At 38.0% G+C, this 57,671-nt stretch carries 57 protein-coding genes, 4 tRNA genes, 1 other RNA gene and 2 other annotated features (1 of these 64 running past the window's edge); of the genes, 10 read left to right on the top strand and 52 right to left on the bottom strand.

Going from position 1 to position 57,671, the window contains the following annotated elements; genetic code table 11:
- The 13 genes from LQZ75_RS08875 to LQZ75_RS08815 all read right to left on the bottom strand — a co-directional run.
- On the bottom strand, positions 1-357 hold the 5' portion of the coding sequence (locus LQZ75_RS08875; RefSeq protein ID WP_230097464.1) for a MarR family winged helix-turn-helix transcriptional regulator. The gene continues 108 nt to the left of window position 1, outside the view; only the first 357 of its 465 coding nucleotides appear in the window; it begins with the start codon at positions 355-357; the stop codon falls past the left edge of the window.
- A gap of 74 nt (positions 358-431) precedes the next feature.
- Positions 432-734 (bottom strand): hypothetical protein, encoded by a 303-nt coding sequence (locus LQZ75_RS08870; protein ID WP_230097463.1) that lies wholly within the window; start codon positions 732-734, stop codon positions 432-434.
- A gap of 194 nt (positions 735-928) precedes the next feature.
- A complete protein-coding gene (gene nagB, locus LQZ75_RS08865; protein ID WP_230097462.1) occupies positions 929-1,633 on the bottom strand; it encodes a glucosamine-6-phosphate deaminase in 705 nt (234 codons plus the stop codon).
- Positions 1,634-1,801: 168 nt separating this feature from the next.
- Complete coding sequence (gene glmS, locus LQZ75_RS08860; protein ID WP_230097461.1) at positions 1,802-3,631, bottom strand: glutamine--fructose-6-phosphate transaminase (isomerizing); 1,830 nt, start codon at positions 3,629-3,631, stop codon at positions 1,802-1,804.
- Positions 3,632-4,030: 399 nt separating this feature from the next.
- Positions 4,031-5,392, bottom strand: a complete 1,362-nt coding sequence (gene glmM, locus LQZ75_RS08855) for a phosphoglucosamine mutase (RefSeq protein WP_290368226.1) — start codon at positions 5,390-5,392, stop codon at positions 4,031-4,033.
- 20 nt (positions 5,393-5,412) lie between these two features.
- On the bottom strand, positions 5,413-6,558 hold the full coding sequence (locus LQZ75_RS08850; protein WP_230097459.1) for a CdaR family protein: 1,146 nt from the start codon (positions 6,556-6,558) through the stop codon (positions 5,413-5,415).
- Positions 6,558-7,388, bottom strand: coding sequence for a diadenylate cyclase CdaA (gene cdaA, locus LQZ75_RS08845; RefSeq protein WP_230097458.1), 831 nt, complete (start codon positions 7,386-7,388; stop codon positions 6,558-6,560). The genes LQZ75_RS08850 and cdaA overlap by 1 nt, the downstream gene beginning before the upstream one ends.
- Positions 7,389-7,597: 209 nt before the next feature.
- Entirely contained in the window at positions 7,598-8,188 is a 591-nt protein-coding gene (locus LQZ75_RS08840) for an ATP-dependent Clp protease proteolytic subunit (RefSeq protein WP_230097457.1), read from the bottom strand.
- A gap of 103 nt (positions 8,189-8,291) precedes the next feature.
- The gene (gene whiA / locus LQZ75_RS08835) at positions 8,292-9,248 is read right to left on the bottom strand and encodes a DNA-binding protein WhiA (RefSeq protein ID WP_230097456.1); all 957 of its coding nucleotides are present in this window, start codon (positions 9,246-9,248) and stop codon (positions 8,292-8,294) included.
- A gap of 16 nt (positions 9,249-9,264) precedes the next feature.
- Complete coding sequence (locus LQZ75_RS08830) at positions 9,265-10,236, bottom strand: gluconeogenesis factor YvcK family protein (protein WP_230097455.1); 972 nt, start codon at positions 10,234-10,236, stop codon at positions 9,265-9,267.
- Positions 10,233-11,108 carry an RNase adapter RapZ gene (gene rapZ / locus LQZ75_RS08825; RefSeq protein WP_230097454.1) on the bottom strand — a complete coding sequence of 292 codons (876 nt, stop codon included), beginning with the start codon at positions 11,106-11,108 and terminating at the stop codon, positions 10,233-10,235. The genes LQZ75_RS08830 and rapZ overlap by 4 nt, the downstream gene beginning before the upstream one ends.
- A gap of 180 nt (positions 11,109-11,288) precedes the next feature.
- The gene (locus tag LQZ75_RS08820) at positions 11,289-12,065 is read right to left on the bottom strand and encodes a DUF975 family protein (protein ID WP_230097453.1); all 777 of its coding nucleotides are present in this window, start codon (positions 12,063-12,065) and stop codon (positions 11,289-11,291) included.
- A gap of 122 nt (positions 12,066-12,187) precedes the next feature.
- Positions 12,188-13,162, bottom strand: a complete 975-nt coding sequence (locus LQZ75_RS08815) for an AEC family transporter (RefSeq protein WP_230097452.1) — start codon at positions 13,160-13,162, stop codon at positions 12,188-12,190.
- Positions 13,163-13,537: 375 nt separating this feature from the next.
- Here LQZ75_RS08815 and LQZ75_RS08810 point away from each other — a divergent pair, with 375 nt between their 5' ends.
- Entirely contained in the window at positions 13,538-14,425 is an 888-nt protein-coding gene (locus LQZ75_RS08810; protein WP_230097451.1) for a LysR family transcriptional regulator, read from the top strand.
- A gap of 55 nt (positions 14,426-14,480) precedes the next feature.
- Here the strand turns inward: LQZ75_RS08810 and tyrS are convergent, their stop codons facing one another.
- The 9 genes from tyrS to LQZ75_RS08765 all read right to left on the bottom strand — a co-directional run bounded on the left by tyrS (position 14,481) and on the right by LQZ75_RS08765 (position 21,330).
- On the bottom strand, positions 14,481-15,734 hold the full coding sequence (gene tyrS / locus LQZ75_RS08805) for a tyrosine--tRNA ligase (RefSeq protein ID WP_230097450.1): 1,254 nt from the start codon (positions 15,732-15,734) through the stop codon (positions 14,481-14,483).
- A 51-nt stretch (positions 15,735-15,785) separates the two neighbouring features.
- Positions 15,786-15,975, bottom strand: a binding site (T-box leader).
- A 12-nt stretch (positions 15,976-15,987) separates the two neighbouring features.
- The gene (locus tag LQZ75_RS08800; RefSeq protein WP_230097449.1) at positions 15,988-16,839 is read right to left on the bottom strand and encodes a DNA/RNA non-specific endonuclease; all 852 of its coding nucleotides are present in this window, start codon (positions 16,837-16,839) and stop codon (positions 15,988-15,990) included.
- A 13-nt stretch (positions 16,840-16,852) separates the two neighbouring features.
- A complete protein-coding gene (locus LQZ75_RS08795; RefSeq protein ID WP_230097448.1) occupies positions 16,853-17,113 on the bottom strand; it encodes a YaaL family protein in 261 nt (86 codons plus the stop codon).
- Positions 17,110-17,709, bottom strand: coding sequence for a recombination mediator RecR (gene recR, locus LQZ75_RS08790; RefSeq protein ID WP_230097447.1), 600 nt, complete (start codon positions 17,707-17,709; stop codon positions 17,110-17,112). Before recR ends, LQZ75_RS08795 begins: the two co-directional genes overlap by 4 nt.
- 23 nt (positions 17,710-17,732) lie before the next feature.
- Positions 17,733-18,038 (bottom strand): YbaB/EbfC family nucleoid-associated protein, encoded by a 306-nt coding sequence (locus LQZ75_RS08785; RefSeq protein WP_230097446.1) that lies wholly within the window; start codon positions 18,036-18,038, stop codon positions 17,733-17,735.
- Positions 18,039-18,064: 26 nt separating this feature from the next.
- Positions 18,065-19,948, bottom strand: a complete 1,884-nt coding sequence (gene dnaX, locus LQZ75_RS08780; protein WP_230097445.1) for a DNA polymerase III subunit gamma/tau — start codon at positions 19,946-19,948, stop codon at positions 18,065-18,067.
- A gap of 121 nt (positions 19,949-20,069) precedes the next feature.
- Positions 20,070-20,167: signal recognition particle sRNA small type (gene ffs, locus LQZ75_RS08775), an RNA gene on the bottom strand.
- A gap of 25 nt (positions 20,168-20,192) precedes the next feature.
- Positions 20,193-20,711 carry a tRNA adenosine(34) deaminase TadA gene (gene tadA / locus LQZ75_RS08770; protein WP_230097444.1) on the bottom strand — a complete coding sequence of 173 codons (519 nt, stop codon included), beginning with the start codon at positions 20,709-20,711 and terminating at the stop codon, positions 20,193-20,195.
- 13 nt (positions 20,712-20,724) lie between these two features.
- Positions 20,725-21,330 (bottom strand): class I SAM-dependent methyltransferase, encoded by a 606-nt coding sequence (locus LQZ75_RS08765; protein ID WP_230097443.1) that lies wholly within the window; start codon positions 21,328-21,330, stop codon positions 20,725-20,727.
- Between the two features lie 212 nt (positions 21,331-21,542).
- Between LQZ75_RS08765 and nrdH the strand changes: the two genes are divergently transcribed.
- The 3 genes from nrdH to nrdF all read left to right on the top strand — a co-directional run bounded on the left by nrdH (position 21,543) and on the right by nrdF (position 25,186).
- On the top strand, positions 21,543-21,770 hold the full coding sequence (nrdH, locus tag LQZ75_RS08760; protein WP_168722620.1) for a glutaredoxin-like protein NrdH: 228 nt from the start codon (positions 21,543-21,545) through the stop codon (positions 21,768-21,770).
- 136 nt (positions 21,771-21,906) lie between these two features.
- A complete protein-coding gene (nrdE, locus tag LQZ75_RS08755; RefSeq protein ID WP_230097442.1) occupies positions 21,907-24,072 on the top strand; it encodes a class 1b ribonucleoside-diphosphate reductase subunit alpha in 2,166 nt (721 codons plus the stop codon).
- 160 nt (positions 24,073-24,232) lie between these two features.
- Positions 24,233-25,186: a class 1b ribonucleoside-diphosphate reductase subunit beta gene (nrdF, locus tag LQZ75_RS08750; protein ID WP_230097441.1), complete on the top strand. Its 954-nt coding sequence runs from the start codon at positions 24,233-24,235 to the stop codon at positions 25,184-25,186.
- Between the two features lie 262 nt (positions 25,187-25,448).
- Here nrdF and rplL read toward each other — a convergent pair whose 3' ends face one another.
- The 16 genes from rplL to LQZ75_RS08670 all read right to left on the bottom strand — a co-directional run bounded on the left by rplL (position 25,449) and on the right by LQZ75_RS08670 (position 38,897).
- Positions 25,449-25,814 (bottom strand): 50S ribosomal protein L7/L12, encoded by a 366-nt coding sequence (gene rplL, locus LQZ75_RS08745; protein ID WP_168722617.1) that lies wholly within the window; start codon positions 25,812-25,814, stop codon positions 25,449-25,451.
- 40 nt (positions 25,815-25,854) lie between these two features.
- Entirely contained in the window at positions 25,855-26,361 is a 507-nt protein-coding gene (rplJ, locus tag LQZ75_RS08740; protein ID WP_230097440.1) for a 50S ribosomal protein L10, read from the bottom strand.
- A gap of 26 nt (positions 26,362-26,387) precedes the next feature.
- Positions 26,388-26,519 (bottom strand) — a sequence feature (ribosomal protein L10 leader region).
- A 60-nt stretch (positions 26,520-26,579) separates the two neighbouring features.
- On the bottom strand, positions 26,580-27,272 hold the full coding sequence (gene rplA / locus LQZ75_RS08735; RefSeq protein ID WP_230097439.1) for a 50S ribosomal protein L1: 693 nt from the start codon (positions 27,270-27,272) through the stop codon (positions 26,580-26,582).
- Positions 27,273-27,369: 97 nt separating this feature from the next.
- On the bottom strand, positions 27,370-27,795 hold the full coding sequence (gene rplK / locus LQZ75_RS08730) for a 50S ribosomal protein L11 (protein ID WP_230097438.1): 426 nt from the start codon (positions 27,793-27,795) through the stop codon (positions 27,370-27,372).
- 131 nt (positions 27,796-27,926) lie between these two features.
- Positions 27,927-29,285, bottom strand: a complete 1,359-nt coding sequence (locus LQZ75_RS08725) for an MATE family efflux transporter (protein ID WP_230097437.1) — start codon at positions 29,283-29,285, stop codon at positions 27,927-27,929.
- Positions 29,286-29,413: 128 nt separating this feature from the next.
- Positions 29,414-29,968, bottom strand: a complete 555-nt coding sequence (nusG, locus tag LQZ75_RS08720) for a transcription termination/antitermination protein NusG (RefSeq protein ID WP_230097436.1) — start codon at positions 29,966-29,968, stop codon at positions 29,414-29,416.
- 117 nt (positions 29,969-30,085) lie between these two features.
- On the bottom strand, positions 30,086-30,256 hold the full coding sequence (secE, locus tag LQZ75_RS08715) for a preprotein translocase subunit SecE (RefSeq protein WP_230097435.1): 171 nt from the start codon (positions 30,254-30,256) through the stop codon (positions 30,086-30,088).
- A 15-nt stretch (positions 30,257-30,271) separates the two neighbouring features.
- Positions 30,272-30,421 (bottom strand): 50S ribosomal protein L33, encoded by a 150-nt coding sequence (gene rpmG, locus LQZ75_RS08710; RefSeq protein WP_230097434.1) that lies wholly within the window; start codon positions 30,419-30,421, stop codon positions 30,272-30,274.
- A gap of 68 nt (positions 30,422-30,489) precedes the next feature.
- Positions 30,490-31,077 (bottom strand): RNA polymerase sigma factor, encoded by a 588-nt coding sequence (locus LQZ75_RS08705; protein ID WP_230097433.1) that lies wholly within the window; start codon positions 31,075-31,077, stop codon positions 30,490-30,492.
- A gap of 170 nt (positions 31,078-31,247) precedes the next feature.
- The gene (gene rlmB, locus LQZ75_RS08700; RefSeq protein WP_230097432.1) at positions 31,248-32,129 is read right to left on the bottom strand and encodes a 23S rRNA (guanosine(2251)-2'-O)-methyltransferase RlmB; all 882 of its coding nucleotides are present in this window, start codon (positions 32,127-32,129) and stop codon (positions 31,248-31,250) included.
- Positions 32,119-32,529 (bottom strand): Mini-ribonuclease 3, encoded by a 411-nt coding sequence (locus LQZ75_RS08695; RefSeq protein ID WP_230097486.1) that lies wholly within the window; start codon positions 32,527-32,529, stop codon positions 32,119-32,121. Before LQZ75_RS08695 ends, rlmB begins: the two co-directional genes overlap by 11 nt.
- Positions 32,530-32,531: 2 nt before the next feature.
- Positions 32,532-33,953 (bottom strand): cysteine--tRNA ligase, encoded by a 1,422-nt coding sequence (gene cysS, locus LQZ75_RS08690; RefSeq protein WP_230097431.1) that lies wholly within the window; start codon positions 33,951-33,953, stop codon positions 32,532-32,534.
- A gap of 164 nt (positions 33,954-34,117) precedes the next feature.
- Positions 34,118-35,614, bottom strand: coding sequence for a glutamate--tRNA ligase (gltX, locus tag LQZ75_RS08685; RefSeq protein ID WP_230097430.1), 1,497 nt, complete (start codon positions 35,612-35,614; stop codon positions 34,118-34,120).
- Between the two features lie 115 nt (positions 35,615-35,729).
- Positions 35,730-36,845: a PIN/TRAM domain-containing protein gene (locus tag LQZ75_RS08680; RefSeq protein ID WP_230097429.1), complete on the bottom strand. Its 1,116-nt coding sequence runs from the start codon at positions 36,843-36,845 to the stop codon at positions 35,730-35,732.
- Positions 36,846-36,935: 90 nt separating this feature from the next.
- Positions 36,936-38,342: a DNA repair protein RadA gene (gene radA / locus LQZ75_RS08675; RefSeq protein ID WP_230097428.1), complete on the bottom strand. Its 1,407-nt coding sequence runs from the start codon at positions 38,340-38,342 to the stop codon at positions 36,936-36,938.
- 12 nt (positions 38,343-38,354) lie between these two features.
- Positions 38,355-38,897: a dCTP deaminase/dUTPase family protein gene (locus LQZ75_RS08670; RefSeq protein WP_230097427.1), complete on the bottom strand. Its 543-nt coding sequence runs from the start codon at positions 38,895-38,897 to the stop codon at positions 38,355-38,357.
- A gap of 152 nt (positions 38,898-39,049) precedes the next feature.
- Between LQZ75_RS08670 and LQZ75_RS08665 the strand changes: the two genes are divergently transcribed.
- On the top strand, positions 39,050-39,331 hold the full coding sequence (locus LQZ75_RS08665) for a GNAT family N-acetyltransferase (protein WP_230097426.1): 282 nt from the start codon (positions 39,050-39,052) through the stop codon (positions 39,329-39,331).
- 66 nt (positions 39,332-39,397) lie between these two features.
- Entirely contained in the window at positions 39,398-40,084 is a 687-nt protein-coding gene (gene rpiA / locus LQZ75_RS08660) for a ribose-5-phosphate isomerase RpiA (protein WP_230097425.1), read from the top strand.
- A 78-nt stretch (positions 40,085-40,162) separates the two neighbouring features.
- On the opposite strand, the gene LQZ75_RS08655 is transcribed toward rpiA, so the two are convergent.
- From LQZ75_RS08655 to LQZ75_RS08630, 6 genes are read right to left on the bottom strand one after another with little or no spacing between them, the layout of a single operon-like run.
- Positions 40,163-41,290 carry an ATP-grasp domain-containing protein gene (locus LQZ75_RS08655; RefSeq protein WP_230097424.1) on the bottom strand — a complete coding sequence of 376 codons (1,128 nt, stop codon included), beginning with the start codon at positions 41,288-41,290 and terminating at the stop codon, positions 40,163-40,165.
- Positions 41,291-41,319: 29 nt separating this feature from the next.
- The gene (locus LQZ75_RS08650; protein ID WP_230097423.1) at positions 41,320-41,994 is read right to left on the bottom strand and encodes a glycoside hydrolase family 73 protein; all 675 of its coding nucleotides are present in this window, start codon (positions 41,992-41,994) and stop codon (positions 41,320-41,322) included.
- A 28-nt stretch (positions 41,995-42,022) separates the two neighbouring features.
- Positions 42,023-43,783 carry a thiol reductant ABC exporter subunit CydC gene (gene cydC, locus LQZ75_RS08645; RefSeq protein WP_230097422.1) on the bottom strand — a complete coding sequence of 587 codons (1,761 nt, stop codon included), beginning with the start codon at positions 43,781-43,783 and terminating at the stop codon, positions 42,023-42,025.
- On the bottom strand, positions 43,783-45,525 hold the full coding sequence (gene cydD / locus LQZ75_RS08640) for a thiol reductant ABC exporter subunit CydD (RefSeq protein WP_230097421.1): 1,743 nt from the start codon (positions 45,523-45,525) through the stop codon (positions 43,783-43,785). The genes cydC and cydD overlap by 1 nt, the downstream gene beginning before the upstream one ends.
- Positions 45,526-45,561: 36 nt before the next feature.
- The gene (cydB, locus tag LQZ75_RS08635; RefSeq protein ID WP_230097420.1) at positions 45,562-46,578 is read right to left on the bottom strand and encodes a cytochrome d ubiquinol oxidase subunit II; all 1,017 of its coding nucleotides are present in this window, start codon (positions 46,576-46,578) and stop codon (positions 45,562-45,564) included.
- Complete coding sequence (locus tag LQZ75_RS08630) at positions 46,578-48,029, bottom strand: cytochrome ubiquinol oxidase subunit I (protein ID WP_230097419.1); 1,452 nt, start codon at positions 48,027-48,029, stop codon at positions 46,578-46,580. Before LQZ75_RS08630 ends, cydB begins: the two co-directional genes overlap by 1 nt.
- Before the next feature lie 558 nt (positions 48,030-48,587).
- On the opposite strand from LQZ75_RS08630, the gene LQZ75_RS08625 reads away from it, so the two are divergent.
- The 4 genes from LQZ75_RS08625 (at position 48,588) to LQZ75_RS08610 (ending at position 52,474) form a co-directional block, all read left to right on the top strand.
- On the top strand, positions 48,588-49,409 hold the full coding sequence (locus LQZ75_RS08625; RefSeq protein WP_230097418.1) for a MetQ/NlpA family ABC transporter substrate-binding protein: 822 nt from the start codon (positions 48,588-48,590) through the stop codon (positions 49,407-49,409).
- A 360-nt stretch (positions 49,410-49,769) separates the two neighbouring features.
- Positions 49,770-50,588, top strand: a complete 819-nt coding sequence (locus LQZ75_RS08620; RefSeq protein ID WP_230097417.1) for a MetQ/NlpA family ABC transporter substrate-binding protein — start codon at positions 49,770-49,772, stop codon at positions 50,586-50,588.
- A 111-nt stretch (positions 50,589-50,699) separates the two neighbouring features.
- Positions 50,700-51,782, top strand: a complete 1,083-nt coding sequence (locus tag LQZ75_RS08615) for a methionine ABC transporter ATP-binding protein (RefSeq protein ID WP_230097416.1) — start codon at positions 50,700-50,702, stop codon at positions 51,780-51,782.
- Positions 51,782-52,474 carry a methionine ABC transporter permease gene (locus tag LQZ75_RS08610; protein ID WP_230097415.1) on the top strand — a complete coding sequence of 231 codons (693 nt, stop codon included), beginning with the start codon at positions 51,782-51,784 and terminating at the stop codon, positions 52,472-52,474. Before LQZ75_RS08615 ends, LQZ75_RS08610 begins: the two co-directional genes overlap by 1 nt.
- Before the next feature lie 108 nt (positions 52,475-52,582).
- Here LQZ75_RS08610 and LQZ75_RS08605 read toward each other — a convergent pair whose 3' ends face one another.
- The 8 genes from LQZ75_RS08605 to LQZ75_RS08570 all read right to left on the bottom strand — a co-directional run bounded on the left by LQZ75_RS08605 (position 52,583) and on the right by LQZ75_RS08570 (position 57,634).
- Positions 52,583-53,284, bottom strand: coding sequence for a GntR family transcriptional regulator (locus LQZ75_RS08605; protein WP_230097414.1), 702 nt, complete (start codon positions 53,282-53,284; stop codon positions 52,583-52,585).
- Between the two features lie 17 nt (positions 53,285-53,301).
- Positions 53,302-54,438: an N-acetylglucosamine-6-phosphate deacetylase gene (gene nagA, locus LQZ75_RS08600; RefSeq protein ID WP_230097413.1), complete on the bottom strand. Its 1,137-nt coding sequence runs from the start codon at positions 54,436-54,438 to the stop codon at positions 53,302-53,304.
- A gap of 27 nt (positions 54,439-54,465) precedes the next feature.
- A complete protein-coding gene (gene proC / locus LQZ75_RS08595; RefSeq protein ID WP_230097412.1) occupies positions 54,466-55,257 on the bottom strand; it encodes a pyrroline-5-carboxylate reductase in 792 nt (263 codons plus the stop codon).
- Between the two features lie 121 nt (positions 55,258-55,378).
- Positions 55,379-55,450 (bottom strand) — tRNA-Gln (locus LQZ75_RS08590).
- 5 nt (positions 55,451-55,455) lie between these two features.
- Positions 55,456-55,536 (bottom strand) — tRNA-Tyr (locus LQZ75_RS08585).
- Between the two features lie 289 nt (positions 55,537-55,825).
- The gene (locus tag LQZ75_RS08580) at positions 55,826-57,283 is read right to left on the bottom strand and encodes a peptide MFS transporter (RefSeq protein WP_230097411.1); all 1,458 of its coding nucleotides are present in this window, start codon (positions 57,281-57,283) and stop codon (positions 55,826-55,828) included.
- A 154-nt stretch (positions 57,284-57,437) separates the two neighbouring features.
- Positions 57,438-57,510, bottom strand: a tRNA-Thr gene (locus LQZ75_RS08575).
- A 51-nt stretch (positions 57,511-57,561) separates the two neighbouring features.
- Positions 57,562-57,634, bottom strand: a tRNA-Asn gene (locus LQZ75_RS08570).
- Positions 57,635-57,671: the final 37 nt, after the last annotated feature.

Genomic DNA, 57,671 nt, shown 5'->3' with positions numbered 1-57,671 from the left:
ATCAATCCAACCATTAAACCGATCACGCATCCGTTTACTAATAACACGTTCTGCTTCCTTACCATCTGTTGTTAGATGGAGAAACATTCGCCGACGATCATGTACATCTGCTTCTTGATATATATAATTACGCTTTAAAAGCACTTTAATTTGCCGTGATACAGCTGCACGCGTGACATTCCGTTCATCAACAATGTCAGTTAACGTCACTTTTTCTCGACGAGCAATTTCACGAATAATTAAGTATTGTTCAAATGATAAATTGAATCGAGCCGCAGAACGGGCCACAATATCGCCTAAATACTTTAAATAGACTAAGTATGCATCTATGTACTGTTCTAATAATTCCGTCTTCATATGTGCCTCCTTTCCTACAAATAAGGCCATTAGTTAAAATAACACGATTTTAGTTAATATACTATACAAATATTTTAACCAACTTTATTTTCGGCTAAAATTGCCTGAATTTCATGTTCCATTTGCTCATCTTTAACCCATTCATCCCAAGCTGTCATTTCCCATGTCGGCATTTGATGGCGTTGATTAATTAATTGCTCGTATAATTCAACGTGCTTAGAATGCGGGATGTTTAGTTTTAAAATGCGGACTTCTTTGATAAACCCTTTTTCCGCAGCTGCCTCAGCACGTCCATTATGGGTTAAATTACCGATTTCAATATATTTTGTATTATCTAACCGAGTGATTTCTTCAATTAAATCTAAAACTTCATTCAAGCTACTACCCTCCACTATATCATCATCTATTATTATACCACGACAATACAAAAACCTTCCGTCAAAAGACGAAAGGTCGGCATAAGAGAGAAAGAGAATTGATTAGAAGGTAAGAATTACTTCTTACTGCTATTATAATACAAAATTATGAAAGCGCTGTCAACTCTAACAACTCAACTATTTACGATGTTTTTTTATGCAAGCAAACTAGCGGCTTCTTCGTCAACAATTACGACAACATTATTGTGCTTTTGTAAAACAGATGCGGGTACATCTTCCGTAATTGGTCCTTCAACCATCTTCTTGATTGCTTCAGCTTTGTTTTTACCAAATGCTTCAACAATAATTTGTTTAGATTGTAAAATTTCGGCAATTCCCATACTAATAGCTTGGGCTGGTACTTCATCACGGCTAGCGAAGAAACGTGAATTAGCTTCAATTGTTGAATCTGTTAAATCAACTACGTGCGTATTCGCTGTAAAAGAAGTTCCAGGTTCATTAAATCCAATATGACCGTTTTGACCAATTCCTAATATTTGTAAGTCAATTGGGTGACTTTCAATAATTTCATGGTATTCCTTAACAAAAGCATCCAAATCAGTTGCAAGACCATCTGGTAAGAATGATTGTGCAAATGGTTTTTTGCTAAATAAATGTTCATTCATAAAGTAGTGGTAACTTTGATCGTGATCTGCAGCTAGGCCAACATATTCATCTAAGTTAATTGATGTAGCGTTTGAAAAATCAAGATCACTTGCAACAATTTCTGCATACGTAGTAACTGGAGTACTACCAGTTGCTAAACCAAAAGTTGTCGCACCGTTTGCGAGGGCTTCTTTAAAAATTTCAAATCCAGCTTTACCACCTGCTTGTTGATCGGTTACTTTAATAATTTTCATGATTAGGACTCCTTTTATTGGTATATACCAATGATACAACTAAATATGTCTTTCGACAAGCGGTATAGACCAAATCTTTGAATTTTTTTCATTCATATAAAAAAGCAACTTGAAAGATTACTTTCAAGCTGCTTTTATTAAACTATTTGTTATTAATTCAACTACTAGTTATTGAACTGTCACTGATTTGGCCAAGTTACGAGGACGGTCAACATCCAAGCCACGACCTAATGAAGTGAAGTATGACAATAATTGTACTGGAATTGTTGCCAATAAAATTGCTAATTGATCAACAACAACGGCATCATCATTTGCACTATCAACAGATGGTAAAATCACTTGATCATCAGAATGTGCGATTTCTTCCGTAGCAATGATTAAGGTATGTGCACCACGTGCTTGCGTTTCAGCTAAGTTTGAACGTGTTAATTCAGCGGTCTTAGGTTGTGTAATTAAACCAATCACAGGTGTGTTATCTTCAATTAACGCTAATGTACCATGCTTTAATTCACCCGCTGCAAAACCTTCTGTATGAACATATGAAATTTCTTTGAGTTTCAAAGCAGCTTCTAATGCTAATTCAGCATCGTTAGCCCGGCCAATGTAAAAGGCGCTTGAAGAATCAACTAAGTACTCTTCTGCTAAAACCTTATAACGATCTTTGTCTTGCAAAATAGCTTCCATCGCAACGGCAATCGCTGCCAATGGGTGTGCTACGGAAACTTTATTATCCACCATTGCTTGGGCCAAAAATGCCAAAACAGTAATTTGAGCCGTGTAGGCCTTAGTAGATGCCACGGCAATTTCAGGACCAGCCAATAATGGCAATGCATAAGTTGCTTCACGTGCAAGCGTTGAGTTAGGAACATTCGTTAATGTCAATGACTTGAACCCTTTAGCTTCAACCATTTGTAATACTTCACGTGAGTCAGCCGTTTCACCAGATTGTGAAAGGAAGATAAAGAATGGATTGGCTTCAGGAATGTAACTATCATATGCAAACTCAGACGCAATCTCAACTTGAGTTGGCCGGTTAGCAATTTTTTCAAACATCCGCTTACCAATCAATGAAGCATGATATGAAGTTCCAGCAGCCACAATGTAAATACGGTCCGCTTGTTTTAATTCATTAATAATTGCATCGTCAATATTTACATGACTAGTATCATCCATATATTCGTTAAGTAATGTCCGAATCACATTAGGTTGTTCTTCGATTTCTTTTAACATGTAGTATGGGTAGATACCCTTATCAGTTTCTGCTGCATCAATTTCAATAGTGAATGCATCGTGTTTCACTGGTTCATTAGCTGCATTTAAAATTTCGATATCAGTGCCTTTGATAATTGCCATTTCACCATCATCAAGTGCCATAAATTCATGAGTGTATTCCAACATTGCTGCCGCATCAGACGTCACAACCGTGAAGTCTTCGCCAAGACCTAAAAGTAAAGGACTCTTGTTACGAGCAACGTAAAGGACATCAGGGTTTTGGTTATCAACCAACACAAAGCCATATGAACCAGTACCGATTAAAGCTAACACTTTGCGGAATGCTGTTGGGACTGTCAATCCATCTTGTTCAACAAACTTAGCAACAAGTTGAACGGCAACTTCAGTATCAGTTTCTGACTTAAAATCAACTCCTTGAAGATATGTTTCCTTTAATTCACGGAAACCTTCAATAACCCCATTGTGGACCAAAAAGAAACGACCAGACGCTGAAACATGCGGATGCGAATTGTGCGCACTTGGAATACCATGCGTAGCCCAACGCGTATGCGCAATCCCAGTATTCCCATGAATACCCTTATCTGCTACCAATGCTTCTAATTGTTCAACTCGACCTTTTTCTTTAAAGAAAAACTCGTCGTTAGTTGCACTGTCATTTACATATACCCCGGCTGAATCATAGCCGCGGTATTCAAGTTTTTGTAATCCACGTAGTAATACTGGTAATGCTGCACGACTCCCAGTAATTCCGACAATTCCACACATATAAGTTCACCTCTTATTTTAATGGTATAGGTAGATAATACACTTATATATAAGGGTGTGTCAAACTTTTTGTACATTGGTATAGATGTTTATTAATTAATGTTAATCGTATTTACCAATTATACGATAAGTTTTTCACGTCATTATTGGTGTTACAAGGCTTTTTCATGTCACTACTACTATCAAAAATGGAGTGGCTTATTCCTATTTTCTACAAGAAAAATCGATCTAACATGGCATTTAACATTATGTATTTTTACACATATACACAAAAAAGGCTGGGGGAAAAATTAATTTTTCTCCAGCCTTTTTATTAGTATTTATCAATAGCACCCGACTGCTCAGCGGTATTTACTAACACCACTAATTAGTCATATCGGATTGCAACTTTTGAGTAATTTATTTAATACCCACTTCTTCTTCTACAACAGCCACAATGCGTGCAACGTATTCTTTTACGGCATCTTCTGTTTTTGCTTCTGCCATAACACGTAATAAGTTTTCAGTTCCACTTGGGCGTACTAAAACGCGACCTTCGCCGTTCATTTCAGTTTCCACCTGCGCAATGATTGCTTTAATCGCTTCATTTTCAAGTGCTCGTTTTTTGTCGGTAACACGCACATTAATTAATTGTTGTGGATATTCTGTTACTTCCGCTGCCAGAACAGATAATTTTTTACCACTTTCTTTTAAGATATGTAGTAATTGAATAGCTGTTAACATACCATCTCCAGTAGTATTCCAGTCAAGAAAGACAATGTGTCCTGATTGTTCACCACCAACGTTGTAGCCATTTTTCAACATTTCTTCAACAACATAGCGATCACCTACGGCAGTTTTTACAGATTGCATATCATTTTCTTCAAGGGCCTTATACATCCCAAGATTAGACATCACTGTTGTTACAACCGTATTTTTCTTTAAACGACCATGTTCGTTCATGTACTTACCAGTAATGAACATAACCTTATCACCATTAACAATATTACCTAACTCATCAACCGCAATCAAACGATCACCATCACCATCAAAGGCAATTCCTACATCCGCACCTTTTTCTTGTACAAAGGCCGCTAAAGCTTCTGGATGCGTTGAACCTACTCCGTCATTGATGTTAGTGCCATTTGGATTAGTTGCCATTGTTACAAAATCCGTACCTAAATCAGCAAAGAGATGTGACACTAAACCAGAAGTTGCCCCATTGGCCGCATCGATGGCAACATTTAATCCCGATAAGTCATCAGGAATTGTTTCTTGTAAGAATTTAGTATATTTCAAAGCACCTTCTGGATATTCTGAAACTGACCCTAAACCGACAGCTGCTGGGCGGGGAAGAATATCTGTCTCAGCATCTAGCAATTGTTCAATTTCAAATTCAAGTTCATCAGATAATTTAAAACCATCGTTTCCAAAGAATTTAATTCCATTATCTTGTGCAGGGTTATGGGATGCAGTAATCATAACCCCAGCATCGGCTGATTGGGCACGAACTAAATATGCGACCCCCGGTGTAGTCATCACACCAAGGCGTAAAACTTCAATCCCAACTGATAATAACCCAGCCACCAAGGCATGTTCTAGCATTTGACCAGAAATCCGCGTATCCCGTGCCACTAAGACACGTGGTTGCCGATCTTGTTGTTGCGCATGTTGCGTTAAAACATAACCACCAGTACGTCCCAATTGAAATGCTAACTCAGGTGTTAAGGTTTGGTTTGCGATTCCACGCACACCATCGGTTCCAAAGTATTTTAAATTTATATCTGACATATTGTTATTCCTTATTTATTATTTTTAGTCGTTACTTGTGCCGAGTCAGTTGAACCGTCTTTATCTTGGCTCACAGTATCTTTAGCATCATTTATTGATGCACTACTACTTGACCGGCTTGAACTCTCTGAACTGCTTGAGCTCTCTGAACTACTTGAATCATTGTTATTATTTTGACCTTTCGTTGGTTGGATGTTAACCGTTATCGCCGTTGGATCAAAACTCTTAACACCATCAAAACTTTGCACCGTAACTTGCTTAGTCGTATTAGATGTTATTCCAGATACATCAACTTGTACAATGACTTGTTTTATATCATTAAGGATCTTTTGTTTACCCATCACACTGATTTCATTAACACTAGCTGTTAATGTATATTCATCCGCGTTAGTTCCGATTGCTTTTAATACGACCGGTACGACTTTTTTACCTTCACCAGGTGTTATTGGCAGGGTAACATTAGTTATTTGCGGTGTCATTACAACATCTACTAAATTACCATTAGAATCTAATGCTTGCAACTGTACACGCTGATTTATTGTACTTTTAGTATTATTAGGGATTGGTAGTTGTGCAACGACATCTTGGACCCGAGCCACTTGTTCAGCCGCTCCCGTAATTTGCACCGTCTGAATTGAAGACTTAGCATTACCAACATCGTAACCATCCGCAATATTTTCGTTATTATATTGCACTTTAACCGGGATATTTCGGGTTGCCCGTTGAGCTAAATTAATCGATATTTTCCCTGGAATAATTTGTGCCGCAATATCTTTACTCAAACCTCGGATTTTTAAGGTAACCGTGTGATTTCCAAGTGTCAAATCATGTAGATTAGCATATACTTCAAAATTCTTCGTATTAACCGCGGCCGTTACTAAAGCACTAGGGCCCACAAGCTGTACCGTCACATTCTCAGGTGCCCCAGTCACAAAATAGCGCACATCATTAACATCTAGCTGTAGTGGTAAATTAACTTTGGCTTTTCGTTGGGAGGCTAACGATGATAAAAAATTCCCTGAATTCATTTGCTGTTGCGTTTGATTATTTTGGCTTCCCTGATTAGTTGATGAGACGTAGGCAAACAGTGAAACTGCTAAAATCAGTGACCCAATCAAATACAAACCTTGATTTTTTAAAAATTTAATTAGTCGCATTATTTACGTCCCCCTTGAAATATTTTTTCAAAGAAAGCGATAAAATTCGATTGTTTAACGGGTTCTGTTTGTACCAATTGTTTACGAAGCATATTAAGGTAATCCGCCTGATCTAAGTCTCGAATTAACTCATTATTCAAAGTGAACGAAACTTCACCAGTTTCTTCAGATATCACAATCGTTAACGCATCAGTTACTTCACTAATCCCAACAGCCGCACGGTGACGAGTCCCTAATTCTTTCGGAATGGTACTACTTTCTGATAGCGGTAGATATGCGGCAGCAACCGCAATTCGATCACCTTCAATAATTACTGCACCATCATGCAGCGGCGTATTTGGGATAAACGTATTAATTAATAACTGTCCGGTTACATAGGCATCTAGTTTGATGCCTGTTTCTACATACTCTTCCAACCCAGTATTCCGTTCAATTGCAATTAAGGCACCAATCCGTCGCTTGGCCATATATTGAATTGCAAAATCTAATGATTCCACAACATGCTCTGCAGCTTGTGTCTCCTTATTGGTTCTTGTGAATACAGACCCACGTCCTAGGTGTTCTAATCCACGGCGAATTTCTGGTTGAAAAATAACTACTAGGGCAATAACTCCCCAGTTAATAATTTGGTTCATAATCCATGAAACGGTATTAAATCCAATCCATGCACTTAGTAATTTAATAATAATAACAATTGCTACCCCGCGCATTAACTGGACAGCACGCGTTCCGCGTAACAATAGCATTAAACGATATATTACAAACCAGACGACTAAAATATCAATCAGATTAATCGCGTTCCGGAATGTTAATAAATTTTCGATGGCCACACATTAATCCTCGATTCCCAAACTTTTGATATAAATATTATATCACGATTAAATTATTTGATAAGGCCTGACCCTAGACATCCATTATCCTAATTTTTTAAGGACTAGTTCAGCTAATTTTCAACACTATCTATGGATAATCCAAGCCTTTAAATGATACAAAAAAGCTCAAAAATAAAATTTCTGAGCTTCCTAATTTGTATATTAAATTATAAATCAGAGGCTGATGTCATAACTTTGTCAACTAAACCGTATGCCAATGTTTCTTCAGCATCCATCCAATAGTCGCGTTCAATATCAGCTTCAACTTTTTTAAGATCTTGACCAGCATTTTCAGCTAAAACTTGGGCCAACTTGTGACGAGTCTTAGTAATTTGTTGATATGCAATCTCAATTTCCGTTTGTTGACCTTGTGCACCACCCATTGGTTGGTGAATTAAGTATTCAGCATTTGGTAAAATAAAGCGTTTACCCTTGGTTCCTGAAGATGCAATGATTGTCGCCATTGAAGCGGCTAATCCAATGACAACGGTTTGAATGTTTGACTTGATGAAGTTCATCGTATCAACAATCGCCATCCCCGCTGTTACAACCCCACCAGGTGAGTTAATGTACATGTAGATGTCTTTTTCTGAATCTTGGGCGTCCAAAAAGAGGAGTTGAGCAACAATGGCATTGGCCATTCCATCTTCAATTTGACCACTAACCATAATAATCCGGTCTTTTAAAAGCCGTGAATAAATATCGTAAGCACGTTCACCACGAGCTGACGTTTCAATAACTGTAGGTACTGGATACATAATTGATCCTCCTTAAATAATTCTAGCAATCAGCTATTATGACTGCTAATTTACTGTTTAATCTTACCGCAAAGGTCAAAGTAGGTCAAACGATTTATAACGTTTACCGTTTTTTTGAACCTGGTAATGGTAACCCGTCCCGAATTGCTTGGGCATATTCATTAATTTTCCGCAAACGATGATTAACCCCTGACTTTGAAATCGGGCCATCGGTTACAAAATCACCTAATTCGCCTAAACTAACATCTGGATGATTTAACCGGGCTTCTGCAATTTGCCGTAACTTGATTGGTAAACGCATCAACCCAATTTGATCATCAATTAACTTAATGTTATCAATTTGGCGCGCACTAGCATCCGCAACCTTGTTAGCATTCGCTTCTTCCGCATTTGTGAGGCGATTAACGGAATTTTTGATATCACGCATAATCCGAACATCTTCAAATTGGAGCATACTGTTAGTTGCGCCAATTAATTGTAAAAAATCTGCAATTTTTTCAGCTTCCTTTAAGTAGACAATATACCCCGAACGTCGTTCAGTCGTCTTGGCATTTAAATGGTATTCATTCATTAAAGCGGCTAATTGTTCATTATGGACTTGATACAATGAATAAATTTCTAAATGATAACGACTTTTTTCCGGATTATTAACTGACCCAGCGGCTAAAAAGGCACCTCGTAAATACGACCGACGCTCTGAATCACGCTGCAATAAAGCCTTAGGCATATCCTCGTTAATTTCAAAGCCCTTCATTATTTGTAAATCGTCCAAAATTTGTTGGACTTGATATTTCAAACGCACGAGATAGACATTATTTTTCTTAAGTTTCATCTGCCGCCGAATCACAACTTCTGCTTCAACTTTATAAAATTGCTGCAGCAAACTATAAATTCGCCGAGCTGTGGCAGCATTTTCGGTTTGTACGTTTAAAATAAACTGACGGTTACTTAACCCTAAAGCCCCATTCATGCGAATTAAAGCTGATAATTCAGCCTTAGCATTATTTTCATGAACTTCAAGGCTTGTCAGTTCTTTTTTAACGTCGCTTGCATATGACATTGTTGGTTTCCTTTCATCACTTTTGGGCGAGAATTTTCATTAGTTCTTCTACCACTAAATTACCGTTATGGAAGGCTCCATTATCCCGTAATTCAAGTAAATTCGCTTGAATTTCTTGGGCCTTAATATTATTAAATTCACTACTATCATGGCGGACTTGTTGAGATACTTCGCTCCAATGTTGCCAATCAATGTAGTCTTCAGGAACTGCCGTAGCATTCACAATTACGTGGGTAATTAAATCGCCACCCAAGTGTTCATTTAAGACTTTTACATGGTCCGCATCAGAAAAATTATCGGTTTCACCTTTTTGGGTCATAATATTTGAAATGTAAACGATGTCCGCCCGTGTCGCTCTTAAGGCAAGGGCGACATCGGGGATTGTTAAATTCGGTAAAATACTCGTATACAACGAACCCGGCCCTAAAATCACTTGATCCGCCTCAGCGATGGCAGTGATTACTTGTGGGACTGCTTGGGCGATTTTATTATTTGAGCCATCAATTGGTTCAACCCACACCTTTTTTATAACTTTATGGGCATGTGTAATCTCCGCTTCACCGACTAACGACGTTCCATCCGCAAATTGCGCATGTAGCTCTAGCGGTTCATTTGCAACTGGATAAACTTGACCACGGATTGCCATCATTTTACTTAATTTTTGAACAGCATCAAAAATATTTAAATTCATTTCCTGCATTGCTGCAATAATTAAATTACCAATACTATGTCCGGCAAAAAAGTCATCATCCGATTTAAAGCGATATTGAAACACATTAATGAAATTTTCGTCTAGTGTTGACATCACGGCCATGACATTGCGGATATCACCTGGTGGCACAACGTTAATGTAGTTTCGTAACACGCCTGATGATCCCCCATCATCTGCGACGGTAACCACTGCCGTTATATCAACTTTTTGTTTGCGTAAAGCTCGTAAGACTACTGGTAGCCCGGAACCTCCCCCGATAATTACGACTTTTTTCATGACTTAACGCTCGATTCTTTGCGTAACTCAATATCGCGGTGGGTTATTCGAACTTGATAATTTGCTTCAAGAGTCCGCCCAATGCGCTCGGCAAAAGCTACTGAACGGTGTTGACCTCCCGTACAACCAATCGCAATTACTAATGACGTTTTTCCTTCACTAATGTAGCGGGGAATCGTTAAATTCAAGAGTTTCACATAATTTTGGAAAAATTCTTCAGCCCCATCAGTTTGCATAACGTAATCATACACTGGTTGGTCTAAACCGGTTAAATCACGTAATGATGGATCGTAGAATGGATTAGTTAAAAAGCGTACATCCCAGACTAAATCAGCATCTAACGGTAAGCCATACTTAAAGCCAAATGACATTACTTGCACATTGAATGGTGCTCGGTGAGTCCCATCACTAAATTTGGCAAATAAAATTTTGCGGAGTTGTCGATTAGATAAATCCCCTGTATTAATTAAAATATCGGCGTGATTTTTAATACCTTCAAGGACATTGCGTTCTTTTTCAATTCCTTCCAATACTCGACCATCTGGGGCTAACGGATGTTGGCGCCGAGATTCTTTATACCGGGCAACTAATTCTTGTTCATTAGCATCTAGAAATAATATCTTTGTGGTGGCACGTTTATTTTTCCACATTTCATCAATGCTACCAAGCAATTCCATTGATCGTGCATCAACAACCAACGCTACTTTTTGGACTGATTGGCTATCTTGGAGCATTTTAAAAAACTGCCCTAAAAGTGCAATTGGGAGATTATCAGTTGTTAAAAAACCCATATCTTCAAATGCCTGCATGGCAACGGTTTTTCCGGCACCACTCATCCCCGTGATAATTACAATTTCCTGTTCATTTTTCATCATTTTACCTCCCATTAGCAAACTTATTTTATCGAATTTATCCCAGAAGATAATTAAAATCCGCAAGCTGACCTTTTAAGTCGCTTCCGGATTTTAATGCGCGTCTATATTTCAGGTTCATAGACTATTATATCAATTTTTACTACTTAATCTGTAACAATGTTATCAAGTTAACACTGTTTATTTAAACGTTTCTCCAGCTAAGTTTTCATAGAAAACCGTCCGCGTCATATTTACATATGGCATTACCCAAAACCAAGCAATTCCTAAAGTTAATAAGACGACAATGTACCAACCAATAAAGCTGAATTCAAGCCAAAACAACTGAGCCTTGTGGCCTTGCATTAATCGCCGACTAGCGGTGATATACCAAGCCCAACTAGTTGGTACGTTTTCACGACCATGCTTATCCACCATATCTTTGTAAATAAACAAAGTTTGTGAATATGAGAATACTTTGATACATCCAGGAATAATAAATAAACATGTCCATAAAATTTTGAACAACGTCATTACTAATAACAACATAAAGTTCGCTAATACATTGTTACTCCGGAAACCATCAAATGCATTGTTAAATGTTACGGTTTCGATTTTGCCGCGCAACCAATCAAGTGATGTCCAATAAATCCCCGTTGATACCATAGCGATTATAATTGACATTAAAAATGAACCTACTTCATTTCCATATGATCCCATAAAAGTTGTATTAAAGGTTGCATCCGTACTACTATCCATTCCGGATTGAACGGCACGTGAAACCTCACTACCAGTATGTGGATCTTTGGCTAAGAAGATAATTAGGGTAACCAAACCAATTATTAATAATGATGATAAAAACATACTAATAAACTTTAAAGCTGCTGGAAAGGCATTTAAACGTACTGCCGCTCCCCAGTTGCCACTTAACTTTTGGCGGGCTTGCCGCTTATAATCACCAACTGTCATTGTTTGCATTATACTCCTCACTTTATTTATATAATTATTAAATTGTATCATAATTTTAGGCTTTTTTGGAATCTACCATTATGATGACAACAAAAAAAGAAACCACTAATTAGTGATTTCTCTAAAACAATTTAAATATATTGAATAATTGTCATCAAAATTGGTACAACAATAATGAATAGCACAGTTGAAGTCGTCACAATATTAGTAGCAAACTTAACATCACCATGTGATTCTGCAGCCAAGATTGGTAAGACTGCTAACATTGGTGTGGCAGATTGGACAATTAATGTCTTTTGCAATAGCGGAGCTAAATTAACTCCATGGTGACTTGCAAAGTATACGATGGCAATCATAATAACTGGTGATAAGATAAACCGACCACATAATGCCACAATCGTATCCCGATCAAATTTAATACTTTTCAAACCTGCATCTGCTAACACAATCCCAATGTAAATTAATGAAAGTGGCGTTACTAAACTACCAACGTAGGTCATACTTTGTTGCAAGAAAGTAACTTTCAAAATTGGAATATTCAATAATAAAAATACTAAAGCTACCACAAAACCAACTAATGGCATTGGAATAACTTGTTTCCAATTAATTTTTTGTTTTTCACCAGTGTTAGCAACTTTGGTTGGATCATCGTTGCTAATCAAAAAGACCCCAAAAGCCCAAGTTGAAACGGTATTTACGATGTAGTAAACCAAGAAATAAGTCAAACTATCATTCCCAAACAACGCAATATTCAATGGCAAACCAATAAAAATTGTATTGGCATTAACAATGGCATTAATCATAATCCCACGGCGGCCAGGTTGAACTTTTAAAACTTTAACTAAAATAAATGCAATTACATAACCGATAATTACGGCCAAAAATCCCCAAATCAAGTAACTTGAGAATGATACTAAGGTACCACGCGTCAAGCGTTGTAGTACTGATACAAAAATTGAAGCTGGCAAAGCAATATTTTTGATAAATTTAGAAATATTCTTACCAAAACTATCCGCAAACCAACCTTTAACACGTAACACATAACCAAGTGCCATAATAATTACAACTACGAGCACACTTTGGATGGAACTCCATAATACTGCCATTATCCCCTACCTCAAAATCCTTAAAACTTTCATTTACTGTGTACTTGAACAAATAACTAATTAATCAGACTACCAGGATGCCGCCTTAATTAAATTTTACCGCTGTTTGTATCACCTCTATACGTATTAACTAAAATCAATGGTACAATGTTGTGTACCTTGCTTTATTAAAAGCGCATCGTAACCGTATTCAAACCATCGCTAACTAAATTAAATCCTTTTGTGTAGCACACGCTAATTCTTTAATTACTTTTCTTATACCTCTATGCATTATTATCTAATTTAGCCCTTTATAAAAGGTATAGTCAAATTGAATACGAGCTATAAATGATTTTTATATCAGCTTACAAAAAACAGTCATAGCAAGGAGTAACCATGTATATTCGTGACTTAGAATATTATCAGCAATTAATATTGCAAAAAAACTTTTCCAAAGTAGCCGCTTTTTTTAATGTTAGCCAACCAACAATTAGTGCGGCCATTAAACGTTTAGAAGAAGAACTTGCTACACAATTAGTCGTCCGTGACCATTCTCATAATGATCTCTATATTACCTTAGCCGGTGAACAGCTCAACAAGCACGCTAATCAAATTTTAAATGAATGGGCAGTCACTAAAGATGAAATTAGTCGCCTCAATAATGATCAAATTACATTAGGCTTACCACCAATTATTCGTAATTATTACTTTACGCAAATTGCTAGCCAACTGAACTCGTTAGAACTACTTCATAATATCCAAACGATTGAAAGTGGTTCCAACGATCTTCGTAAAGCACTACTACACGGTAAAATAGATATTGCACTTCTTGGTTCAGATGAGCCGCTCTCATATAAATCATTAATAACTAAAGAATTTGCACGGCACCCATTTAAAATCTTTGTATCGAAAACTCATCCTTTAGCTGCCCAAAAAGCGGTTCATTTTGCTGATTTAAAAGGATTACCCTTTATTTTGTTAAATGAAAGCTTTGTCCATACCCAAGCCATCAGTAAACTAGCTAATCGAAACCATATGCGTTTAAACCCCGTCTTTCGTTCAACCGATGTTAATCTGGTTCTCAACATGGTAGCTGCTAATCTAGGGATTTCATTTCTAGCTAGCATTACCCAAGATCAACGTACTGATGTTGTCGCGCTTGATTTACTTGATGATAACCAACCAGAATTTATCACTAGTATTGCATATCGTACGGCGCATGTCCTAACTCCAGCTCAAAAAAATATTCTGGAATTATTAGATAAGCACTTAGCTCCCAAATAAAAACGTAAAAAGCTACCAGTAAAATTAATACTGGTAGCTTTTTATTTAGTATTTTTTAGTTTTGTACCCGACCTAAGAAGTACTTTTTCTTCCCACGACGAACAATTACAAATTTACCATCATACATGACACTAGGATCAATCATTGCTTCAACATCTGTAATTTGTTGCCCATTAATGCGAATCGCCCCGTTGGTAACATCTTCACGAGCTTGCCGTTTTGACGCATCAACGCCGGCATCAACAATAAAATCAACAATGTTTTTAACTTCATTTGTCAATTCAAATGAAGGCATGTTAGCAAAACCTTGTGCAATTTCAGTTGCTGTCAAGTCTTGAACATCCCCTGAGAATAAAGCTGCTGAAATCCGTTCAGCTTCTTCAACTGCCGCTTGTGAGTGCACAAAACGGGTAACTTCTTGTGCAAGTTTACGTTGAGCTTCCCGTGCACGAGGATTTTCTTGTGTTGCAACTTCAAGTGCATCAATTTCTTCTTTTGACAAGAAAGTAAAGTACTTCAAGTATTTGATAACATCTGCATCTTCCTGGTTAAACCAGAATTGGTAGAATTCGTATGGTGATGTTTTTTCAGCATCTAACCAAACTGCCCCACCAGCGGTCTTACCAAATTTAGTTCCATCTGATTTGAGCATCAATGGAATCGTCAAACCGTAAGCCTTTGCATCGTTACCTTCCATGCGGTGAATCAAGTCAATTCCGGCAGTAATATTACCCCATTGATCCGCCCCACCAACTTGCAATTGGACATCTTCACGCTTAAATAATTCTAAGAAGTCCACTGATTGCAAGATTTGGTAAGTAAATTCAGTAAATGAGATTCCCGTTTCCAAACGTGAAGCAACAACATCCTTAGCAAGCATCGTGTTAACAGAGAATAATTTACCGTAAATTCGTAAGAAATCAAGCAAACTAATCTTACCTAACCAGTCACGGTTATTAACTACGCGGAAGTTTTCAGTTCCAAATAAATGCACCATTTGCGCCGTCAAAGCAGCTTCATTGTGCATAACTTGTTCCATTGTTTGTAATACTCGTTCTGAATTACGACCAGATGGATCACCAATTGAACCTGTTCCACCACCGATAACAATCACTGGTTTGTGCCCGGCTAATTGGAAGCGTTTTAACACCATAAATGGAATTAAGTGTCCAATGTGCATTGAATCAGCAGTCGGATCAATCCCAGCATACATTCCGACTTGCTTTTCATTTAATAGACTTTGTAAACCGTCTTCATCAGTTAGTTGGTTAATGGCACCGCGCCATTTTAAATCAGCAAAAATTTCCATTTAAATTCTCCTTTTTTCCATAAAAAAAGTCCTCAAGCGCATTACTATGCACTTAAGGACGAATAAATTCCGTGGTACCACCTTAATTTACTACAATTGTAGCCTTAGGCGTCGATAACGAGACGAACCGCTTATGCTCCATAGATGTAACTTCGTTTAACAAACTTTGGTTAGTTCCCAGCAAACACTAACTTTCTGCATCAATTTTTGTTAACTACTTTGTCTATATCATTGCTTAGCCTATTTTAACATGTTAATTAGTACTTGAGTACCCATTTTGATAGTTAATATTTATGCCCGCTTGAACATTAAAAATGTACAAGTTAAACCGAATTGTTTGACTTTCAATTGATTCAGCTTGCATTTGCACTCCTCGTGGTACTAATTCTTGACCACGATAGTAAGGCGTTATCTGATATCGAACATAATCATTAGGGTGACTTCGCAGATAACTAGCGACCATATTTTCATAATATGACATGCCTGGATCATTCAATGAACGGGTTCCAGTTACTAAGTTTTGTAGGTTGTTATTTTGACCTGTAAATTGGTAACCAATCAAATGTGAGCGATTATATAACCACTCTTCATGACCATTAATCATGACTTTACGGTTCTTAAACCCCGTCGGATTAACCGTCAAGCGTTGGCGCTTAGCATGCGGCATTAAACTTTTATTCAATAACGCACTTGCTCCAGTAGCACGCCCTAAATTATCTAGCGGTTGGTATGTTGCCCACGCGCCACGATTAGTCGCTAATTGACTAGCATTAAAATCTGGTTGGCCATTATTAACCTGGATGATTTGTTGTCCACTAAAATTTAATTGTGCTAGATCCACATTAGGTTGTGCTGCTGATTGTTGATTTTTATTAGCATCTGAATTAGCTGCCTGTTTAGCTGAATCTGTTGCTGAACTTGAAGTTACCGCATGATTATTGTGTGCTGAGGAATGTTTGCTAACTTGACTAGTTACGGTACTTTGGTCTTGTTTATTTTTTCCAGCATCACCATTAGTAAACCAAGCGGCCGCTAATGCAACTAAAATAATTAAGCCAATAATCGATGCAAAGCCCGATTGTGGTGTTTGCTTCTTTTTAGACATCCTATGCTCCTAATTAATCAATCGTAAATACACTACGTTGAATACGCCCTGTAATTTGGCGACGACGAGCTTCACGATAGTAGTAAAAAAATTTTTGTTTAGTTAACGCTGTTTGAGCTTGAATTAACCGCCCGTCATAATTACTTTCCGTCATTGCCCGCTCAGATGATTTTGCCAAATCCCAATCAATTTTCGCTTCATCAACTTGATCCATTAACATTTCATCATATGCCAAATGCGTCAATGCTTTTTTACGCTTACTCAGCCGACTCATAATTCCGTTCTCCCCTCAACAGCTTTAATTAAAGTCATTTCATCAGCATAATCAATATCGCTCCCCACTGCTAATCCATGGGCTAAACGGGTTACTTTAATACCGGCTGGCTTGAGCATCCGGGCTAAATACATTGCAGTAGCTTCCCCTTCAGCATTGGCATTTGTCGCAACAATTACTTCTGTAATACTTTCATTTTCTTGTAGCCGCTTAATTAAGCTCGCAATGTTAATATCATCTGGGCCCTTACCATCCATTGGTGACAATACACCATGTAGAACATGATACAATCCATGATACTCACGGGTATTCTCCATTGACATAACATCTTTGGATTGTTCAACAACCAAAATAGTCGTTTGGTCACGACTTGGATCTTGGCAAATAATACATGGATCAGTTTCCGTTATATTGCCACAAACACTACAAAATTGTAAATCACGTTTGGCTGCAATTAGCGCTTGGGCAAATCCTGTCACATCTTCTTCATCCATACCTAGGGTATAAAATGCTAGGCGAGTGGCTGATTTTTGTCCAATTCCTGGTAATTTCATATAACTTTCAATCAATTGGGCAATTGGTTCTGGATATTGCATCAGACTCTCCTTTTAACAATTATTTAGAATCCTAAACCACGCGTGTATTTACCCATTGTTTGCGCTGTTTGGTCATCGATTTTAGCCATTGCATCATTGACTGCAACTACTAACATATCTTGTAATGTATCAACATCATCAGGATCTACAATAGTTGGTGCAATCACTACATCTTTTAATTTACGATCACCAGTAAAAGTAACCTTAACTAAGTCACTTGGAGCAACTCCAACAAATTCAGTTGCTTCTAACTCCGCTTGTTCACTTTGCATTTGCTTTTGCATCTTTTGCATTTGCTTCATCATACCTTGCATGTTTCCACCCATCATATTATCATTCCTCATTCTTTCGTTAATTAATTATTTTCGACGGTTACAATATCACCAAATAAATCTTTGGCTTGCGCAATCAACTCCGGCTCAATAACAACTGGCTCGGCTGGCGCTGTTTCTATCATTGGACTAGTTGGAACATCTACTGGTGGTTGTGTTTCTACCGCAATTGCTGCCAATTCTGGTACATCCATATCAGTAAACGCTACTTTTTCTTTATATTGGCTAACATAGCTATTACGTAACTGTATCCACTGGTCATCCGTAATCAAAGCTACGGTTGGCGTGTCACCGGTTAAGCGATTCAAAGATTGCAAAATATTATTTTGCAATGCCATATCTTGCTGCGCTAAGCGATGGATGTATGGTTGACTAAATGACAAGACAACCCCATCGGGACTTGCAGCAACTGGTTTGGCCTGGTTTAATTTTGCCATTTCAACAACGCTTAACATATTGAGTAAATCTGGATAGTTATCTTCAACTTGCCGTAGGGCCCCCTTGGTTGCAGCATGTAAGATGTTAAAGACCGTTTGACCATCAAAAGCCATCTTACCCGGAATTGCTTGCTTAGCAACTGGGGCCGCTGGACCACTAACCCGAATATTACGTACTCCTTCAGATGGCATTGGTGGTGTTGGTTGACTAACTACTGGTGGCACCTCATTAATTGGTGCTTGTGTTATCGCAGCTGGGCGAGTAACTGGGGGCGTTATTGACGCTGCATTACTAGGCGCTATATTATGCGTTACTTGTTGTGTAATTGCTTTTGTAACGTCCTGCTTAGGTGTACTTGCTGTTACTGGCGTTACTACTTCACTAGGCTGTCCTTGCGGATTTAAACTCGCCAACTTAACCGTCAATACTTCCAAATAAACATCTGGATGTGTTGTAAATCGTAATTGTTGTTGGACGTCATTCAAAACATTAATGACAGCATATGCATAATCTGGGGTTACTTGTTTACTCAATGTAGTAAAAACTTCATCTGGAGTTACTGTTATCATATCAGGAGCTTGGTTAGCTAGTAATAAATCCCGAATATAACTAATTAAATCTTCAATAAAGCGATGTGCATCTTTACCTTCTTCTAAAATTGATTCTAAGACTTGTAAACTAGTTGGCACATCTTGAGCTAAGACCGCCGTTACATATTCATTTAATAAACTTTGCTTAACGGCACCTGTTACTAGTAATGCATTAGCTAATGTAACTTCATCATCACCAAATGATAACGTTTGATCAAGAATACTTAAAGCATCACGCATCCCACCTTCTGCGGCATTGGCAATTACTTTTAAAGCGGCCGCTTCATATTGATAACCTTTTTGTTCTAAAATATATTCCATTCGCGCAATACTGGCACTAGCCCCAATACGCCGAAAATCAAAGCGTTGGGTCCGTGAAATAATCGTTAAGGGAATTTTGTGGGGTTCAGTTGTGGCCAAAATAAAGACCACTTGCGCTGGTGGTTCTTCTAAAGTTTTCAATAAAGCGTTAAAGGCTCCAGTTGATAACATATGGACTTCATCAATAATGTAAACTTTGAAAGGTGCTTGCGTTGGCGCATATTTAACTTTATCGCGAATATCCCGAATTTCTTCAACCCCATTATTAGAAGCCGCATCAATTTCAATGACATCATTTAACGAGCCGCTATTAATCGCCTGACAATTTATACATTCATTACATGGTTCACCATCTTGTAAATTCAAGCAATTCAACGCTTTGGCAAAAATTTTTGCTGCTGACGTTTTACCTGTTCCGCGTGGCCCAGTAAACAAATATGCATGGCTTGTTTGTCCCGTAATAATCGCATTTTTCAGCGTTTTAGTGATGATTTCTTGTCCAACCATGTCACTAAATTTTTGGGGTCGCCAAACCCGATATAGTGCTTGATAAGCCATTTGTTTACCTCCCATTGGTTGCATAATTACTCTATCAATATTACCACATAACCAAGATCTATCGCTGCTTTATCAATACAAATTTCGATAAAAAAAACGAAGTCATTTCTGACCTCGTTTCATAAACTATGTATGTAAAGCACAAATTGCAGCATTCTTAGGGCTGCTTCCTTCCAGACCTGACCCGGTTCGAAGTACAACCTTGCCTTACAGAACATAATTATACACGTTTTAACAACCAACATCAAGCATCTTTTGTTTGTTGTGCCTTAGCTGCTTGCTTACGAGCTTTTTGCTTGGCCCGAATCGCTTTAAAAAACTGTTGTAAAACTTCACCAGATTCTTTAGCTAATATTCGTTCATGAACCTCAACTTGATGGTTGAACCGTTCATCCGTTAATAAGTTGTATAAACTCCCTACCGCACCTGCTTTTGGATCACGTGCCCCAAAATATAGTTGCGGAATCCGCGAGTTTATAATTGCCCCCGCACACATTGGACATGGCTCAAGAGTTACAAACATCTGACAATCTTCCAATCGCCATGATTTTAACCGTCGATTAGCTTCTTGAATGGCCATCATTTCAGCATGTATCGTTGCATCCTGAACGTGTTCGCGTAAGTTAAAACCGCGGCCTATAATTTCTCCATCATGGACAATCACCGCACCAATTGGCACTTCACCAATTGCACGTGCTTTATACGCCTCTTTTAATGCTGCTTGCATATATTTTTGTTGTTCTTCAATCGTTAATTCACGCATTCCTTCATACCTATTAGGCTTTAACGGCTTCTAGAATGTAGTAGCCTTTATCTTTCCGAATAATTTCACAATTACCAAAAACTTCTTCCATTAGTTTCTTGGCTGATGGGGCTCCTTGTTTCTTTTGTAACACAACCGTTAAAGTACCAGCTGCTACTAAATGTTGTGCTGCGTCACTAATCATTGCTTGCACAATTTCCTTTCCTGCACGAACAGGTGGATTAGTCAAAATGGCCGCATATTTATCAGTTACATCTTCATAAACATTTGAATGAAAGACCTTAACTTGATCAGCAACATGATTATTCGTTGCATTACGTTGTGCCAAGCTTAAAGCTAAATTATTAACATCAACCATGTCAATGCTTCGTTTTGGATAGGCTAATGCTAGTGAAATTCCAACTGGTCCATAACCGGTCCCTAAATCAAGGATTTTTCCAACCGGAGCGTGGTCTTCACGAAATGCTTCTAACATAACACGGGTGCCATAATCAACCGTTTGTTTTGAAAAAACGCCATTATCCGTGGTAAACTTAATCTCGTTATTTAATAAATTGAATGACCACGTTTTTTCATCGTGGACAATATCTGGATTCTCTGTATAGTAGTGATTATTCATGGGCGATGCCCCCTTCATTTTGCTTCTCTATAATAATAACTGTTAGCCAAAAAATTTTACACCCTTTTATAAAATTTTTCTCTTTGCTACTGTAAGGCAAATAATCGTTTTATTTCCCCAGTGTATACTACATATAGTTTTTAACCATTGCACCAGACACTACATGTTGTTATACTAATCGATGAAATAAAAAAGAGATAGGGGTAAATAACATGAATAAATTAACAGTCTTTACTAAAGATAACTGCATCCAATGCAAGATGACAAAGCGCTTTTTAGAAGCCCGCGGCATCGCCTTTGAAGAAAAAAACGTCAGCACAAATCCCGAATACGTCGACTATTTAAAAGCACAAGGATTCCAATCAGTACCAGTTGTTGAAGGTGCCAATATTGATTCAATTGCTGGGTTCCGTCCAGATGCTTTACAACAATTAGCATAAATATCAATTAAAAACACGCGTGCTAAAGACAACATCTTGTGTCAAAAACAACAGGGTGTTGTTTTTTATTGCTAAAGCACCATTAGTTAAATCAACCATAGTTAGTATCATTTTAAAATTTAAGGGGAGCCTACACATGAGTTTAAAAGACTTAAAAGATGTTTCATATTTTGACCTAAACAATCAAATTAACATTCCAAAAAATAATCGTATTCAATTAGAAAAAGATCATGAAGCGCTCACAGCTTTCTTTGCCGAAAATGTTGAACCAAACACTATGAAGTTTGCAAGCCTTCGAGATCGTTTTGATTATTTACTTGAAAACGATTTTCTTGAACCTGGCTTCGTTGCTAAATATGACTTTAGCTTCATTGAAAAATTATATGCCTACCTTTTAGATCAAGATTTTCAATTTAAGTCATTCATGGCTGCTTACAAATTTTACGCTCAATATGCATTAAAAACGAACGATAATACAACTTATCTCGAAAGTTATACTGATCGAGTAGCCATCAACGCCCTCTTTTACGGGGATGGAAATGAAGCATTAGCAATGCACTTAGCTGATGAAATGATCCATCAACGTTACCAACCAGCAACTCCTTCATTTTTAAATGCAGGTAAATCACGTCGTGGTGAATTGGTATCATGTTTTGTGATTCAATCTACTGATGATATGAACTCAATTGGTCGGGTTATTAACTCTGCTCTCCAACTTTCACGGATTGGTGGTGGGGTCGGAATGAACCTTTCAAACCTACGTGAAGCTGGTGCCCCTATTAAGGGTATCGCTAATGCCGCTTCCGGGGTTGTACCTGTTATGAAATTATTGGAAGATTCATTCTCTTATTCTAACCAACTTGGCCAACGTCAAGGTGCTGGTGTGGTTTACTTAAACGTCTTCCACCCAGATATCATGAACTTCCTTGCAACTAAAAAAGAAAATGCCGATGAAAAGATTCGTGTTAAAACTCTTTCACTTGGTTTGACAATCCCCGATAAGTTTTATGAATTAGCTAAAGCTAACGAACCAATGTACACCTTCTCACCATATGATGTTGAACGGGTATACGGTACACCATTTAACTACGTTGATATTACAGCTGAATACGATAACTTAGTTGCTAACCCTGAAATTACTAAACACAAGATCAATGCCCGTGACCTTGAAACCGAAATTTCTAAATTACAACAAGAATCAGGTTACCCATACATCATCAACATTGATATGGCTAACCGTGAAAATGCCGTCGCTGGTAAAATCGTTTCATCTAATTTATGTTCTGAAATTTTACAAATTCAAGAACCATCAACAATTAACGATAAACAATTGTATGATCACCTTGGTACCGATGTTTCATGTAACCTAGGTTCAATCAACATCGCTAACATGATGGAAACAACTAACTTTGGTCAATCAGTTGATACGATGATGCGCGCCCTTTCATTTGTTTCTGATATGTCAAAACTTGATATTGTCCCTTCAATCCGTAAAGGTAATGATGAAGCGCACGCCGTTGGTCTTGGTGCCATGGGACTTCATGGTTACTTAGCTAAGAGCCACATTATGTATGGCGATGAAGAATCAATGGACTTCACCAATGTCTTCTTTATGATGGTTAACTACTACACATTAGTATCATCAAACAAGATTGCTCGTGAACGTCAAGAAACCTTTAAAGATTTCGAATTATCAAAATATGCTGATGGTTCATACTTCGAAAAATACATCAACGGTGATTGGCAACCTAAATCTGCTAAAGTTGCGGCCCTCTTTGAAGGTCATCACATTCCAACATCTGCTGACTGGCGCCAATTAGCAGCAGATGTTAAGCAATATGGTTTGTACAACCGTAACCGGATGGCGATTGCCCCAACTGGCTCAATCTCATACATCAACGATGCAACTTCATCATTGCACCCAATTGTAAATCGGATTGAAGAACGTCAAGAAAAGAAAATTGGTAAGATTTACTACCCAGCCCCTTACTTGGCCGATGATACGATTCCTTATTACGTGTCTGCATACGATACTGACATGCGTAAAGTTATTGATATTTACGCAACCGCTCAACAACATATTGACCAAGGGATGGCCTTAACGCTCTTTATGCGAGCAACGTTGCCTGAAGGGCTCTATGAATGGAAAAATGGTCATACTGATAAGATGACGACCCGGGACTTAAACATTTTACGTAACTACGCTTACAAGCGCGGTTGTAAATCAGTTTATTATGTTCGTACATTTACTGATGATGATACTGAAGCAGGTGTTAACGAATGTGTCAGCTGCTCAATCTAATTGCATAGTGGCCTGATGAAGATATGAATTGCGATAAATTCGTAATTCATATCTTTTTTTATAACTACTACCCTATTACACTAATTTTCAAGTCAATTGACATTGGCTGCATCACAGGCTAAAATTTAGTGAATCAATTAACAATGGAGAAGAATATCTAATGGCAAAAAAATACAGTGCAATCAATTGGAACAATATTGAAGATGCAATCGACAAGGCAACTTGGGAAAAATTAACCGAACAATTTTGGTTAGACACCCGGATTCCATTATCAAACGACCTTGATGATTGGCGTCAAATGAACCAACAAGAAAAAGATTTAGTTGGTTTCGTTTTCGGTGGTTTAACATTACTTGATACGGTCCAATCACAAGATGGAATGTCAGCAATCAAAGCAGATATTCGTACACAACATGAAGAAGCTGTGTTAAATAATATTGAATTCATGGAATCAGTCCATGCAAAATCATATTCTTCAATCTTTGAAACGTTGAATGCTCCTAAAGAAATTGAAGCAATTTTTGAATGGACCAACACTAATGAATTCTTGCAATACAAAGCGCAACGCATTAATGAAATTTACCAAACTGGTACTCCATTACAAAAAAAGATTGCCTCTGTATTCTTAGAAACATTCCTATTCTATTCAGGTTTCTACACACCACTCTACTACTTAGGTCACAATAAATTGATTAACGTAGCAGAAATCATTAAATTAATTCTCCGTGATGAATCTGTTCATGGAACCTACATTGGTTACAAGTTCCAAATCGCATTTAACGAATTAAATGCAGATGAACAATCAGAAATTAAAGCCTGGATGTATGACTTATTGTACGAATTATACGAAAACGAAGAAAAATACACCCATGAATTATATGATGGTGTTGGTTGGTCTGATTCCGTACTAACATTCTTACGTTATAATGCCAACAAAGCATTAATGAACTTAGGACAAGACCCATTGTTCCCAGATACTGCTGATGATGTTAATCCAGTTGTTATGAATGGTATCTCAACATCAACATCCAATCATGATTTCTTCTCACAAGTTGGTAACGGTTACCGTCTTGGGCAAGTTGAAGTTATGGCTGATAGCGACTACGATATCTAATATCAACAACGTACTCACAGCTACAAAATTACCCCTCTTAATTAAAATAAAACACCCTAAAAGTAGACTACGCACGGTCAGCTTTTGGGGTGTTTTTTATTTAGTAATTTTACTGATATGGCGTTTTTATCGAGTACCCCATGATATTATAGTGGGCCTTACACAATACACCTTAAATCAGCTAATACTGTCGCTTAAATGGTACAAAAAAAGAGCTAGCAAGGAAATCCTTACTAACTCTTTTAAGCATTGTAATTTAGAATTACTTAGCAGCTGCAGATGCACCAGCTTCTTCAAGCTTAGCAACTAATTCAGCAGCATCGGCTTCTGACAAGCCTTCCTTAACGATTGATGGAGCACCATCAACCAAGTCCTTAGCTTCTTTCAAGCCAAGACCAGTTGCTTCACGAACTGCCTTGATAACCTTGATCTTAGCTGAACCAGCTGAAGTCAATTCAACATCAAATTCAGTCTTAGCAGCAGCATCGGCACCAGCAGCACCAGCAGCAGCTACAGGAGCAGCAGCAGAAACACCAAATTCTTCTTCGATTGCTGAAACAAGGTCAGCAAGTTCCAAGATAGTAGCGTTTTTAAGTTCTTCGATAATAACGTCTTTGTTTAAAGCCATTGTAAAATCCTCCAAAATTTTTGTTTTTAATTTAAATTAATTAAGCAGCAGGTTCTTCGTCTTTTGCATCTGAAACTGCCTTAACAGCGTATGCAAAGTTACGAACAGGTGCTTGCAATGTTGAAAGCAACATTGACAACAAGCCTTCACGACTTGGCAATGCAGCAAACTTGTTGATTTCTTCAACAGATGCGATGTTACCTTCGATAACACCACCCTTGATTTCAAGGGCTTCAACTGAATCGGCGAACTTCTTCAAGATACGCGCTGGGGCGATAACATCTTCCTTAGAAAAGGCAACAGCTGATGGTCCAACAAAGAGGTCGTTTAAACCTGCAAGGTCGGCTGATTCGGCTGCACGTGTCAAGATCTTGTTCTTGATAACCTTCAATTCAATGTTTTCTTCACGAAGTTGCTTACGTAATTCAGTTGATTGTTCAACAGTTAAACCACGAACGTCAACGATAACAGCAGAAACTGATTCGTTAAACTTAGCGGCAACTGCTTCAACTTCAACCGCTTTAGCGGCGATGGTTGCTTCACTCATGTTTTTTACCTCCTTATTTATTTTGATTTCTCAAAAGAAAATCCCTCGTCTAAACCGAAGTTTAACCGAGGGAAATAAAGTCGTTGTAAACTTCCTCGGCAGGATTTAACTATTAAGGCATACGCCTCCTGAGTCTTAGGTAGAAATCGTATTTAATTAACTACAATATGATACCAATAATTCTGCCAAAGGTCAATCAATTTATTTAAATAAATTGATTACAATGAGTCAACAGCAACGTTAACTGAAGGACCAAAAGTAGAAGTGATTGATACGTGCTTCACGTAAGTTCCCTTAACAGCTGCTGGACGAGCACGTACAACAGTTTCAGCAATAGTCTTCAAGTTTCCTACAAGGGCAGCATCATCAAATGATACCTTACCAACAGGAACAGAAACGTTACCGTCACGGTCAGTACGGTAAGTAACCTTACCAGCTTTTGATTCTTGAACGGCCTTAGTAACGTCCATAGTAACCGTACCAGTCTTAGGGTTTGGCATCAAACCCTTAGGACCAAGTGCACGACCAATACGACCAACTTGGGCCATCATGTCTGGCGTAGCAATCGCTACGTCAAAGTCCAACCAACCATCTTGGATACGTTGGATCAAGTCCATGTCACCAACAACATCAGCACCGGCAGCTTCGGCTTCCTTAGCTTTGTCACCCTTGGCGAACACAACTACAGTTTGATCTTTACCAGTACCGTTAGGTAAAACTACGGCACCACGTAATTGTTGATCAGCTTGACGAGTATCAACGTTCAAGTTGAAAGCAATTTCAACTGTTGCGTCGAAACCAGCAAAATCGATTTCTTTAACTAAAGCAACTGCGTCTGTTAAAGTGTAGTCCTTAGTTTGGTCTACCTTTTCAAGAGCAGCAACATATTTCTTACCATGTTTCTTAGCCATTTTTAGCTATTCCTCCTTGCAAATGCGGTCAAACGGCGTCGCCACCTCCCGCTTGATCTTGCGTATTTTCATACGCGATCCGACTGTTCGTTATAGATTAATCTTCAACAACGAATCCCATTGAACGTGCAGTACCTTCAACCATGCGCATTGCTGCTTCAACAGAAGCGGCGTTTAGGTCTTGCATCTTAGTTTCAGCGATTTCTTGGACTTGCGCCTTAGTAACCGTTGCAACCTTCTTAGTGTTAGGTTCTCCTGAACCCTTTTCAACACCGGCAGCCTTCTTAAGAAGAACTGCAGCTGGTGGAGTCTTAGTGATGAAGTCGAATGAACGATCTTCGTACACTGAGATAACTACAGGGATGATCATACCTGCTTGATCAGCAGTACGAGCATTAAATTCTTTTGCGAACCCCATAATATTGATACCAGCTTGACCAAGGGCAGGACCCACTGGTGGAGCTGGAGTTGCCTTAGCGGCAGGAATTTGTAACTTAACAACTGTTACGACTTTTTTAGCCACGATACATTACCTCCGTTTCGTGTTGTGGTATGAATGGAGATAAGATTTCTCCTCCCACATATACTATGACAAGCATACTATGGTATGATACCACCAGTTTTTGTCTATTTCAAGTCTAAAATTTGAAATATCTAAATTTCTTTACTCATTTGCTTCATCAAGTTTAACTTCTTTAATTCATTGATGAATTTCATAAATGGCCATAACATAATTAAGACCGAAGCAGTCCAAGCAAGCGGATTAGCAAGCATCGCTCCAAAATAACCCCAGTTAGGCGCTAATACTAAACCAGCAAATACCCGTGCAATCAATTCACCAATCCCAGCTAAGGTTGGCACTAGACTATTACCAGCCCCTTGTAACACATTACGAACCACAAATAAAATTGACAAGATGATATAAGTTGTTCCCACAACTTGGAAATAACTTCGTGCCATCGCAAAAATTTCCTGATTACCTTCTGGATCAATAAACCAAGCAATCATTGGATCTGCAAAAATTATTTCAATAGCCCCAAAAATAACTGCCGAAACGATTCCGGCAATCATAATATATTTGGTTCCATCTAAAATTCGTTTAAATGCCTTAGCACCATAATTTTGCGCAGTATATGTTGCCATTGTCGTTCCTAATGAAATAAAGATTAACACTGCAAATTGATCAATCTTTGAAGCCGCAGTTGTTGCTGTGACAGCTTGAGGCCCTAAAATATTAAGCGACATTTGTAAGATAACCGAACCAATCGCAATAATTGATGTTTGAAAGGCCACTGGGTAAGCAATCCGGGCATGTTCAATAAAATCAAATTTAGTAAGTTTAAAATCGGCCTTCGTTAAGGCTAATTCTGGTAAGTTACGGGGAATCCACAAAATCAATAATAGCGCTGAAGCTAATTGGGCAATCCCTGTTGCATATCCGGCACCAGCAACTCCCATATGGAACCCTAAAATAAACCAAAGTTCCAAAATAACATTCAATACTTGACCCACAATTAAAAATACTAACGGTACAACTGAATTACCAACTGCCCGGTAAACGTTAGCCAATAAGTTATATGCCATTTGAGTAAAAATACCTGCAAAAATTACAAAAATAAACGCATATGTGTCATCATACAAAACTTTTGGTGTTTGCATAGCATGTAAAATTTGTGGTAAAAATGCCAACGCCAAAATTGTAACGATAATTGATGTTACAAACGTAATTAAAATACTCATTGCAAAACTACGCTTAACCCCATCAATATCTTTGGCACCAAATTTTTGAGCCGTTATAATTGCTAACCCAACGGTCAACCCATTTGCAAAACCTAAAACTAAAAACTGTAAACTACTGGTTGAACCAACTGCTCCTAAAGCATTTTCACCCAGTGTTCGACCAACAACTAATGTGTCCGAAAAACTATACATTTGTTGAAAAAAATTCCCAATTAATAAAGGAATTGTAAAAAGCATAATTTTTTTCAATGGTGATCCCGTTGTTAAATCCATCTATTTCTCCTATATATAATCCATATCATTAAAACGTAAAAAACAATATAAAAAAATCGGTAAATTCAAAGAATCTACCGACTTTTCATTGGTTATTGCAACTAGTTTAATTACCAGGGTATTAGTAATTAAACTTCTTCAAGTTTATCTACGTCATCGTAAGAAAGTTCAGTTGGTGTTTCACGACCAAACAATTCTACATTAACACTTAATTGTTGCTTTTCTTCATCCAATGCAGTTACGATTCCTTGCATGCCTGCAAATGGACCAGCAACAATGTTAATTGTTTCACCGAGTTCAAGCTCAAGCTTTTCTTCACGGCGGGCTGAAATACCCATACGACTCATCAAGTTTTCAACTTCATCTGGTAACAATGGGGTTGGTTTTGAACCACCACCGTGCGAACCAACGAAACCGGTTACTCCAGGTGTATTACGAACAACGAACCATGCTTCATCACTCATAACCATTTCAACTAAAACATATCCTGGGAAATCATTTTCGATAATTGTCTTTTCTTCACCATCTTTAACAGTGGTCACTTCATTTTCAGGAACAACCACCCGATAGATATAATCGGTCATATTCATCGTTTCTGTACGTGATTCAAGGTTGTTTTTAACCTTGTTTTCATATCCTGAATACGTGTGTAATACGTACCATTGTTTTTCAATTGACTCCATTGTTTTCTCCTCGTAGTCATTCGTATAAAATCTTCAACAAAAAAAACTTCGTTGCAAACGAAGTTTTCTGTAACTGTACTAATTATAGCAAATCATGTTTCCATGAGCCAATGAAATTTACTTAGATAAGAATGCTAAACCAGTTTGAACTAACCAGTCGATACCACCTAAGAAAAGGGCAAAGAAAATCGCAGTTCCAATAACAGTAACTGAATCACGACGGTTTTCTTTTGCAGTTGGCCATGTAACGATCTTCATTTCGTGGATAACACTTTTCAAAAATTTCATTTTTATCTCCAATAATTAGCGAGTTTCGCGGTGTAACGTGTGTTCACCACAGAACTTACAAAACTTTTTAACTTCTAAACGTTCTGTACGGTTAGGGTTTGCACCAATGGTGTAGTTACGTGAACCACAAGCACTACATGCAAGCGCGATTTTCTTTTGTGCCATAGTATGAAACCTCCAAATTTACACATTAATGACGACAATGTATAAACAATTCTTTACATAGGTTATCACTATTCTAGTAATTCTTCAAGTTTTTTTCTCAAACGTGCTCGTGAACGAGTAAAGGTACGTTTTTTCGCAAGTGCTTCAGTTGGAGCCAGGTTTTGCTTATCAACACTTGGTTCCAACCCGATTAGTTCATGTAAAACTTGGCGTTCTTTTTTGGTAATCGGGCCATTAATGAAACTTTCAACCGTCTCACGAACAATCAATAAATCTTGGGCATTATTATAGCTAATAATGCTATCATCCACCAGCCCCTGTAGTTGTGCTATGCCATCCCACGAATCTTCCGTATATCGTTTAGCTCGCTGACGACGCCATTCATCAATACACCGAAAATTAATTGCACAGCGCAAGTAACTCCCAAAGGAACGTTCAAATTGACGTGGTTTAAATGACATAACACTACGATACGTAATTAACGTCATTTCTTGTAGCCAATCATCTTTTTCAATTTTTAAGTTATGAAATTTTGTCCATTGGGCAAAGTATAAGGGGCGAAATTGCGTACAAATCTTTTCAAACGCACTTTCATCACCAAGTTGTGCACGTTCCACAAGGGTTGTTAAGTCAACATCTACATATTCATCCATCATTATGTACCTCCTCTAATTGAGTACCATAAAGATAGTAGAAATACCGACATCCGCATATCGAACGTTTGTACGGTTACGTTATTTTATAAACTTAACAATCCCTTATCACTTGCTATAAGTGGCTTTCCCTCGATTTATTTTTGTTACTAAATTTAAAAATATAATTTTTATTATAATTTGTGGCGTGAATTAAAGCCTTGATAGATCAATAATGATGCTGCTACAGAAGCGTTTAATGATTGAACGTGGCCAATCATTGGAATCGTGAGCATTTCATCAACATTTTGTTTCAATAAAGGTGCCACTCCGCGCCCTTCGTTACCGATGATTAAAGCTACTGGACCAGTTGCATCCCAGCGACGGTAATCAGTTCCATTCATATCGGTTCCAAAAATCCACAAACCACGCTCTTTTAATTCTTTAACGGTATTTACTAAATTAGTAACACGTACAACGGGAACGTGTTCAATCGCTCCCGTTGACGTCTTAGCAACTGTCGCAGTTAATTGGACTGCTCGGCGCTTTGGAATAATAATTCCATGAGCACCCGCTGCATCAGCTGTCCGCATAATTGAACCCAAATTATGTGGATCTTCAATCGAATCAAGAATTAAGAAGAATGGCGCTTCATCTTTTGCAGCTGCTTTAGCGAATAAATCATCTAATTCTGCATATTCAAAAGCCGCAATTGAAAGGACTACCCCTTGGTGATTTTGACCATCACTAAGTTCATCCAACTTACTCTTTGGCGCATTTTGAACAACTAAGCCACGTTCTTTAGCTAAAGCAAGAACTTCACTAATGGCATCACTATGAATTCCATCTTGAAGCCAAACTTTGTTAATTGTTTGTTCGGTTGATTTTAAAGCTTCCACGGCTGGGTGGCGACCAATCACAAAATCACCTAATGGCGCTACTGTTTGCTTATCAATTTGTTTATCATTATTACGCTCTGGTCGCTTATTGTTACGGGGACGATCATTATCCCGATCACGTTGTGGGGCGCGACGTTTAGCCACTCGGCCACCACGGTATTCATTATTATATGGCATTTGCTTTTGTCCTTCCTGATTCAACTTGTTCAATACACCAAGCTGCTAATTGTTCAATGCGTTTCGTTTGTTCACTTAAGTATAAGTAACCAAATAAAGCTTCTACACCCGTTGAAATTCGGTAACTCACAATATCCGTATTTTTGGCACCGGTATGTGACTTTGCATTACGGCCGCGTAAAAAGTATTGTTTTTCTTCATCTGTTAAAATTGCATCAGCTTCCATCAATCGATATAACGCCGCATGTGCTTTTGCGGAAACATATCGAGTTGCGGTATGGTGCAAATGAGTTGGTTTAACCATCCCTTTTGCTAATAAGTGTTGCCGAATATAGATTTCATAAACGGCATCGCCCATATAGGCTAATGCAATTCCATTCATTTGTTGGTAATTTGCCATATTCATTCTTTCTTCCATCGTGTTCCTTGCGCAGTATCTTCTAGTATAATTCCTTGGGCTTTTAATGCGGCTCGAATTGCATCAGCTTGCGCATAATCTTTGGCCTTTTTAGCTGCATCCCGGGCTGCAACCTGTTCATCAATCCAACTAGTATCATCATCATTAGCTACTGGCTGAACATCAACACCAATCACCATCACCTCAGCAGCAAATTCATCTAACGCTAGTTGACCTGTTAGCGCACTAACTGCTGCTTGATTGGCATAAACATTGAGTGCGGTTGCAAAATCATTTATCACCGTCATCGCATTGGCAACATTAAAATCATCATCCATTGCTTGCATAAAGTTTACTTTAAAGGCATTAACTTGCGCCGTAAAGTCTACGTCAGGTGTTTGAACTGCATCAGCTTGTTGCACCCGAAAAGCTAAATTAGCATATGCTGTTTGTAATCGTTTAACAATTTGTATCGCTTCTGTAATTGCTACTTTAGTATATGCTAGTGGGCGCCGATAATGCGTTGTTGCCATCATTAATCTCAATGCTTGGGCATCAACATCTTGTAGTAAATCATGTACCGTTACAAAGTTTCCGAGTGATTTCGACATTTTTTCGTTGTCATCACCTACCGTAACAAACCCATTATGTAACCAGTAATTAGCAAAAGTGGTTCCCGTATGCGCTTCTGATTGCGCAATTTCATTTGTATGGTGTGGAAATGCTAAATCTTGACCACCACCATGAATATCAATAGTTGTCCCTAAATATTTAAGTGCCATAACAGAACATTCAATATGCCATCCTGGTCGACCAGGTCCCCAAGGTGAAGCCCATGTGATGGCTTCGTCTGGATTAGCGCCTTTCCAAACGGCAAAATCAACGGGATCTTCTTTTCGTGCTAATTCACCATCATCAAGCCGTTCTGAGGCTCCAATTTCCAAATCATCAATATTTTGATGGGCCAGATGACCGTAATCAGGAAATTTGCGCGCACGGAAATAGACATCGCCTTGGGCCTCATACGCATATCCTTTAGCGATCAAATCGACTACAAAGGCAATAATTTCGTCAATATGTTCTGTGGCAAGCGGTCGCACCGTTGCTGGCTTAATATTAAGAGGCTTTGTATCATCATTAAAGGCTTGTTCAAATTTAGTTGTTAAAGCTTGTTCAGAAATGCCAGCTTCGTGAGCGGCTTTAATAATTTTATCGTCAACATCAGTAAAATTAGAGACATAATTAACTTGATATCCCGAATATTCAAAATAGCGCCGAATAGTATCAAATGCAATTGCTGAACGAGCATTTCCAATATGAATGTAGTTATACACTGTCGGTCCACACACGTACATATTAACAACTCCAGGTTGAATTGCGGTAAATAATTCCTTTGTACGGGTCATCGTATTAAAAACATGAATCATAGTGTCTTACTCCTCATTCATTATCCTTGCGTAATTTAATAAGTTATATCATAGCACATAATCGTAACTAACGCTCTGGTCATAAAAGGTAAATGAACGTAAAAAGACGGAAGAATTATTAATCCCTCCGTCTTTTTTAACGAGCATATTAGAAACTCAGTGGTTTACTTTAATTTTTCAATCAAAGCAGTTACGTTAGCCATAACTTTTTCTTTACCAAGTAATTCAAGCACTTCTGGTAATGCTGGACCATGTGTTTCGTGTGAAGCAGCAATCCGAATTGGCATAAAGAGCTTACGACCCTTAATACCAGTTTCTTTTTGGACCGCTTTAATTGCTGGTGCAATCGAAGCTGCTACGAAAAATTCAAGATTATCAACTTGAGCCTTAAAGCTTTCAAGGACCTTGATTACATCTTCAGTATCCGCAATTTCTTCTTTAGCTGCATCATCAAGTTCTGCTGGCATATCGAAGAAGACATCTTTAGAAAATTCATTGATTTGGTTAGTAAATGACATTTGATCTTTGTAAAGTTCAGTCATTTTGAATAACCAAGTCAATTTTTGAGGTGTTAATTCAGATTGTTCAACTAAACCACCCGCAACTAATTGATGTAAAATTGATGGGAAAATGTCATTTGTTGGCACTTTCTTCAACCATTGGTTGTTAACCCATTCAAGTTTTTTAGCATCAAACTTAGCTGGACTCTTAGATAAACGTTTTTCGTCAAACATCTTAACAAATTCGTTCAATGTAAAGATTTCTTCTTCACCAACTGGTGACCAACCAAGCAACACAATAAAGTTTAACAAGGCTTCTGGTAAGTAGCCAAGTTCACGGTATTGTTCAATAAATTGAAGAATTGATTCATCACGTTTTGATAACTTACGACCAGTTTCAGTATTAATGATTAAAGTCATGTGGCCAAATGCTGGTGCATCCCAACCGAAGGCTTCATAAATCATCAATTGTTTAGGTGTGTTTGAAATGTGATCATCCCCACGAAGAACGTGTGAAATTTCCATCATGTGGTCATCAACAACAACCGCAAAGTTGTAAGTTGGCATCCCATCACGTTTTTGGATAACCCAGTCACCACCGACTTGTTCAGCTCCAATTTCAATATCACCTTTAACAATATCGTTCCACTTGTAAACATTACCAACTGGTACTTTGAAACGAATAACAGGTTTTAAACCAGCCGCTTTTGCTTCCGCAATTGTAGCTTCACGTTCAGCATCAGACATGCCTGCAAATTCATATTCGTAACGTGGTGTTTCACCATTTTCAATTTGACGTTCACGTTCGGCTGCCAATTCATCTTCAGTTTTGTATGATTCATAAGCTAAACCACGATCTAACAAGTCTTGAATTAATGGCTTGTAGATTTCCATCCGTTCTGATTGATGGTATGGACCGTATTCACCAGGCTTATCTGGACCTTCATCCCAATCCATACCAAGCCATTTTAAGTTTTCTAATTGACTACGTTCACCATCAGCAATATTACGTTTAGTATCAGTATCTTCAATACGGATAATGAACTTACCTTTATTGTGACGTGCGTAGAGATAGTTGAATAATGCCGTACGAGCGTTACCAATGTGTAAGTGCCCTGTTGGACTTGGTGCATAACGCACCCGAAGCTTCTTATTTGCCAAAGTGTTAGCCTCTTTCATTTTCATTTTTTTATGCACTTGTGATAATACACCAAAAATGCCTATTTTTAAAGTATCTCAACTGTTTTTCTTGTGAAATTCACAAGAAAACTAAGATTTATTCGATTGGTTTTGTTGCATGAGTTGGCTTTGCAAAAATCATCCGGCCAGCGTCTGTTTGCAAGGCTGATGTAACGGTCACATCTAATTTCTTATTCATGTAGTATTGGCCATCTTCAACCACGACCATAGTACCATCATCCAAGTAAGCGACCCCTTGTTGCCGTTCGGTCCCTTTTTTGACTACCATTACATGCATCGTTTCACCTGGTAATACCCGTGGGCGTAGAGCACCCACTAATTCATTAATATTAAAAATGGTGATATTTTGGAATGACGTAACTTTATTCAAATTAAAATCATTAGTAACTAGTACAGCATCTAAATCTTTGGCCAATTGAACTAATTTTTCGTCAACTTCTTTGATATCCTCATAGTCCCCTTCATACATCTCAATGGGAATAATTTGTTCTTCACGTAATTTATTAAGAATATCCAAACCACGGCGACCACGAACCCGTTTAACTGAATCAGCTGAATCAGCAATGTATTGAATTTCATATAAAACAAAGTTTGGGACTAATAAAGTTCCTTCAATAAAGCCCGATTTTACTAAATCATAAATTCGACCATCGATTAAGATATTAGTATCCAAGATTTTGTAATGGTGATAGTTAGGCTCTAATTGTTTATCCCCAATCACTTCACCTTCTTGTAACGGTTCAATTTTACCGCGAACCCGATTAAAGCTAGGAATCAAATTCTTCCACTCATCTGTCCGGGTAGTTCCTAAACGAAAACCAAGGTACCCCAACAAAAGCATCAACAAGATTGGAATAACAGTGTTAATCAAAAATATCTTCGAATTAACGAACAAACTTGAAATTAAAACGGCAATCAATAACCCTAAGATAGTTGTAATACTACCAATAAGTAGCGTTAAGGGGTTCTTTGTTGATAAGTAACGCTCCACGTCACTAAGTTTCCGATCAATATAATCAACCAAATAAAATGAAACAAATAATAGCAATAACGCGCCGATTATAAAGTCCGTGATATTATTGTCAATCCATTGGTAACTAAAATGAATTAACTGCCAAAAGCTTGGTAAGACAAGTAAACCGATTGCCCCTCCTACCAAGACTAAGGCTGCTTGTATAATTTTCTTTCGCATAAAAATATCCTTTCTTTGTACTATATAATCTATCTTACTATTAATTTTAAATTCAGCAATAAAGTTAAGCAAAAATCGTCAAATTTAATCTTATTGTTCGCTATTAATTCGGTATTTGCTGGATTTACCATTAAATGCTTTTTGTAAAGCTTCACTAATTGTTGCCACGCCAATTACTTCGATGTCACCTGTTGGCTGCCAACCTTGTAAGTTGTTTTTAGGCACAAACACGCGCTTAAAACCAAGTTTTTCTGCTTCAGCAACCCGTTCTTCAACCCGGTTAACCCGGCGAATTTCACCAGTCAAACCAATTTCGCCAATAAAGGCATCTCCTAATTGGGTTTCTTTGTCTTGGTATGAAGAGGCTACGGCTACGGCTACGGCTAAATCAATTGCTGGTTCATCTAATTTTACACCACCGGCCGCTTTTAAGAACGCATCTTGATTTTGTAACAACATATTGGCCCGTTTTTCAAGCACCGCCATAATTAAAGACACCCGATTCCGATCTAAGCCACTCGCAGTCCGTTGGGCATTCCCAAAAACTGATGGTGTAATCAACGCTTGCATTTCTACTAGAATTGGGCGGGTCCCTTCCATTGAAACAACAATCGCAGATCCCGTGGCTCCTTCAATCCGTTCTTCTAAGAAAATTTGTGATGGGTTTGCAACTTCCGTCAAGCCTTGCGTTTGCATCTCAAAAATTCCCAGCTCATTTGTTGAACCAAACCGGTTTTTAACGGCTCGTAAAATTCGATAAGCATGATGTAAATCACCTTCAAAGTAAAGCACTGTATCTACCATGTGTTCTAACATCTTTGGTCCAGCAATTGAACCTTCTTTAGTAACGTGGCCCACAATAAAGACCGTGATACCGTTGGTCTTAGCAATTTGTAATAATTCAGCCGTTACTTCACGAACTTGTGATACTGAACCAATTGCGGATTGGACATCAGGTTCTTGCATCGTTTGAATCGAATCAATAATCAAAAAATTGGGCTTTAACTCATCTACTTGCTTACGAATTAAACTCATATCTGTTTCTGGGTACAAGTAGAAATCATTTGCACCGACACCGAGACGTTCCGCACGCATTTTAATTTGCACGGCACTTTCTTCCCCAGATACATATAATACAACTCCACCGGTTTGTGCCAACTGACCAGACATTTGTAATAGTAACGTTGATTTCCCAATTCCTGGGTCACCACCGATTAGCACCATTGAACCAGGGACAACACCACCACCAAGAACCCGGTTTAATTCTGACAATTGAACTTTAACACGTGGTGTATCTTGCGTTGAGACATCACCAATTTTGGCAACTTTTGCAACTTCACCATCTAAGCTAACCCGGCTCTTACGATCAGGGGTATCTGGTTGAATTCGTTCCTCAACGAGCGTGCCCCATTCACCACAATTAGGACAACGCCCTAAGTATTTTGGTGATATATAGCCACAATTAGAACATAAAAATTGAGTTTTAATTTTTGCCACGGACAAACCTCCTTATTTGATACCTGAAGAACCAAAGCCACCATTACGCGTTGCTTTAATCGTTGAAGCATCATGATCAGCTAACAAGAATGGTATGAAAATGCCTTGCGCAATGCGCTCACCTTTTTTAATATGACAATCAAATAAGCCAAAATTCAAAATTTGAACAAAAATAGCCCCTTCATTTTTAGCATTATTATAGTAATCAGCATCAATAATACCTACTCCATTTGGGACAACAAGGCTACGTTTTAAAGGATTACTTGAACGATTAGCAATCATTAAAAATTCTTCCGGTTGCATAAATGCTTTTACCCCGGTTGGAATTAAAAATGGTTTTAAAGTTGCTTGGGCAGCTGTTAAATCATTCTCACTAACCGTTTCTTGATGTTTAATTTGCCATAATGCTTTTAAAAATGACCATTTCCAAATTGAAGGAATTGTAATATCTTCAGCTGCTTGGAAATCATAGCCAGCTGCTTGGGTTGTTGCCCGTTGGGGAAGCTCCAAGTTGGCATCTGCATACTTTGTAATAATCTCAAATCCACGTTTCATTGCATTGTTCTCGCTTTTCATTTTTTCTTATCTTTCATTATACCAATAACTGTTACATTTTTTAGGGCTTAAATGGTTTTAAATTTGACTATTAGCATGATTAAAAGGAAAATAAAAGTAGTCAATCGTCCCAACAAAAAAGGAGTCTGCTTATGGAATTCATTCGTGAACCAGAACGTTTTTATCAAGTTGCCCCGGATGGCCAACTTTTAGCTGAAATTGATTTTCCAAAAATTCCAGGTAAAAATGCCATCGCTATTACCCATACCTTTGTTGATCCTAGCCTACGTGGGCAAGGAATTGCCAATCAATTATTAACTGCTGTGATTGATTACGCCAAAGAAAATGACTTAAAAATTAAACCAGAGTGCAGTTTTGCACAAAAAGTATTTGATTTAACGCCTGCCTATAAAGGATTGCGACATACCGAATAGCTTTTGTTCGGTTTTTTATGTATAATTAAGGGATGCACAGTTTACACAAGGAGAGCTCTTGAAGTTATGAATCAAATTGAATTAAAAAAGCAAGTCGGAGAACGCGCCGCTCAATATGTCGAAGATGGCATGATTGTGGGGCTTGGAACTGGTTCTACTGCCGAGTTTTTCGTAGCTGCCCTCGGTGAACGCGTTAAGAATGAAGGCCTCCAAATCATTGGAGTTCCCACATCTGATCGCACTAGAAACCAAGCGGAAGCACTTGGTATCACAATTAAGAATATTGATGATGTCGCCTATATTGACGTAACCGTCGATGGCGCTGATGAAGTTGATGAAAACTTCCAAGGAATTAAAGGTGGCGGTGCTGCTCATTTATGGGAAAAAATCGTTTCCTCTAATTCCAAACGTAACATTTGGATTGTTGACAGTTCCAAGATGGTCAAAACATTAGGTGCGTTTCCATTACCAATTGAAGTTATTCCTTTTGGTAGCAAGCACGTTGTGGATAAATTGGTAGCCGCGGGTTATGAACCAAAAATTCGTCGCGAAGCTGATGGCACACCTAAATTAACCCATTTCCATAACTACATTATTGATTTGAAAGTTGGTTCAATTCCTGATCCTAAAAAATTAGGTGATGAACTAATTCATATGGTTGGTGTCGTTGAACACGGTTTATTTCTTGACCATGTTAACACATTGATTATCGGTCGTCCTGAAGGTCCTCAAATTATTGATAATATTCGATAATTTTGTGCCAATTGCGCATATCTTAAATTAAATTAAATTAAAAGCCCTCCAAATTAATTGGAGGGCTTTTAATTTTTATTAATCATTTACAATAAACTTGGTTGCATCGATCTGATCTAGTAGTGATTGGACATCCGTTCCAGTAGCAACAAAGTGCCCAGAAACGTCATGTAACAATTGTCCAGCATTATGGTAAAAAGAAAAATGCCAGTTATCTTTTATCAACCATTGGGTCTGTAATTTTTCATCATCAATATCTGAAAATGGTACTAATACCGCTGGCCAAGCAGCCGTAACAATCGATAATGGTAACCCAGCAATGGCCCGAATATGTTGCTCATACACTGAAACATTCGTAACTTGATCAAAAATTGCACTCGCCTGACTTAATGTTGCCACTAAGCGCTTAACAATTAAATTACCCGTTGCTGTAACATAAAAATCGAGTTGAAATAACCCCCGATAATTAATATTTCCTCCTAAATGTTCCGTAATACGATACATTTCAAATTCAATATCATCTGGTAATTTAACAGGCGTGATGGTTTTTACTAATTTACCGTTATCATAGAAATTTTCAATAATGGGATACATACTAATTTTGCCATCAAGGGCTCGAGCAGCAACCACTGAATATTCATGAACGTTAGTCAGCCACGATTCAATAATAAAAGTTCCTGTATCAATCATTTCCGCGACTTTACCAATGGTGGCCTCATTTTCCACAACTAATTCTTTTTCAGAATCACTGGCTTTAGGAATTGATTTCAATACAATCGGATAACCAAGGGAAGCCGCCGCATTGACAACATCGGTTAAATCCACAACTGTGGTGTATGGTAAACAATTAATATTCAAACTTTCAAACAACGTGCGTTCCATTAACCGGTCCATCGAAATCTCTAACGTATTGATTCCTTGAGGCAAGTCGGCATATCGCTTAATGTATTCCAACGTATTTGTACTAATATTTTGACTTTCGTAAGTTACAAAGTCACAACTTTCAGCAAATGAACGTAGCTGTTCCCAATTATCGTTTGCCCCTACAAACCGTAAATCAGCGATGTGTAATACTTCTGCTTCAGGATCAGAGCTATAAGCAGCGACTCTAAAGCCCATCCTACGCGCTGTTTGTGCCAAAATTGGTCCATTAATTCCCTCACCAATAATCCCTAGTGTTTGGCCTGGATAAAATTGTGTTGCCATAAGTAGCGCCTCCTAAATTTGACTGACATTTAACGGTCAAATCGATTCAAATGATACATTTCAATAATTTTAATTAATTTCTGTGCATAGCCCGGATCAGTTGCATATCCCGCTTGATATAAAGCATTTGCAGCCGTTATATAATCAGGTGCCTTAAGAACTTGATTATACCGTTGATGATTTTCACCAGTGCCACGAACTAATAATAACGCATGATCTAGCATCGATCCTTGAGTGTTGTCATACACTTTAAATGGTGCATTAATCGTTACCCAAGTTCCTTTGATAAATTCCTTCGTTGGTAATACAACTGACTTTTGCCCTGGACTTGCTTTGATACCATAAAAATTATGATATTGCTGTGAAAGTTGACTACCATTCCAGTTAGACTCTAAAGCTGCTTGTGCCAAGCTAATACTTGCTAAAACTCCATATTGGCGTTGTAATTGTTGCGCATATGGTACTAGCGAATTTAACCAAGTACTGCGTTGCTCATAAAGCACTGTTTGAGCATTCGTACTATTATTAGCAATCGGTTGATGGTTATTTTGCCAACGTAAGGCTACTGCACATAATAATACCACACCTATCACGAAGAGCACGGTATTGCGACGCCGAAGTTGGCCATTTTTAACAAAAAAAGCTTGAATACTAAATTTACTACTCGTTTTACGCTTACGTGTGCGTCGTTTTTTAGTTACCATGCTGCTCCTTTAGCTATATTTAAAAAGATTAAGAATTAACAACCCCAGTATCGAGGTCCAAAAGTTGTTTAAAGTGCTGATTATGTGCATATAAATCTTGAGGCGTCCCACTCATTGTAAACTGACCAGCATCTAAGAAATAAACTTGATCAGCAAAATTTATTCCCGTTAAGTGGTGGGTTACCCAAATAATTGTTTTATCGGCTAACAATGTGAAAATAGTCGTTAAAACTTCATTTTCCGTAATCGGATCTAAACTGACGGTTGGTTCATCTAAAATAATGATAGGTGCATCTTGTAACAAGATACGCGCTAAAGCGAAACGCTGACGTTCCCCACCTGAGAACCGTTGCCCACCCTCAGTCATGACGGTTTCATATCCTGCAGGTAAATTTTCAACTAAGTCGGTTAACCCGACGGCCGCAATTGCTGCCTTAACTTGATCATCAGTCGCATTTAAGTTACCTAACCGAACATTATTCATAATTGAAGTATTAAATAAATATGGCTGTTGATCGAGAACTCCAAATAAATCATGCCGGTAATCAGTTAATGTATTTAAATCATGCCCATCAACTTTGATTTGGCCTTGTGTCGGTTGTAAGTCACCTAGTAATAATTGAAGCATTGTTGACTTACCTGCTCCTGATGGCCCTAATAAAGCATACGTTTGCTTGCGTTTGATTGGCAAGGTAATTTGATTTAAGACATCCCGTTCTTGATTCGGATAGTGAAAAGATACATCTGTAAATGTAATCTCTTTGAATGCTAATAATTCTTCCCGATTAACGTTGGCTGCAATCGGTTTTTCAACTTCAAGATCGTCGTAACGATTCATCCGTTCTAATGATGCTTGGTGTGTAGGAATCTCAGTTAAACCTGCTGAAATACTTTGAAAAGCGTCAACCGTTGGAAAAATTGCCAAGGTAAAAGCGGCAATATAATTCACGTTTAAATATGAATTACCAAATTGGCTTTCCCCAAAATACAACATTACAAAAGTAATTCCGGCCACAATTAAGTTTAAAACAAAATCCCGCCACCATGTAAACTGCATATCTTTACTTTGAATTTTAACTTGTTGATCCATTAAAGTTGTTTGTTTTTCGACAAATTCAGCTTGACGCCCTGCAATTACCCAATCAGTTAATCCAAGGACTCCATCTGTCAAATTAACATAAACTTCATGTTGTAATTGCCGATTTTTAAAACTGCGGGCCCCATTTAAAGCCACTGAAACTAATGGCAACAAAATCGTAATAATTCCAAAAAGTAATAACATTAATAAGCCAAACGCCCAATTGAAGTAACCTACAAAAAGGGCAAAAACAACATATAAAAGCCATCCAATGACCACAGGAAAGATCGTCTGTAAATATAGGTTTTCAATATGTTGAATGTCATCAGCTAATAACGCTAAGATATCACCAGTTTGTTTTTCTTGACGAATTGTTGTTGCACGTTGTTCAACTTTCAAATACAGTTTTTTACGTAAATCAGAAACTAAGCGTAACACCCAGTTATGCGATGTTAACCGTTCAGCATAACGAAATACTGGCCGACCAATCCCAAAAGCCCGTGTGAGCACAATTGGTACGTAAACTAATAAAATATTACTTGGATGTTGCGCTGAACGGGAAATTAAATACCCTGATACAAACATCAAGGCAGTCCCACAAAAGACTGTCATGAATCCTAGAAAAATCACCAAAGTAAGTAACTTCTTGTACCGGCGTAAATATGGTAGTACCCATTTATCGGTATTAAACATTTTAACGATTGTTTGCATTATTTAACACCTCCTAATTGGTTAACATCGGTCACTAATTGCACAAATGCCCCATTCTGACTCGCTAATTGCTTAGGGGTTCCTTGCTCAACGATTTTTCCATCCTCAACCACAAGAATATAGTCCATTTGATTAACCCAATGTAACCGGTGCGTTGCAAATAAAACTAAGTGGTTATCAAATAATGGTACAATGGCTTTTTTAATATTCATTTCTGTTTCAATATCCAAGTGCGCCGTTGGTTCATCAAAGAGGAGGACCCGCCGTTCTGGTGTTAAGAATGCACGTGCCAAAGCAATCCGTTGTGCTTGACCACCTGAGACAGCTTGGCCACCTTCCCCAATTAACGTCGCTAAGCCTTGTGGTAATTCTTGCCAAAAATCAGCCAATCCTGCTGCCGCTAACGCTTCAATAATCGCCGTTTCGGATGCATCGGGTGCATAGAATGCCACATTTTCCGCCAAAGTCGCATGGAAAATATATGGTGTTTGGGGGATATATTGGAATTGCTTTTGCCAAGCTTGTAATTGTAGATGGTCAACAACTTGCCCATCTAACATTATCTTTTGGCCCACTTGGTTAGTTGGCGCTAAAAAGCCCCCTAGTAAGTTTAACAAGGTTGATTTTCCTGAACCAGAGCGGCCAATAATCCCAACTTTTTGATAACCTTGTAAGGCTAAATGTTGAATTGTTAAAGCTGGATTATCACTATCTTGATAACCAACTGTCACGTTTTCTAGCAATAGTTGGCTATCTGCTTGCCATTGATCAAGCTTAATGGTTTTATCATCAGCTAAGGTTGGCCGTGATAAGAGATCTAACACGTCACCTAAAGCATTTTTACCGTCTAATGTATCATGATAATCATTAGCAAAATTCCGCAATGGTAAGAAGTATTCTGGTGCCAAAACTAACATCGTTAAGGCCGGTAATAATGCTTTAGTACCATCAATTAAACTAAAACCTAAAAAGACTGCGACAATCGCAATTGATAACGTCGTAAAGAAGTCTAATGTAAAAGTTGAAAGAATCGCAATCTTTAGTGTTGATAACACAGATACCCGGTAATCTTCTGAGACGCGGTGAATGTTATTAGCATACTTGCGACTTAATCCCAACTGTTTTAATGTCGGCAACCCACGTAATGCATCCACAAAGTGATTACTCAAACGGACAAAATTTGCATATTCTTTGTCTGCTTTGGCTTGCGCAGCATATCCTAAAATAATCATAAACAGAATCACAACTGGATAAATCGCTAACATAAAGGTTGCTTCTTGCCACGAAACCGTAAATAAATATGCTAATAAAATCCATGGAATAATCATCAAATCAAACATCTTGATTAACACTAGCATTAAATATGTTTGTGTTTTATCAATTCCCTCCAAAGCCAAGGTTACAGTATTCCCCGTCCCTTTTTCTTGGATGATTTTAGGTCCCAAAGCTCCTACTTGCTTTAAAACATCGCTTCGTAAAGTAGTAATAGTCTTTTCAACCCATTGGCCAACTACATAGTTTTTTAAAACAGTTAATAAATGCCGGCAGACAAACGCTACCAAAAAAAAGCCAAAAGTTTGTAAGATAGCAACAAATGGTTTTTGTTGCCAAAGCGTTACAATACTCATACTTAAGTATTTTCCTTGGAATAATACACTAAATGCTTGCAGTGTTATTAACACTGCAAGCATTCCAAGTGTTTTACGAATTCCCGGCATTGTGAATAAGCGCCGATCAATCATGTAAATAAATCTCCATTTAAATCCGGTCAAAATGGCTTAGTGTGAGCCACCTGCTTGACCTACTGTTAACCGCTTCCGGAAAACATAGTAACTCCAAATTTGGTACGCCAATACAATTGGCAGGATTGAAACAACAATCCAAGTCATAATTGTTAATGTGTATGGTGAACTTGAAGCATCTTTAATTAACACTGAGTGTGCAGGATTATTAGCAACAATCACGCGTGGGAACAAACCTACAAAGAGTAATGTCACAAGCGCTACTAAGTTAATCCCTGTCGCAATAAAGCTCAAGATTTCTTTGTCTTTAAGCGTTGCAATGTATGAAACAACCGTTGCTAAGACAATTACTGCTAATAAAATAACTGTAATCACTGGCTTATTTTGGAAGAAGTCAGTGTAGATGAAAAGTAAAATTGCAAAGACGACTTCACCAGCTAACAACACTGGGTAGAGTACTTTGGCAACTTTAGCTGCTCGATAACGAATATCGCCATCGACCTTCAACCGAATAAAGTTCAATCCGTGGATGTAGCTCATTAAGACAACGGCCACTCCACCAACAATTGAAAATAAGTTAACAAAATCAAAGAAATGACCACGAATATTAAAGTTAGCATCAACAGGCATTCCTTTAACAAGCGCTGTAAAAATCATTCCAAATAAGAATGGTGCAACAAATGAACCAATCGCAGTAGCCCATTCCCAAATATTTTTAGCTTTGTTAAATTTAGCCATTGCACGGAATTCAAATGAAACCCCACGGAAAATCAACGCAATCAAAATCAAAAATAGTGGAAGGTAAAAACCTGAGAAGAGGCCGGCATACCAAATTGGCATAGCCGCAAACATTGCTCCCCCTGCGGTAATTAACCACACTTCATTGGCATCCCAGTTAGGTCCAATTGAACCAATCAAGGCATCGCGTTCATGATCATCTTTGGCGAGTGTTTTAACTGCCATTCCGACACCAAAATCAAAACCTTCAAGGAAGAAGAAACCGGCAAACAAGATGCCAATAAGAACAAACCATAAAATTTGTAATGCTGACATTAGTTAAACGCCTCCTCTGCAAATGGGTCTTTAATGACTGCCTTAGTTTGCATTAAGTCATCTGGACCTTCACGTAATACTCGAGCTGAGTAGTAAACCATCACACCACCAAGAGTACAGAACGTTAAGAAGTAAACAATGTTAGAGAATAACATTGAACCCGCAGACACATTAGGTGATACGGCATCGGCAATTGTCAAGTAACCGTAAACAACCCAAGGATAACGACCTAATTCAGTAACTAACCAACCACCTGTGTTAGCAGCAAATGGTAAGAATGTCACAATTGACATAATCCATAACCACCATTTTTGATTCATAAGGAAATCATCAGAGTGCTTCTTACGGTTAAACCATAAACCAACAACAGCAACCATCAAGAAAGCCCCTGCTGAAACAGCCATAACACGGAAAGCGTAGAAAATAGCGTTAAATGGTACGTAGTAGTTCATATCCTTACCGAACTTCTTATCATACTTGGCATGAAGTTCTTTGCTAATTTCATTGGCCCCTTTGTTTTCACCTGTAAGTGAGTGGTGTGCCAAAATTGAAAGGACATAAGGAACGTTAATTTCAAAATCAGGTTTATGTTCCTTTTCGTTGTACCAACCAACGACGGCCCATGGTTCTGATTTGTTCTTACCACCGACGTTTTCATATAAACCTTCAGTAGCCGCAAATTTCATTGGTTGATCATCTTGTAAGAAAAGTGAGTGACGGTCACCAGTAAAGAGCATTCCAAAGGTCGTCACCAAACCAAGAATCAAGCCAACCTTCATTGACTTACGGAAGAAGTCAGTGTTTTTAGTTTTACGTAACAATGCCATTGCTGACATCCCAGCCACGACAAAACCAGCAGTTAAAAACGCACCGATTAAGACGTGAGGGAATTCCAACCATACTTGGTGGTTTTTGATTAAGTCAGCAAAGTTAACTAATTGTGCCCGGCCAGTTTCCTTGTTAAGAATGAAACCAGATGGGTTTTGCATAAATGAATTGGCAATCAAGATCCAAAGTGCTGATAAACTTGATCCAATTGTAACCAACCAAAGAAAGGTTACGTGTAACGCTGGCTTAACTTTGTCCCAACTAAACATCCAGAAACCAAGGAAAGTTGATTCTAAGAAGAATGCAACTAAGGCTTCAATGGCTAGTGGCGCTCCGAAGATATCCCCAACGAAACGTGAGTAAGCTGACCAGTTCATTCCGAATTGGAATTCTTGAATGATACCAGTAACAACCCCGACCGCAAAACTAAGTAAGAAAATCTTACTCCAGAATTTGGTCATATGCTTGTAGACTTCGTCTTTCTTTATCACGTAAAGTGTTTCCATAATTGAAACAACTAAACCCATCCCAATTGAAAATGGCACAAAGAAAAAGTGAAAAATTGTGGTCATTGCAAATTGGAAACGTGCTAAAGAAACAACAGATAGTGCTAAATCAATCATTATGTTATTTCCTCCAAAAAAATTGCTTATAAAAATCCTAACATAAATACTACATAGCTTATTTTACACATATTTAGGTAGTAGTTACAAATTATTTACGCAAAATTTCTTGAAATTTAAAACTTTGTGCTAAAAATCACTTGTAACTTCTTTTAAATTAAATTTTAAAATATTATTGACAAAATTCTCATCTTGTTCTAACATTATCCTCATAGTTTGATACGACAACAAATTGATCAGGAAAGTAAATTGGAATGTTATGGTACAGAAAGCGTCAGTTGCTGTGATGACGTCTTTAACATCCTTTCGAAAATGGCCTGTGATTGGCATAGATGAACGACTTTGGTTGTTAATTTATGATGGGGTGGCGACCATTACCAACGCACACGGATGTAGTAGTCCGTTAATGAGGATATTTTGGCAACAAAATATTGAAGTAGAATGGTTCACGACGAAGCTCGTTTCTATGTTTTTTAACATAGGGACGAGCTTTTTTATTTTCAAGTTCGATTTGTTGAGTATCAATATAAATTATATTTATTTTTAGGAGAAATTATTATGAAAAAGAAATTATTGATTGCTGTGACTGCTATTTTAGCAGCCTTCACCCTTGCTGCATGTGGTAACTCAAATAAGTCATCATCTTCAAACACTGTTAAAATTGGGGTTGAAGGTTCTGAAGAAGCCCAAGTATGGGATAACATCATTGCCCGTGCTAAAAAAGAAGGCGTTGATATTAAACTCGTTCACTTCAATGACTACAACCAACCTAATGCCGCTTTAAAATCAGGTCAAATTGATTTGAACGCTTACCAACACTACTACTTCTTAAACACGTGGAACAAAGCGAACCATGCTAACTTAAAACCAATTGCCAAAACACTTATTGCCCCTGTACGCTTGTATGGTGGTAAAGGGGTTACTAAATTAACTGACATTAAAGATGGTAGCCAAATTGTTATTCCTAACGACCCTACTAATGAAGGGCGTGCATTAACCCTTCTTCAAACAGCTGGCTTAATTAAGCTTAAACAAGAAACTTTACCAACCCCTAATGACATTACTTCAAATCCTAAGAAGTTAAAGATTGTCCCAGTTGACGCAACTCAAACAGCAACTCAATTAAAATCAGTTGCCGGAGCAGTTGTTAATAACGATACTGCAACTGATGCTAAGCTCAATCCTAAATCAGCCATCTTTGTAGAACCAATCAACAAAGACTCAAAGCCATGGATTAACATTATCGTTGCTAATCCTAAAAATGCCGATAACCCTGCCTTTAAGAAGATTATTAAAATCTACCAAAGCCAAGAAACAAAAGACCTCTTCAAGAAATACTACCCAGAAGAACTTCCAGCTTGGGATGCTGATTTAAAATAAGCATTGACACATTTGTATCTAGTACGATACGATATTGCCAATAATATAAAATATTGAATTACACGAAATGATCAGGAGAGTACCAATTACTTTATTTGCACAGCGAGCGCCAAGTGATGAGACGGCGTCAAATAAATGTTGGGAAAATGGCCTGTGATTGGCATAGATGAGCAGTAATACTTGTTAATCTGTGATGGGGTGGCGTCCATTATCAACGCACACGGAATATTCCGTTATTGAGAAGCTAATGGTAACATTAACTTGAATTAGAATGGTTCACGGCGAAGCCCGTTTCTATGTTAAAACATAGAAACGGGCTTTTTTCATTTTTAGAATTCTTTCCCACTGGAGGATTATTGTATGAAAAAACTATTAATTGCTTTCACGGCTTTATTTGCCGCCTTTACACTAGCTGCTTGTAGTACATCTAGTGCTGTCTCAAATAACAATTCAACGATTAAAGTCGGCGTTGCTGGTTCCGAAGAAGCCGAAATTTGGTCAAATATTATTGAACGCGGTAAAAAGGATGGGTTAAAGATTAAACTGGTTCACTTTACTGATGGTAATCAAATTAATGCCGCTACTCAAAACGGTCAAGTTGATGTTAATGCCTTTCAACATTATTACTATTTAAATCAATGGAACAAAAGCAATCACGGTACTTTAAAAGCAGTTGGTAAAACTTACCTTGCACCGACACGACTCTATCCAGGTAAAGGCATCACTAAAGTAAGCGATCTTAAATCAGGTGATCAAATTGTTATTCCAAATGATCCAACTAATGAAGGTCGTGCATTAGCATTATTACAAACAATTGGTTTAATTAAGTTAAAACACGCTGATTTGGCAACACCGAATGATATTACCAATAATCGTTTAAATCTAAAAATTATTCCGGTTGATGCTGGCCAACTACCTCAACAATTAAAAACCGTTGCAGCAGCCGTGATTGATAATGGTACCGCCCATGATAGTAAACTTAATCCGCACAGCGCCATTTTTGTTGAACCAATCAGCTCAGCTTCATCTGTTTGGATTAATATTCTTGCTGCCAATGCTAATAAAGCCACCGATCCTAACGTAAAAAAACTAATTAAGTTATATCAAACCCAAACCACCAAAGATTTATTTAAAAAATACTACCCAACTGAAATTCCAGCGTGGGATACTAAATTTTAAATACACCAGTCCCGCTAATTGGCGGGCTACATAGCACTATCAAATTACTGCAAAACACATAAACTAAAGAATTGCAGCAACACATAATACATCGTAAATGAGGTAAAAAATATGAGCGAAAAAAGCCCGATTATAAAATTGGAAAATATTGACGTAATTTTTGAACAAAAAAAGCAAACGATTCATGCAGTTAAGGATGTTTCGCTAGACATCTATCCTGGTGATATTTATGGGATTGTTGGTTATTCTGGTGCGGGTAAGTCGACCCTTGTTCGGACCATCAATTTATTGCAAAAACCAACCCATGGAAATGTTATTGTCAGTGGTACTAATCTAGCAACTGACAATAATGGGCTTGAAAGTTATATTCCAAATAAAGACCTTCGTAATGAACGTAAGAAAATTGGAATGATTTTTCAACACTTTAATTTAATGAATGAACGGACGGTAGCCCAAAACGTCCTCTTCCCAATTGCACATTTAAAATTAACTAAAGATCAACGGCAACAAAAAGTTAATGAATTACTTGACCTAGTTGGCTTAGCTGATCGTGCCAATGCCTATCCAAGTCAATTATCTGGTGGTCAAAAGCAACGGGTTGCCATTGCTCGAGCCCTTGCAAGTGAACCAGAAATCTTAATTTCTGATGAAGCAACCTCAGCGTTAGATCCTAAAACAACCAATTCGATTCTTCTTTTATTAAAGAAATTGAATGTTGAACTTGGTTTAACCATTGTGTTAATCACCCATGAAATGCAGGCGGTTAAAGAAATCGCTAATAAAGTGGCTGTGATGGAAAATGGTGAAGTCATTGAACGTGGTAGTTTACTTGAAATTTTCACTGCCCCAGAAAAACAACTTACTAAAGATTTTATTGATACTGCCACTAATTTAGAAGATGGTTTACGTAAAGTTCAAAATCAAGGGATTGTTCAAAACTTACAAAGCCCTGATATCTTAGTTCAACTTTCATATGCCGGGGCATCAACGGACGAGCCACTAATTTCTACGCTCTTCAAAGAATTTAATGTTTCCGCTAATATTTTATTCGGAAATGTCGAAATTCTCCAAAATACACCTGTTGGTACCTTAATAACTATTCTTAGCGGTCAACAACAAGATATTAAAACCGCTATTGCCTCAATTGAACAAAATGGCGTTGAAGTCAAAATTTTGAAAGGAGCACTCGCCTAATGAATTGGATTACAAAAACTTTCCCAAACGTTATCTCACTTGGTTGGTCAACTGACCAAGGCTGGGGATTAGCAATTTATCAAACGCTCTACATGACATTTACATCTGCCATTGTTGGTGGAATTTTAGGTTTAATTTTTGGATTTGGTTTGGTCTTATTTGCTGAAGATGGTATCTTACCAAATCGCCCAATTTATTGGATTCTTGATAAAATCGTATCCATTTTCCGTGCAATTCCATTTATTATTTTATTAGCGTTCATTATGCCATTCACTTTGTTGTTAGTTCACACAACAATTGGGGTGAATGCCGCACTTGTGCCATTATCACTTGGAATTTTTCCATTCTATGCCCGTCAAGTTCAAAATGCACTTATTTCTGTTGATGACGGAATTATTGAAGCAGCCCAAGCATTTGGGGCAACAACCACTGAAATTATTTTTAAAGTTTACTTACGTGAAGCATTAGCTGATTTAATTCGGGTATCAACTGTTACATTAATTAGTTTAGTTGGTTTAACAGCCATGGCTGGTGCTATTGGTTCTGGTGGTCTAGGTAACACCGCCATTTCAATTGGTTACAATCGTTTCCAATCTGACGTCACTTTAGTAGCAACCCTCTTGATTATTGTCTTTATTTTCATTATTCAATTTATTGGTGATTTCTTAGCGAAAATTGCTAGTCATAAATAGTGAATGTAATCAGTGTTAAAAATAAAAAGCCCTGGAAAAAATTCCAGGGCTTTTTATTTTCAGCTACATTAACTTTTTGCCAAACATTATAGCAAACAGCTAAATTGCTTATTTTTCTAGATAAAACTCAAAACGAGACCCGACATACTGTGTTCGAACATATTCGAAAGGTTGACTATCGGTTAAAAAGGAAACTTGTCTTAAATGCAAAATAGCATCACCACGCCGAATCCCTAAATATTCGGCAACTTTTTCTGTTGCCAATTGGGCCGTCACCGTTTGTTGAGCGTGCCCAACTTGCATACCTTGTGTCTTTAACGCTTCATATAGACCAGTTGTAATCGTTGTTCGGTCGAGTTTTTCAATTAAACGACTTGGTACGGTAGCCGTTTCTAAAGAAATTGGTTCATCGTTACCATAACGAATCCGCTCCATTCGCAATACACGTTCACCATCTTTTAACCGTAATTGTTCAGCTTCACTAACAGATGGGGCAACGGCATTATGATAGGTAATAACCTTACTACTTGGCGTTTTACCTTGCGCTTTCATTAGTTCCGTAAAACTAGTAATCCCCGACATTTTTTCCTGTACTTTTTGGTTGGCAACATATGTGCCATCCCCAACCCGACGTTCCAAAATACCTTCATCAGCTAACGTTTGGACGGCTTGACGGAGTGTCATACGACTAACCCCAAATTCAACTGCTAAATCACGTTCTGCAGGAATTTTATCGCCAACTTTATATTTACCAAATTCGATTTGGTGTTTAAGTTCATTATGGATTTGTAAATATATTGGTGCGCCCATGATAGAAACCTCGCTTACTACTTAGATAGCAATTCTCCATATGAGTATGTTGCTTTTAAATCAAGACCACGATCAAATAAATTAAAGTCAGCATCCTTGCCAACACTAATACTACCCTTTTGGGTTAACCCAAATTCTTGGGCTTGATTTACAGAACTCATTAGAACTGCTTGTTCAATATCAACTTGTGCATAATCAATGATATTACGGAAAGCATCATCATATGTCAATACAGAGCCCGCTAAATGACCATTTTCTAAACGGGCTTGTTTATCTTTAACAATTACTTTTTGGCCTCCTAATTCAGAGATTCCTTCCGGCATTCCCTTAGAACGCATTGAATCAGTGATTAATTCAATCCGGTCACTTCCTTTAATATTAACCGCAAATCGTAACATATCTGGCGCAATATGGAAACCATCCGCGATTAATTCCGCATACATATTCTTTTCCATCATTGCATGGCCAGTGACACCCGGTTCACGATGGCCTAAACCGCGTTGAGCGTTATACAAGTGCGTAACGTGGGTTGCATGTGATTCTTGCATTTGTGCCCGTGTAGCATCACTATGACCAACTGATGGAACAATATTATGTCCAAGCGCAAATTGCTCAAATTGACGTGCTTGGTGGCGTTCAGGGGCATATGTAACTAAGCGAATCCGATTACCAGAAAGTTCGTTCCAGTGTGTTAACAATTCAATTGATGGATCTTGCATGTATTGTTCTGGTTGTGCTCCCTTGTAAATTGGATTTACAAACGGTCCTTCAAGGTGGACCCCACCAATTAATTTATTGGTTTGAGCAACTTGATTAACCGCAGCCATTGCCTTAGCAATCGCATCGTTGGATTGTGTCATTGTCGTTGGAAAGATTGTCGTAACCCCTTCATTTTTGGCAATTAAATCAACCATTTGCTTGATTTCGTCGGCATTCCCATCCATTGTATCAAAGCCATAGGCCCCGTGTGTGTGGACATCAATAAATCCAGGTACGAGTAAATAGCCGTGAGCATCGGTTACTTCATCACCCACAAGCAACTTAAATTCGTCCATTGATCCAACCGCTTCAATTGTTGAACCAAAACGAACAAATCCATCCTTAATCACATTAGAACCAGTATAAATATCTGCGTGCCGAATTACTTTACTCATTGTATCAATCCTCCAAAAATATTTTCACTAATCAACTGCTTGATCTTTAGCAATCGTGGCATCAATGCCCTTAACGACTGCTGTTGGTAACCCATATTCTTCCATCGCTAGGAAGCCAGCAATGGTTGAGCCACCTGGGGATGCAACTGCTGCTGCTAATTCACGTGGTGTCTGATTACTTGCTTGAACTTGGAGCGCTGTGCCTAACATCGTTTGTGTCACAATTGCTATTGCTTGGTCCTTGGGTAAGCCATACTTAACCCCAGCTTGCGCCATCGCATCAATAAACAAATCAATAAAGGCAGGACTTGAACCTGCTAAAGCACTAAAGATACTAAATTGATCTTCAGATACTAAATAACTACTTCCCAATTGTTGCAATAACGTGTCGACTTGATTTGCCGACTCACTTTGGGCCAATAAAGGTTCATTGTGGATATAAGCAATCGTACCGGCATTCACATTAACTGGTGTATTTGGTAATACCCGACTAATAGCAACATTGTCTCCTAGAGCGGTACTTAATGTCGCCAGTGTTACACCACCTAAGACCGATATTATGACTTGCGTCGTCAACACTGATTTAATCTCAGCGGCGACTGCAGTTAAATGTTGGGGTAAGCATGCCAAGATAACAACATCACTTTCCAACGCAACTTGCTTATTTGATTCCACATAATTCAAGCCATGTGCATGTGCATATTTTTCTGTTCGTATGCTACCACCATGAATATTAATTACTTGCTCGGAATTAGTATTTAAAATACCACTAATCATCGCTTGGGCCATTTGCCCACCACCGATAAAGCCAATTTTCAAAATATAGGCCTCCTTATTATTGTTATCTCTACTATACCAATTTATATACCAATTATCAAAAATAAAAATAAAAACACCTACGAATAAATTCGCAGGTGTTTTTAACAACTTATATAAAATACTGGGCTAGCTGGATTCGAACCAGCGCATGACGGTACCAAAAACCGTTGCCTTACCGCTTGGCTATAGCCCAATAAATGGGGGAGAGTGGATTCGAACCACCGAACCCGAAGGAGCGGAGTTACAGTCCGCCGCGTTTAGCCACTTCGCTACTCCCCCGAAGTAATTAACTTAATAAGCATACCTTATTGAGGTTAACTATGTCAACATTAATCTTTATTTACAACACCTTAATTTCTTAAGACATTGTATTAAGGACTAATCAACCTAAATAATATTACATTATTTTAGTTAATTTAGCAATACTTTTTTACTATTTTTTCACATGCTTATTGTCTTATTTCACGCGATCTTTTTCAAAGATACTAACTATAGCAGCATAAATGTAAAAAACATGGTTATTAACTGTCATAAACAATTAATAACCATGTCTGTTTATATTTTACAATTAATCTACCCCGATCATTGCAGCAGTAATCTTTTTAATTTGAGTCAATAATAATAAGCCCGCAATAATTGTTACTCCACCAGCAATTGTGAAATACCGTACTTCGGTATTAACTGTATAGAATTGCACAAGTTGGGCATTAATCGCTGACGCTGCGGCATCAGATAAAAACCACATACTCATCATTTGCGATCTAAATGCGCGTGGTGCCAGTTTAGTTGTTGCCGATAAGCCAACCGGTGAAATTAATAATTCCGCAACTTCAACTAAGGCCCAACTTAAAATTAACCACAATGGGCTCACTAAATTATTAATGCCAAAGAAAAAGCCCGGAATTGCCATTGTTAAAAATGAAATACCCGCAAATACTAAACCAATCCCAAATTTAGTAGGTGTTTTAGGTTGCCGTTTGCCTAATTTTACCCACAGAAGTGCAAAAATTGGCGTGTATAACATAATAAACATCGGATTGAGTGATTGTAGCCAAGCGGCATTAAACCCTACCGGTAATCGGACTTGGTCGCGTGCAAACAGTGCTAATATTGCGGCTCCTTGTTCTTCAATTGACCAAAATAACATCGCCGCAAGAAATAAAGGAATATATGCTCGTACCCGTGAACGTTCCTCACGGGTTGTTTTACGGCTCGTTAGCATCGTCACGAAATAAATAACTGGTACCATTACTGCTACCACTGATAATAACAAAATAATTACTTTTAAATTTAGCGCATCATATAAATACATCAAAATTATTACAAGCACTGCAGCAATTAGACCATAGCTTAGTTTAAAGATTAATGGCTTTATATCTTCTGGTTGTAAAGGATCACTTGGATAATAGGTTGCTTTACTCAAATTATTACGACTATCCACTCGAAAGACAATTAAGCCAATCAGCATCCCAATGGCAGCTAATAAAAAACCAGTATGATAGTTAAACGTCTTAACGGCCTGACCAACTAATAACGGTGCGATAAATGCACCAAAATTAATACCAAATACAAAAATTGAAAAACCCGCATCTCGGCGCGTATCATTTAAGCTATATAATGAACCAACCATTTCCGATACATTTGGCTTTAACATCCCAGTTCCCATCACAATTAATGCAAGGGATATAAATAATGCGATGCGCCCAAATGGTAATGCTAAGGTAATATGGCCAAACATTATCAAAACACCACCGGTAAAGACCGTTCGCCAGGCACCTAAAATTCGGTCACTCAAAAAACCACCCAAAATACTCGATAAATAAACCATTGAGCTATAAATTGATACAATCGCTAGCCCCATGGAATGACTCATTCCAAGACCACCAGTGCTAACTTTAGCAATAATATAATACAGTAAAATCGCCCGCATACCATAAAAACTAAAGCGCTCCCATAACTCGGTAAAAAATAGTGTCGCTAAACCACGAGGTTGTCCAAAAAATGATTTTTGTTGCTTTATTTGCAAAATACGTTTCCTCCATTTATCTCAATCTAATGGGAATGCTTACTAATTGTAACATTTTATCATCAAAATTTTAATCGTTTTTAATATTCCCTTCATCTATAATACAAAAACAAGGTACCTGTATTAATATACAAGTACCTTGTTTTTGTATTAGTGCCGCTTAGGTGACTCGAACACCTGACCCTCGGTTTACGATACCGATGCTCTACCAACTGAGCTAAAGCGGCATTAGTTCAACAAAAGCGATGATTCCCAAGGAATACATCGCTTTTAATCAACTCCGGCAGGCGGGCTCGAACCGTCGACAACCTGATTAACAGTCAGGTGCTCTACCAACTGAGCTATGCCGGAATAATATAAGCATGGCGACGTCCTATCCTCGCAGGGA

This window comes from Periweissella fabaria (assembly GCF_918814575.1).
GTDB classification, from domain to species: domain Bacteria; phylum Bacillota; class Bacilli; order Lactobacillales; family Lactobacillaceae; genus Periweissella; species Periweissella fabaria.
Note: the sequence above shows the minus strand (reverse complement) of the source record. Positions and strands in the feature narration are given on the sequence as shown.

What these genes read in the sequence shown, in the direction of transcription:
- nagB (WP_230097462.1), bottom strand. Translation starts at nt 1,633, where the DNA reads ATGAAAATTATTAAAGTAACCGATCAACAAGCAGGTGGTAAAGCTGGA.
- glmS (WP_230097461.1), bottom strand. Translation starts at nt 3,631, where the DNA reads ATGTGTGGAATTGTCGGAATTACTGGGAGTCGTGCAGCATTACCAGTA.
- LQZ75_RS08850 (WP_230097459.1), bottom strand. Translation starts at nt 6,558, where the DNA reads ATGCGACTAATTAAATTTTTAAAAAATCAAGGTTTGTATTTGATTGGG.
- LQZ75_RS08840 (WP_230097457.1), bottom strand. Translation starts at nt 8,188, where the DNA reads ATGTATCCAGTACCTACAGTTATTGAAACGTCAGCTCGTGGTGAACGT.
- whiA (WP_230097456.1), bottom strand. Translation starts at nt 9,248, where the DNA reads ATGTCATATGCAAGCGACGTTAAAAAAGAACTGACAAGCCTTGAAGTT.
- LQZ75_RS08830 (WP_230097455.1), bottom strand. Translation starts at nt 10,236, where the DNA reads ATGAAAAAAGTCGTAATTATCGGGGGAGGTTCCGGGCTACCAGTAGTC.
- rapZ (WP_230097454.1), bottom strand. Translation starts at nt 11,108, where the DNA reads ATGAAAAATGAACAGGAAATTGTAATTATCACGGGGATGAGTGGTGCC.
- LQZ75_RS08820 (WP_230097453.1), bottom strand. Translation starts at nt 12,065, where the DNA reads ATGCAAACAATGACAGTTGGTGATTATAAGCGGCAAGCCCGCCAAAAG.
- LQZ75_RS08815 (WP_230097452.1), bottom strand. Translation starts at nt 13,162, where the DNA reads ATGGCAGTATTATGGAGTTCCATCCAAAGTGTGCTCGTAGTTGTAATT.
- LQZ75_RS08810 (WP_230097451.1), top strand. Translation starts at nt 13,538, where the DNA reads ATGTATATTCGTGACTTAGAATATTATCAGCAATTAATATTGCAAAAA.
- tyrS (WP_230097450.1), bottom strand. Translation starts at nt 15,734, where the DNA reads ATGGAAATTTTTGCTGATTTAAAATGGCGCGGTGCCATTAACCAACTA.
- LQZ75_RS08800 (WP_230097449.1), bottom strand. Translation starts at nt 16,839, where the DNA reads ATGTCTAAAAAGAAGCAAACACCACAATCGGGCTTTGCATCGATTATT.
- LQZ75_RS08795 (WP_230097448.1), bottom strand. Translation starts at nt 17,113, where the DNA reads ATGAGTCGGCTGAGTAAGCGTAAAAAAGCATTGACGCATTTGGCATAT.
- recR (WP_230097447.1), bottom strand. Translation starts at nt 17,709, where the DNA reads ATGCAATATCCAGAACCAATTGCCCAATTGATTGAAAGTTATATGAAA.
- LQZ75_RS08785 (WP_230097446.1), bottom strand. Translation starts at nt 18,038, where the DNA reads ATGATGGGTGGAAACATGCAAGGTATGATGAAGCAAATGCAAAAGATG.
- dnaX (WP_230097445.1), bottom strand. Translation starts at nt 19,948, where the DNA reads ATGGCTTATCAAGCACTATATCGGGTTTGGCGACCCCAAAAATTTAGT.
- tadA (WP_230097444.1), bottom strand. Translation starts at nt 20,711, where the DNA reads ATGCGTGAATTAACGATTGAAGAACAACAAAAATATATGCAAGCAGCA.
- LQZ75_RS08765 (WP_230097443.1), bottom strand. Translation starts at nt 21,330, where the DNA reads ATGAATAATCACTACTATACAGAGAATCCAGATATTGTCCACGATGAA.
- nrdH (WP_168722620.1), top strand. Translation starts at nt 21,543, where the DNA reads ATGAATAAATTAACAGTCTTTACTAAAGATAACTGCATCCAATGCAAG.
- nrdE (WP_230097442.1), top strand. Translation starts at nt 21,907, where the DNA reads ATGAGTTTAAAAGACTTAAAAGATGTTTCATATTTTGACCTAAACAAT.
- nrdF (WP_230097441.1), top strand. Translation starts at nt 24,233, where the DNA reads ATGGCAAAAAAATACAGTGCAATCAATTGGAACAATATTGAAGATGCA.
- rplL (WP_168722617.1), bottom strand. Translation starts at nt 25,814, where the DNA reads ATGGCTTTAAACAAAGACGTTATTATCGAAGAACTTAAAAACGCTACT.
- rplJ (WP_230097440.1), bottom strand. Translation starts at nt 26,361, where the DNA reads ATGAGTGAAGCAACCATCGCCGCTAAAGCGGTTGAAGTTGAAGCAGTT.
- rplA (WP_230097439.1), bottom strand. Translation starts at nt 27,272, where the DNA reads ATGGCTAAGAAACATGGTAAGAAATATGTTGCTGCTCTTGAAAAGGTA.
- LQZ75_RS08725 (WP_230097437.1), bottom strand. Translation starts at nt 29,285, where the DNA reads ATGGATTTAACAACGGGATCACCATTGAAAAAAATTATGCTTTTTACA.
- nusG (WP_230097436.1), bottom strand. Translation starts at nt 29,968, where the DNA reads ATGGAGTCAATTGAAAAACAATGGTACGTATTACACACGTATTCAGGA.
- secE (WP_230097435.1), bottom strand. Translation starts at nt 30,256, where the DNA reads ATGAAATTTTTGAAAAGTGTTATCCACGAAATGAAGATCGTTACATGG.
- rpmG (WP_230097434.1), bottom strand. Translation starts at nt 30,421, where the DNA reads ATGGCACAAAAGAAAATCGCGCTTGCATGTAGTGCTTGTGGTTCACGT.
- LQZ75_RS08705 (WP_230097433.1), bottom strand. Translation starts at nt 31,077, where the DNA reads ATGATGGATGAATATGTAGATGTTGACTTAACAACCCTTGTGGAACGT.
- rlmB (WP_230097432.1), bottom strand. Translation starts at nt 32,129, where the DNA reads ATGCCATATAATAATGAATACCGTGGTGGCCGAGTGGCTAAACGTCGC.
- LQZ75_RS08695 (WP_230097486.1), bottom strand. Translation starts at nt 32,529, where the DNA reads ATGGCAAATTACCAACAAATGAATGGAATTGCATTAGCCTATATGGGC.
- cysS (WP_230097431.1), bottom strand. Translation starts at nt 33,953, where the DNA reads ATGATTCATGTTTTTAATACGATGACCCGTACAAAGGAATTATTTACC.
- LQZ75_RS08680 (WP_230097429.1), bottom strand. Translation starts at nt 36,845, where the DNA reads ATGCGAAAGAAAATTATACAAGCAGCCTTAGTCTTGGTAGGAGGGGCA.
- LQZ75_RS08670 (WP_230097427.1), bottom strand. Translation starts at nt 38,897, where the DNA reads ATGAAACGTGGATTTGAGATTATTACAAAGTATGCAGATGCCAACTTG.
- LQZ75_RS08665 (WP_230097426.1), top strand. Translation starts at nt 39,050, where the DNA reads ATGGAATTCATTCGTGAACCAGAACGTTTTTATCAAGTTGCCCCGGAT.
- rpiA (WP_230097425.1), top strand. Translation starts at nt 39,398, where the DNA reads ATGAATCAAATTGAATTAAAAAAGCAAGTCGGAGAACGCGCCGCTCAA.
- LQZ75_RS08655 (WP_230097424.1), bottom strand. Translation starts at nt 41,290, where the DNA reads ATGGCAACACAATTTTATCCAGGCCAAACACTAGGGATTATTGGTGAG.
- LQZ75_RS08650 (WP_230097423.1), bottom strand. Translation starts at nt 41,994, where the DNA reads ATGGTAACTAAAAAACGACGCACACGTAAGCGTAAAACGAGTAGTAAA.
- cydC (WP_230097422.1), bottom strand. Translation starts at nt 43,783, where the DNA reads ATGCAAACAATCGTTAAAATGTTTAATACCGATAAATGGGTACTACCA.
- cydD (WP_230097421.1), bottom strand. Translation starts at nt 45,525, where the DNA reads ATGATTGATCGGCGCTTATTCACAATGCCGGGAATTCGTAAAACACTT.
- cydB (WP_230097420.1), bottom strand. Translation starts at nt 46,578, where the DNA reads ATGTCAGCATTACAAATTTTATGGTTTGTTCTTATTGGCATCTTGTTT.
- LQZ75_RS08630 (WP_230097419.1), bottom strand. Translation starts at nt 48,029, where the DNA reads ATGATTGATTTAGCACTATCTGTTGTTTCTTTAGCACGTTTCCAATTT.
- LQZ75_RS08625 (WP_230097418.1), top strand. Translation starts at nt 48,588, where the DNA reads ATGAAAAAGAAATTATTGATTGCTGTGACTGCTATTTTAGCAGCCTTC.
- LQZ75_RS08620 (WP_230097417.1), top strand. Translation starts at nt 49,770, where the DNA reads ATGAAAAAACTATTAATTGCTTTCACGGCTTTATTTGCCGCCTTTACA.
- LQZ75_RS08615 (WP_230097416.1), top strand. Translation starts at nt 50,700, where the DNA reads ATGAGCGAAAAAAGCCCGATTATAAAATTGGAAAATATTGACGTAATT.
- LQZ75_RS08610 (WP_230097415.1), top strand. Translation starts at nt 51,782, where the DNA reads ATGAATTGGATTACAAAAACTTTCCCAAACGTTATCTCACTTGGTTGG.
- LQZ75_RS08605 (WP_230097414.1), bottom strand. Translation starts at nt 53,284, where the DNA reads ATGGGCGCACCAATATATTTACAAATCCATAATGAACTTAAACACCAA.
- nagA (WP_230097413.1), bottom strand. Translation starts at nt 54,438, where the DNA reads ATGAGTAAAGTAATTCGGCACGCAGATATTTATACTGGTTCTAATGTG.